The 57,671-nt window shown below is 56.1% G+C and carries 42 protein-coding genes (1 of these 42 running past the window's edge); 17 read left to right on the forward strand and 25 right to left on the reverse strand.

The genetic code is table 11. From position 1 onward, the window contains the following. The 5 genes from VGM48_RS13865 to preA form a co-directional block, all read left to right on the forward strand. Positions 1-1,280, forward strand: a 1,280-nt coding sequence (locus tag VGM48_RS13865; RefSeq protein WP_331580055.1) for an NCS1 family nucleobase:cation symporter-1, incomplete at its 5' end; no start/stop codon positions are given. Further along, positions 1,264-2,634, forward strand: coding sequence for a dihydropyrimidinase (hydA, locus tag VGM48_RS13870; RefSeq protein ID WP_331580057.1), 1,371 nt, complete (start codon positions 1,264-1,266; stop codon positions 2,632-2,634). The genes VGM48_RS13865 and hydA, both read left to right, overlap by 17 nt. A gap of 5 nt (positions 2,635-2,639) precedes the next feature. Next, positions 2,640-3,506 (forward strand): nitrilase-related carbon-nitrogen hydrolase, encoded by an 867-nt coding sequence (locus VGM48_RS13875; RefSeq protein ID WP_331580059.1) that lies wholly within the window; start codon positions 2,640-2,642, stop codon positions 3,504-3,506. 14 nt (positions 3,507-3,520) lie between these two features. Further along, on the forward strand, positions 3,521-4,891 hold the full coding sequence (locus VGM48_RS13880; RefSeq protein ID WP_331580061.1) for an NAD(P)-dependent oxidoreductase: 1,371 nt from the start codon (positions 3,521-3,523) through the stop codon (positions 4,889-4,891). Next, positions 4,884-6,152 carry an NAD-dependent dihydropyrimidine dehydrogenase subunit PreA gene (preA, locus tag VGM48_RS13885; protein WP_331580063.1) on the forward strand — a complete coding sequence of 423 codons (1,269 nt, stop codon included), beginning with the start codon at positions 4,884-4,886 and terminating at the stop codon, positions 6,150-6,152. Before VGM48_RS13880 ends, preA begins: the two co-directional genes overlap by 8 nt. On the opposite strand, the gene VGM48_RS13890 is transcribed toward preA, so the two are convergent. From VGM48_RS13890 to VGM48_RS13945, 12 genes are all read right to left on the reverse strand, one after another. Next, positions 6,149-7,342 (reverse strand): aldose epimerase family protein, encoded by a 1,194-nt coding sequence (locus tag VGM48_RS13890; protein ID WP_331580065.1) that lies wholly within the window; start codon positions 7,340-7,342, stop codon positions 6,149-6,151. The genes preA and VGM48_RS13890 overlap by 4 nt on opposite strands. A 57-nt stretch (positions 7,343-7,399) precedes the next feature. Then, positions 7,400-8,560, reverse strand: coding sequence for a galactokinase (galK, locus tag VGM48_RS13895; RefSeq protein WP_331580067.1), 1,161 nt, complete (start codon positions 8,558-8,560; stop codon positions 7,400-7,402). Between the two features lie 63 nt (positions 8,561-8,623). Continuing rightward, positions 8,624-12,007, reverse strand: coding sequence for a VCBS repeat-containing protein (locus tag VGM48_RS13900; protein WP_331580069.1), 3,384 nt, complete (start codon positions 12,005-12,007; stop codon positions 8,624-8,626). A gap of 2 nt (positions 12,008-12,009) precedes the next feature. Then, positions 12,010-12,891 (reverse strand): hypothetical protein, encoded by an 882-nt coding sequence (locus VGM48_RS13905; protein ID WP_331580070.1) that lies wholly within the window; start codon positions 12,889-12,891, stop codon positions 12,010-12,012. Continuing rightward, a complete protein-coding gene (locus VGM48_RS13910; RefSeq protein ID WP_331580071.1) occupies positions 12,884-14,041 on the reverse strand; it encodes a glycosyltransferase family A protein in 1,158 nt (385 codons plus the stop codon). Before VGM48_RS13910 ends, VGM48_RS13905 begins: the two co-directional genes overlap by 8 nt. Positions 14,042-14,048: 7 nt before the next feature. After that, positions 14,049-14,231, reverse strand: coding sequence for a hypothetical protein (locus VGM48_RS13915; RefSeq protein ID WP_331580072.1), 183 nt, complete (start codon positions 14,229-14,231; stop codon positions 14,049-14,051). Positions 14,232-14,316: 85 nt separating this feature from the next. After that, the gene (locus VGM48_RS13920; RefSeq protein ID WP_331580073.1) at positions 14,317-15,978 is read right to left on the reverse strand and encodes a vitamin K epoxide reductase family protein; all 1,662 of its coding nucleotides are present in this window, start codon (positions 15,976-15,978) and stop codon (positions 14,317-14,319) included. Positions 15,979-16,002: 24 nt separating this feature from the next. Then, a complete protein-coding gene (locus VGM48_RS13925; RefSeq protein ID WP_331580074.1) occupies positions 16,003-17,898 on the reverse strand; it encodes a RagB/SusD family nutrient uptake outer membrane protein in 1,896 nt (631 codons plus the stop codon). Positions 17,899-17,911: 13 nt separating this feature from the next. Continuing rightward, a complete protein-coding gene (locus tag VGM48_RS13930) occupies positions 17,912-21,421 on the reverse strand; it encodes a SusC/RagA family TonB-linked outer membrane protein (RefSeq protein WP_331580075.1) in 3,510 nt (1,169 codons plus the stop codon). 149 nt (positions 21,422-21,570) lie between these two features. Then, positions 21,571-22,611 (reverse strand): FecR family protein, encoded by a 1,041-nt coding sequence (locus tag VGM48_RS13935; protein ID WP_331580076.1) that lies wholly within the window; start codon positions 22,609-22,611, stop codon positions 21,571-21,573. Positions 22,612-22,673: 62 nt separating this feature from the next. Beyond that, a complete protein-coding gene (locus tag VGM48_RS13940) occupies positions 22,674-23,198 on the reverse strand; it encodes an RNA polymerase sigma-70 factor (RefSeq protein WP_331580078.1) in 525 nt (174 codons plus the stop codon). Between the two features lie 142 nt (positions 23,199-23,340). Further along, the gene (locus tag VGM48_RS13945; RefSeq protein WP_331580080.1) at positions 23,341-24,375 is read right to left on the reverse strand and encodes a dipeptide epimerase; all 1,035 of its coding nucleotides are present in this window, start codon (positions 24,373-24,375) and stop codon (positions 23,341-23,343) included. A 212-nt stretch (positions 24,376-24,587) separates the two neighbouring features. Between VGM48_RS13945 and VGM48_RS13950 the strand changes: the two genes are divergently transcribed. Both VGM48_RS13950 and VGM48_RS13955 read left to right on the forward strand, forming a co-directional pair. Next, complete coding sequence (locus tag VGM48_RS13950) at positions 24,588-25,265, forward strand: T9SS type A sorting domain-containing protein (RefSeq protein ID WP_331580082.1); 678 nt, start codon at positions 24,588-24,590, stop codon at positions 25,263-25,265. Positions 25,266-25,519: 254 nt separating this feature from the next. Further along, positions 25,520-27,442: a T9SS type A sorting domain-containing protein gene (locus VGM48_RS13955; RefSeq protein ID WP_331580084.1), complete on the forward strand. Its 1,923-nt coding sequence runs from the start codon at positions 25,520-25,522 to the stop codon at positions 27,440-27,442. 56 nt (positions 27,443-27,498) lie between these two features. Here VGM48_RS13955 and VGM48_RS13960 read toward each other — a convergent pair whose 3' ends face one another. After that, positions 27,499-30,171, reverse strand: coding sequence for a 4-alpha-glucanotransferase (locus VGM48_RS13960; protein WP_331580086.1), 2,673 nt, complete (start codon positions 30,169-30,171; stop codon positions 27,499-27,501). Between the two features lie 76 nt (positions 30,172-30,247). Here VGM48_RS13960 and VGM48_RS13965 point away from each other — a divergent pair, with 76 nt between their 5' ends. Both VGM48_RS13965 and VGM48_RS13970 read left to right on the forward strand, forming a co-directional pair. Further along, complete coding sequence (locus VGM48_RS13965) at positions 30,248-30,400, forward strand: hypothetical protein (protein ID WP_331580088.1); 153 nt, start codon at positions 30,248-30,250, stop codon at positions 30,398-30,400. A 13-nt stretch (positions 30,401-30,413) separates the two neighbouring features. Then, positions 30,414-32,195, forward strand: a complete 1,782-nt coding sequence (locus VGM48_RS13970) for a MutS-related protein (RefSeq protein WP_331580089.1) — start codon at positions 30,414-30,416, stop codon at positions 32,193-32,195. A gap of 492 nt (positions 32,196-32,687) precedes the next feature. Here the strand turns inward: VGM48_RS13970 and dnaK are convergent, their stop codons facing one another. Beyond that, positions 32,688-34,604 carry a molecular chaperone DnaK gene (dnaK, locus tag VGM48_RS13975; protein WP_331580091.1) on the reverse strand — a complete coding sequence of 639 codons (1,917 nt, stop codon included), beginning with the start codon at positions 34,602-34,604 and terminating at the stop codon, positions 32,688-32,690. A 162-nt stretch (positions 34,605-34,766) separates the two neighbouring features. Continuing rightward, positions 34,767-36,140, reverse strand: coding sequence for an HAD-IB family phosphatase (locus VGM48_RS13980; protein ID WP_331580093.1), 1,374 nt, complete (start codon positions 36,138-36,140; stop codon positions 34,767-34,769). A 105-nt stretch (positions 36,141-36,245) separates the two neighbouring features. Here VGM48_RS13980 and VGM48_RS13985 point away from each other — a divergent pair, with 105 nt between their 5' ends. Together VGM48_RS13985 and VGM48_RS13990 are read left to right on the forward strand one after the other, a co-directional pair. Further along, positions 36,246-36,710 (forward strand): AraC family transcriptional regulator, encoded by a 465-nt coding sequence (locus tag VGM48_RS13985; RefSeq protein ID WP_331580095.1) that lies wholly within the window; start codon positions 36,246-36,248, stop codon positions 36,708-36,710. A 41-nt stretch (positions 36,711-36,751) separates the two neighbouring features. Continuing rightward, positions 36,752-37,165: a VOC family protein gene (locus VGM48_RS13990; protein ID WP_331580097.1), complete on the forward strand. Its 414-nt coding sequence runs from the start codon at positions 36,752-36,754 to the stop codon at positions 37,163-37,165. A gap of 42 nt (positions 37,166-37,207) precedes the next feature. Here VGM48_RS13990 and VGM48_RS13995 read toward each other — a convergent pair whose 3' ends face one another. Then, complete coding sequence (locus VGM48_RS13995; protein ID WP_331580099.1) at positions 37,208-37,699, reverse strand: GtrA family protein; 492 nt, start codon at positions 37,697-37,699, stop codon at positions 37,208-37,210. Positions 37,700-37,800: 101 nt separating this feature from the next. On the opposite strand from VGM48_RS13995, the gene argS reads away from it, so the two are divergent. Further along, positions 37,801-39,573, forward strand: coding sequence for an arginine--tRNA ligase (gene argS, locus VGM48_RS14000; protein WP_331580101.1), 1,773 nt, complete (start codon positions 37,801-37,803; stop codon positions 39,571-39,573). A 21-nt stretch (positions 39,574-39,594) separates the two neighbouring features. Here argS and glgB read toward each other — a convergent pair whose 3' ends face one another. Next, positions 39,595-41,532 (reverse strand): 1,4-alpha-glucan branching protein GlgB, encoded by a 1,938-nt coding sequence (gene glgB, locus VGM48_RS14005; RefSeq protein ID WP_331580103.1) that lies wholly within the window; start codon positions 41,530-41,532, stop codon positions 39,595-39,597. A gap of 90 nt (positions 41,533-41,622) precedes the next feature. Here glgB and VGM48_RS14010 point away from each other — a divergent pair, with 90 nt between their 5' ends. Beyond that, complete coding sequence (locus tag VGM48_RS14010; protein WP_331580105.1) at positions 41,623-44,424, forward strand: outer membrane beta-barrel protein; 2,802 nt, start codon at positions 41,623-41,625, stop codon at positions 44,422-44,424. Between the two features lie 12 nt (positions 44,425-44,436). Continuing rightward, a complete protein-coding gene (locus VGM48_RS14015) occupies positions 44,437-45,207 on the forward strand; it encodes a GLPGLI family protein (protein WP_331580108.1) in 771 nt (256 codons plus the stop codon). 48 nt (positions 45,208-45,255) lie between these two features. Here VGM48_RS14015 and VGM48_RS14020 read toward each other — a convergent pair whose 3' ends face one another. The 4 genes from VGM48_RS14020 to VGM48_RS14035 all read right to left on the reverse strand — a co-directional run bounded on the left by VGM48_RS14020 (position 45,256) and on the right by VGM48_RS14035 (position 51,324). Then, the gene (locus VGM48_RS14020; RefSeq protein ID WP_331580109.1) at positions 45,256-47,142 is read right to left on the reverse strand and encodes an alpha-amylase family glycosyl hydrolase; all 1,887 of its coding nucleotides are present in this window, start codon (positions 47,140-47,142) and stop codon (positions 45,256-45,258) included. Positions 47,143-47,152: 10 nt separating this feature from the next. Next, complete coding sequence (locus tag VGM48_RS14025; RefSeq protein WP_331580111.1) at positions 47,153-48,532, reverse strand: MFS transporter; 1,380 nt, start codon at positions 48,530-48,532, stop codon at positions 47,153-47,155. An 18-nt stretch (positions 48,533-48,550) separates the two neighbouring features. After that, on the reverse strand, positions 48,551-49,825 hold the full coding sequence (locus VGM48_RS14030; protein WP_331580113.1) for a glucose-1-phosphate adenylyltransferase: 1,275 nt from the start codon (positions 49,823-49,825) through the stop codon (positions 48,551-48,553). A gap of 74 nt (positions 49,826-49,899) precedes the next feature. Next, positions 49,900-51,324 (reverse strand): glycogen/starch synthase, encoded by a 1,425-nt coding sequence (locus VGM48_RS14035; RefSeq protein ID WP_331580115.1) that lies wholly within the window; start codon positions 51,322-51,324, stop codon positions 49,900-49,902. A 127-nt stretch (positions 51,325-51,451) separates the two neighbouring features. On the opposite strand from VGM48_RS14035, the gene VGM48_RS14040 reads away from it, so the two are divergent. Then, positions 51,452-52,924: an MFS transporter gene (locus VGM48_RS14040; protein ID WP_331580117.1), complete on the forward strand. Its 1,473-nt coding sequence runs from the start codon at positions 51,452-51,454 to the stop codon at positions 52,922-52,924. A 124-nt stretch (positions 52,925-53,048) separates the two neighbouring features. Then, complete coding sequence (locus tag VGM48_RS14045; RefSeq protein WP_331580119.1) at positions 53,049-54,035, forward strand: ROK family protein; 987 nt, start codon at positions 53,049-53,051, stop codon at positions 54,033-54,035. 31 nt (positions 54,036-54,066) lie between these two features. On the opposite strand, the gene VGM48_RS14050 is transcribed toward VGM48_RS14045, so the two are convergent. Genes VGM48_RS14050 through VGM48_RS14060 form a run of 3 tightly spaced genes read right to left on the reverse strand, consistent with a single transcriptional unit; the run spans position 54,067 to position 56,815 of the window. Beyond that, entirely contained in the window at positions 54,067-55,023 is a 957-nt protein-coding gene (locus VGM48_RS14050) for a phosphodiester glycosidase family protein (protein ID WP_331580121.1), read from the reverse strand. 17 nt (positions 55,024-55,040) lie between these two features. Further along, positions 55,041-55,988, reverse strand: coding sequence for a lipoyl synthase (lipA, locus tag VGM48_RS14055; protein WP_331580123.1), 948 nt, complete (start codon positions 55,986-55,988; stop codon positions 55,041-55,043). Between the two features lie 14 nt (positions 55,989-56,002). Then, positions 56,003-56,815, reverse strand: coding sequence for a hypothetical protein (locus VGM48_RS14060; RefSeq protein ID WP_331580125.1), 813 nt, complete (start codon positions 56,813-56,815; stop codon positions 56,003-56,005). 51 nt (positions 56,816-56,866) lie between these two features. Here VGM48_RS14060 and VGM48_RS14065 point away from each other — a divergent pair, with 51 nt between their 5' ends. Beyond that, positions 56,867-57,289, forward strand: coding sequence for an OsmC family protein (locus tag VGM48_RS14065; protein WP_331580127.1), 423 nt, complete (start codon positions 56,867-56,869; stop codon positions 57,287-57,289). Between the two features lie 77 nt (positions 57,290-57,366). Here the strand turns inward: VGM48_RS14065 and VGM48_RS14070 are convergent, their stop codons facing one another. Continuing rightward, on the reverse strand, positions 57,367-57,671 hold the end of the coding sequence (locus VGM48_RS14070; RefSeq protein ID WP_331580129.1) for a DUF2851 family protein. 865 nt of this gene lie beyond the right edge of the window; 305 of the gene's 1,170 nt are visible here — the last part of the coding sequence; its start codon lies off the right edge, out of view; its stop codon occupies positions 57,367-57,369.

Here is a 57,671-nt window from a genome sequence, read left to right on the forward strand (position 1 = left end):
TGGTGCCGATGATCCTCAACGGCCGCGCCGGTGCAAAATATGGCATTCCCTTTCCCGTTTTCGCCCGGGCCTCTTTCGGGACCAAGGGCGCTAATATTCCCGCGATGCTGCGGGCCATCGTCGCCTGCGGCTGGTTTGGCATCCAGACCTGGATCGGCGGCTTCGCCCTCTATCAGATGCTGCATCTTTGGATCCCCGCCCTCGATCATCTGCCTGCGCTGCCGCGGGTGTTAGGACTGGCAACGGGGCCGGCGCTTTGTTTCCTTCTTTTCTGGGCGCTCAACATGTACGTCGTCTGGCTTGGTGTGGAAAGCATCCGGAAGCTGCTCGTGTTCAAAGCTGTTTTTCTTCCCCTGGCGGCGCTGGCCCTCCTCTTCTGGGCCATCTCGCATGTTCGCGGTGGACTCGGCCCCATCCTCACGCAACCATCGAAATTCCAAAACTCCGCCGCCTTCTGGGCCTTCTTTGTCCCCGGTCTCACGGGGATGGTCGGCTTCTGGGCGACCCTGAGTCTTAATATCCCCGACTTTACCCGTTATGCCGTCAGCCAGCGTGCGCAGATAAAAGGCCAGGCGCTCGGCCTGCCGACTTCCATGACGCTCTTCGCCTTTATCGGTGTCGTGGTCACCTCCGCGACGACCATCATCTATGGAACGACCATCTGGGACCCCGTGGTCCTCGCCGGCCGTTTCGACAGCAAACTTCTTGTCAGCATCGCGATGATCGCCGTCGCCATTTCCACGCTCGCTACCAATATTGCCGCCAACATCGTCAGCCCGGCCAACGATTTCGCCAACCTGTCCCCGGCGAAGATCAATTTCCGCAAGGGCGGGCTCATCACGGGTATCGTAGGCATCCTGATCTTCCCCTGGAAACTGGTGGCCGATCCGACCGGCTATATCTTCACCTGGCTGGTGGGTTATAGCAGCCTGCTGGGACCCGTCGGCGGCATCCTCATCGTCGATTATTATTTTATCCGGCGGCAGCAGCTCTCCGTCAACAATCTTTACGATCCCAACGGCATCTATCGTTATACCGCGGGCTTCAATCAAAAAGCCGTCCTCAGCCTCCTGCTCGGCATCCTGCCCAATGTACCGGGCTTCCTGGTCACCGTGGGAGCAAGCGCTGCCGACACCTGGCCTGGCTGGATCGTTCAGCTATATAACTATGCCTGGTTCGTCGGGTTCGCCCTCGCGGGCGGCAGCTATGCATTGCTGATGCGCACCCATCGAAAAACCGTCATCGTAAAAAAGGAGGAATTCTATGTCACTGCTGATTAAGAACGGAAGGATCATCACCGCGACCGACGACTACGTTGGTGACGTCTTCATCGAAGACGAGAGCATCGTCGCCGTTGGAAAGAACCTGCCGCAAAGGGCAACCACCATCATCGATGCAACAGGTCTGCTGGTCATGCCCGGCGGCATCGATCCGCATGTCCACCTGGATATGCCTTTTATGGGCACCTTCTCGAGCGACACCCACGAGACCGGCACCCGGGCCGCGCTCTTTGGCGGAACGACAACCGTCATCGACTTCGTCCTGCAAAAGCAGGGCCATTCCCTCCATGAAGCGCTGGCCGAATGGAACGGCCGCGCGCGCGGCACCGCCGTCGGCGACTACAGCTTTCATATGGCCGTTACCGACTACAATGACGAGACGAAAAAGGAGATCCGGCAAATGGTGGAAGAAGAAGGCATCACTTCCTTCAAGACCTTTATGGCCTATAAAGGCGCGCTGATGATCGACGATCGCCAGATGACCGCCCTCATGCAGGAAGTAAAAAAATGTGGCGGCCTTGTCACCGTTCACGCCACCAACGGCGATATGATCGACTATCTCATCGCGAAGCATCGCGCCGAAGGAAAACTCTCGCCCCTGTATCATTATCTCTCTCAACCCGAGGTCACCGAGGCCGAGGCGAGCGCCCGCTTCGCGGATATCGCCAATTACACCGGGTGTCCCGGCTATATCGTGCATCTGACCTGCGAAGGCGCGTTGAATGCCGTCCGTAACGCCACCCGGCGTAACCAGACCGTCTTCGTCGAAACCTGCATCCAGTACCTGCTGCTCGATGCCGAGCTCTATGAAAAAGACTTCGAGGGCGCCAAATGGGTGATGAGCCCGCCCCTCCGCAAGGGCAAGGACCGCGAGACGCTGTGGGCGGGTATCAACCAGGGGCTTGTCCGCGTCGTCGCCACCGATCACTGCCCCTTCCTCTGGAAGCAAAAACTCATGGGCGAAAAAGATTTCTCGAAGATCCCCAATGGTCATCCCGCCATCGAGAACCGGATGGAACTGCTCTTCAGCGAAGGCGTACAGAAGGGCCGCATCGGCCTCAACAAATATGTCGAGGTCGCGAGCACCAATGCGGCAAAGATCTTCGGCCTATGGCCGCGGAAGGGCACCCTTGCCCCCGGCAGCGACGCGGATCTCGTCCTCTTCGATCCCAACGAAAAGCATACCCTGTCCGCCAAGACCCACCATATGAACGTCGACTACTCCGCCTATGAAGGCTGGGACCTGACGGGAAAAGTGAAGACGGTGATCCTCCGCGGCCGCGTTGCGATCGACCATAACCAATGCCTTGTGGAAAAAGGCTACGGCCAATTCATCAAAAGAAATAAAGTCTAGTCACCATGCCAAGAATCATCAAATCCGGTCTGATCCAAATGAGCCTTCCAAAGACGGAGGGCGAAGGCACTATCGAGGAGATAAAGGAAGCCATGCTGCAGAAACATCTCCCGCTGATCGAAGAGGCGGGGAAGAAAGGCGTTCAGATCCTCTGTCTCCAGGAGATCTTCAACACGCCCTATTTCTGTCCCGGTCAGAACAGCGACTGGTATGCCTCCGCCGAATCCGTTCCCGGGCCGACGATCCAGCGGATGACGGAATATGCGAAGAAATACAGCATGGTCATGATCGTTCCGGTCTATGAGAAGGAACAGGCAGGTGTTCTCTATAACACGGCTGCCGTCATCGATGCCGACGGGACGCTGCTTGGCAAATACCGCAAGAACCATATCCCGCACACTTCCGGCTTCTGGGAAAAATTCTTCTTCAAACCCGGCAACCTCGGCTATCCCGTCTTCCAGACGCGTTATGCGAAGATCGGCGTCTATATCTGCTATGACCGGCATTTCCCCGATGGGGCCAGGGTCCTCGGACTCAACGGCGCGGAGATCGTCTACAACCCTTCGGCCACGGTGGCCGGCCTCTCTCAATACCTCTGGAAGCTGGAGCAACCCGCGCATGCCGCGGCCAACGGCTATTATATGGGTTGTATCAACCGCGTCGGGGAAGAAAAGCCCTGGAACCTGGGCCGCTTCTATGGGACCAGCTATTTTGTCGACCCCCGCGGGCAGATCTTCGCCCAGGCTTCCGAAGACAAGGACGAACTGCTTATCGCCGAGTTCGACCTGGCCAAGATCGACGAGGTCCGCAGTGTCTGGCAATTCTATCGCGATCGCCGCCCCGAAACCTATGGTAAACTGACCGAATTATAACCAAACACACCGTTATGGCGATCCGCGACAACCGACTTACCGATGAAGAATATGCGCGAAACTTCGCGGATATCCACCCGCCCTTCGAAACGCGGGATGCGGCGCTGGTCGACGCCAACCGCTGTCTTTATTGCTATGATGCACCTTGTACCAAAAGTTGTCCCACGGGCATCGACGTTCCAAAATTCATCAAGCAGATCGTCACGGATAACCTGAAAGGGTCGGCGCACACCATCTTCCAGTCCAATATCATGGGCGGCGGCTGCTCCCGCGTCTGTCCCGTGGAGAAACTTTGTGAAGGCGCCTGTGTCTACAACCTCATGGAGGAGGCGCCTATCCCGATCGCCCGGCTTCAGCGCTATCCCACCGAGAAGGCGATCCGGGGAAAATGGCCGCTTTTCCAGCGGGCCGCTCCCACGGGCAAGAAGGTTGCCGTCGTCGGCGCGGGTCCCTCGGGGCTCAGCGCTGCGCATGTCCTCGCCCGGGCCGGCGTCGAGGTCACGATCTTCGAGAAAGAGCCGAAGGGCGGTGGCCTGATGACCTATGGTATCGCCGCGTATAAAGTCACGCCCGAATTCTGTGCGGAGGAGCTGGAATATATTTTGTCTATCGGTGGGATCACGGTTCGTTATGAACAGGAGCTGGGCCGCAACCTGCATCTCGCCGACCTGCGCCGGGACTATGATGCCGTTTACCTCGCCTTTGGCGTGGGCCTGGCCCGTCAGCTGGATATTCCCGGGGAGGATCATGCCGGCGTTATCGACGCCATAAAATTCATCTACTGCATCCGCGCCGGGAGCTATCCGGCGGTTCCCGTCGGCGATAAAGTCGCCGTCATCGGCATGGGGATGACGGCTATCGATGCCGCCACGCAGGCCCGGCGACTGGGCGCAAAAGAAGTGACGCTTGTCTACCGCCGGACGCAGGCGGAGATGCCCTGCACCGAAACGGAGCTGAATATCGCCAAGGCAGACGGCTGCCGCATCGTCTGGCTTGCCGCGCCAAAGGCGATCCTGGCCGACTCGGGGCGGGTGACCCAGCTCATCTGCGGAGAAATGGAACCCGGGCCACCCGACGCCAGCGGCCGCCGCAGTCCGGTAGATACGGGCCGCACGATCATCTTCGATGTGGACATGGTCATCAAGGCGGCAGGTCAGATCCCGTTTGAGGAACTGGTTGCGGCCGAAGGGCTCGAACATAACAAGGGGCGCATTGCCGTCAACCAAGCCGCCCTCACGGGTTCTGCCGGCGTGTCCACGGCCACCAGCATCCCCGGCATCTTCGCGGGCGGGGATAATGTCAACGGCGGCAAGGAAGTGGTCGATGCCGTACAGGCCGGCAAGGACGCCGCCGCGGCTATTCTAAACTTTATCAATCATGGCTAACTTACAAACCGATTTCCTCGGCATCCACAGCCCCAATCCTTTCTGGCTGGCCAGTGCGCCACCCACGGATAAAAAGATAAACGTCCTCCGCGCGTTTGAAGCCGGCTGGGGCGGCGTCGTCTGGAAGACCCTCGGCAGCCAGGTGAAGAATGTCTCTTCGCGTTATTCCGCGGTCGACTATCATGGCAGCCGCGTCATGGGGTTTAACAATATCGAACTGATCAGCGATCGCCCGCTGGACCTCAACCTCCGGGAGATCAAGGAGTGTGTCCGGCTGTTCCCCGATCGCGCCATGATCGTCTCGTTGATGGCGGATAACGATCGCGAGAGCTGGCATGACCTGATAAAGAAAGTCGAGGACGCCGGTGCCCATGGTCTCGAACTCAACTTCGGCTGTCCGCATGGCATGACCGAGCGTGGGATGGGTGCGGCCGTCGGCCAGGACCCCGAGATCGCCCGGCTCGTCGTGGAGTGGGTGATGGAAGTGGCGACGATCCCCGTGATCACCAAACTCACGCCAAACGTCCACTCCGTCGTTCCTACCGGCCGTGCCTCGGTGGAAGCCGGCAGCCAGGCCCTCTCGCTGATCAATACGATCCAGTCGGTGACCGGTGTCGATCTCGATACCCTGATCCCCAACCCCAATGTAGGCGGAAAATCGACCTTTGGCGGCTATTGCGGCCCGGCGGTGAAACCTATCGCCCTGAAGATGCTGACGACCATCGCCCAGGACCCCATCACCTCGAAGGTGCCTGTCTCCGGCATTGGCGGCGTCAGCACGTGGCGCGACGCCGCGGAGTTCATGCTTCTGGGGTCGACGACCGTGCAGGTATGCACCGCCGTTATGAAACATGGCTTCCGGATCATCGACGACCTCTGCGAGGGGCTCAGCAACTGGATGGATGAGAAAGGCTTTGGCAAGACCACGGATTTTATTGGCCGGAGCGTCCCTACCCTCACCCACTGGGAAGACCTTGACCTTAATTATCATATCGTGGCGCGGATCGACCCGGACAAATGCATCCATTGCGGGCTTTGCTACATCGCGTGCGAAGATGCCTCCCATCAGTCGATAAGGCTGACCCCGGGCCAGCCTTATAATGACTATACGATAAAAGAGGCCGAATGCGTGGGCTGCAATCTCTGCAAACTTGTCTGCCCCGTCGACAGCTGCATCACGATGGTAGAGCAGCGCGTCGGGCCCGAGTACCTCAACTGGAAAGAGTTTCAGCGGCGCGGCCTGCCGCTAAACGATCACTAGTGCGAACCGAAGGAGTACACGGTGGTACTGTGCCAGACCTGGCCGGGCTTGAGCTCGGTGGAAGGAAAGGCCGGTTCATTCGGTGAATCGGGGTAGTGCTGGGTCTCGAGACAGAAAGCCCCGCGATAATCATCTTTCTTTCCGCCTTTGAGGGGATTGGCGCCCTTCATAAAATTGCCGCCATAGAACTGGATGGCCGGCTGTGTGGTATACACCGTCATGACGATGCCGCTGAGATCGCCGGTGACCTTCGCCGCCGTGTTCAGGCTGTCTTTGCCGGGGTTGAGAACGAAATTATGATCGTATCCCTTTCCGTATTTCAACTGCTGGTTGTCGGCGTCGATCCGCGAGCCGATGGCCGTGGCCTGACGGAAGTCGAAGGGGGTGCCCGCGACGGGGTCGATCTTTCCCGTGGGGATGAGGGTGGAGTCTACCGGTGTATAGCGATCGGCATTCAGCTGCAGGAGGTGGTTGTTGATCGTTCCGCTGCCCTGGCCGTTGAGGTTGAAGTAGGTGTGATTGGTGACGTTGATCACGGTCGCCTTATCGGTGGTGGCGGTATAATCGATGCGTAACCCGTTGCCGACCCCTATTCCTTCCCCGGTGAGCGAGTATCTCACGGTGACCTTCAAATTCCCGGGATAGCCTTCTTCGCCGTCCTTCGACAGATAGGATAGCTCTACGGTGGAATCGTTCAGCTGGTTCCCGGTCCAGACCACGGCGCCGAAGCCTTTTTTACCGCCATGCAGGTGGTTGGGGCCGTCATTCGTGGCGAGCGTATATTGTTTGCCGCCGAGCTTGAACTTTCCCTTTGCGATCCGGTTGCCATAGCGGCCGACGATCGCGCCGAAAAAGGTCTCGGGTTGATGGAGATAGAGTCCGATGCTGTCATAGCCGAGGGCCACATCGGTGAGGACGCCATTCTTATCCGGCGTCAGCAGGCTTACCACGCGGGCGCCATAGTTGGTGATCGCGGCCTGGTTCTTACCGGAATTCTTGAGGAGGTACAAGGTGGTGGGCTGACCGTCGGCCGAACCGTTGAACGACGCAACGGCGGGGAGTGCGGCGGGTGTTGCAGTTTTTGCGGAGGCGGTATCTGCGCCGGAAGCCGTAGAGGAGGAGTTGCCGTTGCCGCAACCGGTCAGCAGACCGGCGGCCAGGGCCATGGGAGCGAAGAAGAGCTTGTTCATATAGCAATAAATTGTTTACACGATGGAGGCCGTTTACGCGACGGGCCGGTGCCGTTCTTACACGACCGAGGTGCCATTCTCTATCTGGCCGATGTACCACTTCAGCTCGCGGTTCATGGCCTTCCGGTATAACGGCGCGATCCTTTCTACCAGTGCCTCGATGGTATCCGCCTGGACTAGGTTGATCGTACAGCCCCCGAAGCCGCCACCCATCTGGCGGGCTCCGAGAACACCCCCGGCATCCCGTAGCTGGTCAACCAGCCAGTCGGATTCTACGCAGCTGACCTCGTACTTCCGGCTCAGGCCTTCATGCGAGGCATACATCTTCCGGCCGAAGGCGGCCAGATCGCCGCGCTGGAGATCTTCCGTTCCCGCAACGACCCGCGCATTCTCTTCCACGACAAAACTGCACCGGCGGTAGATCAGCTCGTCGGCCGGCGCCACGAGCGTATTCAACATTTCCAGGCTGACATCCCGCAGGCTTCTGACAGAAGGATGCTGCCGCTGCACGAGCTTCACGCCCGCCTCGCATTGCTGCCGCCGGACATTGTATTCCGAGGAGGCGAGAGAATGCTCTACCTGCGTATCGAGCAGGAGGAGGCGTAACCCTTCCGTCCTGAAAGGAAAATAGGTGTATTCCAGCGACTGGCAGTCCAGCCGGATGACCTGGTCCTTGCGGCCAAACATACTGGCGAACATGTCCATGATCCCGCACTGCAACCCGACGAATTCATTCTCCGCTTTCTGGGAAAGCCGGACCATCGTCATCGGGTCGAGTCCCAGGCCGAAAAGCTGGTTCAACGAAAAGATGATGGCGTTCTCAAGCGCCGCAGAAGAGGACATGCCGGCCCCCAGGGGAATATCCCCGGCAAAGACACAGTTGAAACCTCCGACGGTCAATCCTAAGTTCCGCAGCTGCCCGACGATCCCAAGGATATAGTTGGGCCAGTGCAAGGCCGATTGCGTAAGCGGTGGCCGGAGGCTTCCCCGGTACGACTGGTCGAGATCCATCGCGAACAGCTGTACGTCGTCATCGCGCCGCCGTTCCACCGCCATATAGATGGCCTTGTCGACGGCGGCGGGAAGCACAAACCCATTGTTATAGTCCGTATGTTCTCCAATGAGATTGACCCGGCCCGGTGAGCGGACGAGCAAGGCGGCCTGAGAGGAAAATATCTCCTGAAATTTCTGAGTTACCCGGGAAGAAAGCGTTTGCACGTGTCAAAATAACATCTATTTTGACGAAAAAAAAAGCTTTATTTCCGATCGGTTGCGGCCCTTTCAGGGGTGGCCAGGCGCCGCGGCTGGCTTATACGCCCTTACTCCTTCCCCATTTATACCAAATAGCAGCAGCCCGTTGCAGTCCATCACCGACCGCACATCGCCGCGGAGATGAAAGCCGGAGAGCGGTTGTTCGATATAGCGGAAGTTCCCCTTCCCGTCGCCTTTTAACAGCACCCCGTAGTTGGCGTCGTATTTTCCAAAGCGCAGCCGGGAATGTGTAATATTCCCGCAGAGCAGCAGGTCCTTATTCCCGTCGCCGTCATAGTCCAGCGCGGTGATGGTGAATACCGGCGAATACTGGGCGGGCAGCGGAAGGGGTTTCTCCTGAAACCGGCCCTTCGCGCCACGCTGCAGATATACGGTCCGCAGACAATTGGCGCGCAGATGGCCCGCCGCGCTCAGCGCCGCCGCCGGAAAGATATCCGTCAGCCGGGCGTCGGCATAGCTCTTATAGTCGGGGAATTTCTGGCTCATATTGCTCACCTGCTGGATCAGTTCGTCCCGGGTCATGAAAGGATAGCTTGTGTCGCCGATATAGGTGCAGAGTACGGGATCGATCGTCCCGTTTCCATCGAAATCCCGGTAATACAGTTCGACCGGGTGTTGCTCGTCCGCGCGGCACTGCGCGTTGAGCCCCAGGTTACCCAGTATGATGTCGGGCTTGCCGTCCTTGTCCATATCCGCTACCAGTAGCCGGTTCCACCAGCCGCTGTATTCCCGGTCGAGGTAATCGGTCGTATGGTCTGTCAGCCGGCCCTGTTCCAGGCGGAAGATGCGAACCGGCATCCACTCCCCTACCACGATCAGTTCCCGCTTACCGTTGCCGTCGAGATCGGCCCAGGCCGCGTCGGTGATCATCCCGGCCTTTTGCAGGGCGGGCGCCAGGTCGGCTATGTGGTCAGTAAAATGTCCCTTGCCGTCGTTGATCAGCAGGAAGCTGGAAGGCGGTTGGGGATAGCGTCCGGGGATGACCCGGCCACCCACAAAAAGGTCCGGATAGCCGTCGCCGTTGACATCGGCCATGCGCACGCAGCTCTTGGCCACCCGCGTCACGGGCAGTGCATCCGTGCTCCGGGCAAAATGACCTTTGCCGTCACCGAGGTAGAGCCGGTCCTGCAGCCGGGCATCCCCGGCTTCGAAGTGGTGATAGCCGCCGCTGGCGACATAGAGATCCGGATGCCCGTCCCCGTTGGCGTCGAAGAAAAGCGCGTCGGCATCTTCGCTGCTGCTGTCGGCGGCCAACGCCGGGATGGGCATAGGGGTGAAGGCGCCGTCCTTTCGGCCGAGGAACAGCTTGCCTGGCTGGCCGGACTCGCCGCCCACGAAGAGATCTTCTATCCCATCGCCGTTGACATCGGCCCTGGCCATGCAGGGGCCCGCGTATGAAAGGGCGCTGACCAGCTGGGGCTGGCGTTTGTAATCATTCAGCACCGGCGGTGAGTAGCGCACCGTAATTGGAGAGGCCACCTCGTGGAATGCCGGCGTTTTGATCGCCGGCGCCGTGCCTGGCACAGCCGCGGGCGACCGTTTTATCGGTGAGGCATCTTTCTCATCGAGGGTGAGGGTCTGGTTTGCCGCTACCTTCGTGAGCATCTGTTCCCCGCCGTCGGGCCAGACGATCCGCAGCGAATCCGCCGTCGCCGTCGCACCCAGTCCAAAATGCAATATCGGACTGACACAGGACTGGTAACCCTGGGCCGGCTCCTGTTCGAGATATTGCAGTCGTCCCTTTTCATACAGCGTCAGCCTGGTCCCGATGCCCGCGGTGTTCATGCCCGCCCCCTTCAGCCGCACTTCGAGCCAATGGTTCTTCCCCAGCTGTACGGCGCGGTTCTCATACAGGAAAGCGGGCTTGTTCAGGTTGTTGACCACCAGGTCGAGGTCGCCGTCATGGTCGAGGTCGGCCCATGCCGCCCCATTGCTGTTGCTGGGCGTCTCCAGACCCCAACGCGGACCCATACTCGAAAAATGCACGCCGCTGTCGCTTTTGAAAAGATAGCTGGTGACATTCGAGGAGGGCATATGGTCCACGATGTCCAGCACATCCTCCCGCTTCAGGCGTCCTTTCGCGCTGGTATAGCTTTCCATGAACTTGATAAAATCCATATTCGTATAATCCCGGACATATCCGTTGGTGACGAACAGGTCCTTCCAGCCGTCGTTGTCATAGTCGGCCCAGAGCGGCGCCCAGCTCCAGTCGGTGCCCGACACGCCGGCGAGCTGCCCGATCTCCGAAAAGCTGCCGTCGCCGTTGTTCAACTGCAGCATGTTCCGCATATACTGGTAATAAAATCCGCTCCGTAAGTTGAGGTCGAACTTCTCATAGTTATCCGGGGCGAACAGTAATTTCTGCCGGTGGTTATCTTCCGGCAGCATGTCGAGGGTGAAAATATCCGGCCGGCCGTCGTTGTTTACATCTGCCACCGCGTTACCCATCGAGAACTGCGAGGTATGGCCGATCCGCTCCGTCAACCGGTTGTCAAAATGCCCGTCGCGCCGGTTGATATACAAGTAATCCGGTACGGCATAGTCATTCGAAATATAAATGTCCGGCCAACCATCCCCGTCGATGTCGGCGATGCCGGCGCCCAGTCCATAGCTGAGTTCGCTGCTGGTGAGGCCCGAGGCGACCGTCACATCCTGGAAATGTCCGCCGTCGTTGCGCAGCAGGCGGACGCCGCAAAGGGGGCTGGGATGCTGCAGGATCTTTGCCGTGCTCACCTCGTTGAGCATCGGCAGGTTCTGTGGATTGTGGTTGAGCTCCAGCAGATCGAGATCGCCGTCCCGGTCATAGTCGAAGAAATAGGCCTGGGTGGTATAGGCGGAGTCCGCGAGCCCGTACCGTGCCGCCTGCTCGCTGAAATGCGGGATGCCGGCCGCGTCGGGCCCTTCGTTGATGAACAGCTGTTTCACCCGTCGATCCCCGTGTACTTTTCCCGAATAGCAGAGATAGATATCCGGGCGGCCATCTCCGTTGACATCGGCGATGCAGACGCCCGTCTTCCATGGCCCCGGACGGCCGGCCACACCGGCGGCTTCGGTGACGTCTTCAAACTGCCAGTTGCCCTTGTTCAGGTAGAGCTTGTTGTCGGTCATGTTCCCGGTGAAATAGAGGTCTTCCCAGCCGTCGCCATTGACATCGGCGATGGCGACGCCGCCTCCGTTGTAGAAATATTCGTATAGCAGTACATTGGTGTTGAGGCCTTCGGTCAGTTGGTTTTCAAATTGTACATGCGTGCTCTCCGGCGGGTGGAGGACAAAAAGCGGGTCGGTCGCCTGCTCCGGCTTTTTCCCGGTGTCGGGATGGCAGCCGGCGATCAATGTTGAAATGCCGAATAGTATTCCTGATAATAGCCGCAGTTGCGTCGGTTCGAATATCATTTTCAGTTTATAGTTTCCAGCAGGAGCTGATAGATGAAATGATCGATCAGCAGCCGGGCTTCTTCATCGAGTCCCAGTTGCTTGCGAGTGGAGAGGAGGATGTCTTCGACGAGTGTGTCTTCGAAGCGGACGTCCCTGAAGACGTCAAACCATTCCGCCACCGGCAATAGTTCTTCGGACACCCTGCCGTCCATGATCGCCCGGCAATCATCCAAGATAGCATATAATAAGCTTCGGTTTCCGGCAAACTTTTGCACCATCGGGGGTGATGGGGTCGCTCTGCCGGGATAATTCCGGCAATAGTTGCGGCTGATCCGCTCGTCGGACAGCAGCAGCAACAGGTTCAGATAAAGGGCCGCGCTGAACAGGTCTTCTCGGTCAAACGGCGCCTCGCCGAAGACCCGGCAAAGCGGACCGGTCGAGCGGCACCAGGCCGCCTGGTATTGCCGGCGGATTCGCGGATCTCCCCGCGAGGACCGGAGGGACCCAGGCGCCGATCGGAAGAATTCCGGGGCGGAAGGGAGGAATTGGTGGAGACCCGGGTAGATCGTATTGGGCGGGAAGTTCATAAACAGTTGATCGCCGGCATCGGCCGGGATGGCGGGGGCGTTGGTCCGCGTGCCATCAAGATCGGCCGGGATGGCGGCGGGATGGGACTGTATATAGCCGGTAAGCTCGCGTTCGAATTCCCGCAGGAGATCGCCTGCTGCTGCTGAAGGCGGCGGGCAGGACAAGCCGAGATGGTCTCCTCTTTGCCGGCCGAAATGCACGATGGCCTCCAGGTTGTTCGTCCGCAGAAAAGGCGCGATGCCGGAATGAAGGAGGCGCCACCATTCCCGCTGCGGGTAAAAGACGGATAAGAAAAGCCAGTTTTGTTTAGGCATCGGGTGGCAGGTGGATGGCCGTGGAATAATCGAAATTCCGGTACACGTTGCCGCAGCCCCATGCCGACTGGCCGATGACCGCCTGTTTACGGCGTTTGTTGTGGACCATCCTGTTCCGGTTGCGAAGGATGGAGTGTAGCAGCAGGACTTCGGTGATCATTTGGTCATTCGTTATTTTTCGGAAGGGATCGATTGACGAACCGGGATCCGGTGAGAGGGTCAGTCCGGAGGGCGTTTGCTTCCATGTACCCTGCTTCCAGTCGGGTGTGGTCAGCGACTGCTCGTAGCGGTGGTTAACGTCGGAATATCCGGCGCTTTTGCGGGGTCGTCCGTGGATGGCCGCATGGGCCGCATTGGCCGCATTGGCCGCCCGCAAAGCGGCGGCGGCGGCGTTGTCCCGGATAATGCCGAAGTGGTAGCTGTCAGGGGCGAACAGGAACAGCAGGGCCGTCCTTGCGGGATCCAGCTGATGGATATATACTTCTTTGAGGGACGCCTTCGTCGAGTAGTGGTGGATGCGTTCGCCCAGCGAATGGGGAATGGCGCATAAATATCGTTTGTCGGTGATGACGATCCGTTGTCTGCCCAGCAAGGCCAGCCTGTTGGCAAAGTCATGGTCGTCGAAACCATAGCTTCGCATTGATTCGTCAAAGCCTTTCACCGCCAGGAGGTCCGCTTTCCGGCAGCAGACGCGGCCCAGCACATCGGTGGGATTTGTCGTTTTCCGGGCGCCGATGGCGGTCATGAAGACATCCTTCCGTTCCTGGAAGGTGGCGTCGACATAGGCCGCGTAATTCCTGCCGGTGAAATTGTCGGCGTCTGTCAGACAGATGATCTCCCCTTCCGCCAAGCGGGCGACCATGTTCTTGGAATGCGCCATGTTGAAGCTCTCCGGTTCGGTCGTCCGGTAATATTTTACGCGACCGCTTTGAATATATTCGCCCAGATGCGCTTTCGCCCAGGCTTCCATGTCATCGCGGGAATTGTAATCAAGGACCACATGCTCCAGGTTGGCATAGTCCCTGTTGTCTTCGATATTCCGAAGCAGGGTCTCCTTCAGATGATAGAGTCTGTTCATACAGACGGTACAGATCGAGATTTTATAACTGTCGTTCATCATCGCAAAACATAGAATGTTGGTAAGGCTCATCGCGGGACTAGTCGCTGCCACAGCTGTTGAGCGGATCGCTCACCGTACAGATGCAGCTGCCGATCAGCGGAACGCAATAACCGCCGCCATTGCCGCAATAGCGAAAGCTGCAGAACCCATCTTCCTGGTCCACCATTTCTTTTTGCTGCTCCCGGGTGAGGGGCAGCCCGATGTCCGTTATTTTTTTCATGGAAAGGCCTGTTTTTTCGGTTCAAAAAACAGTAAAAACTTTGGTGAAAAAAATGCCTACTCTGTCAAAGGTTTTCGGCTTCCCCTTATAGATATTCAAGGTCCTTTATTTCGTACTGATCTGGCAAGAGGTGTCCGTTGACATAGATCGTCGGGGTGTGCGTGATCCCGGCTCTTTCGCACCATTCCGTCATCTCCTGCACTTTGAGTTCCTGCCGGCTGAGTTCCCCGTTGACGGGATACCGTTCGGCCCAGGCCCTGTATCGTTCTTCGGGCTGCAGCAGGTTATCGCTGCCCTCCTTATACCATTCGTGTATCGCGTCTTCCCGTGCCCGTCCTCCGGCGCCGAGCCGGTCGTTGCCGGCGACGGCCAGCAGGTGGGCGGCCGTGGTGGTCCGGAGGTCGTTCTCGTGGACATGAACGGCAAAGATGATCTGGGCCTTCCATTCCGGATTGCTTTTGATCAGCGATTCGATCTTCGGATGCGCCTTTGCGCAGGGCCCGCAATAGGGATTACAGATCTTCAGCAGCGTGTTTGGGGCTTCCGGGTTGCCGATGAGGATACCCATGCCTTCCGTTCCCGGCTGTAGAGGCGGTTGCTCCTTCAGCGTGGCATTGAACACCTCCGCGTTTCTTTTGAGCCGGTTCAGCTGATGCAGGTATTCCTTTGCCTGCCGGCCTTCATAGAGCCAGGGTTTTGCCAGCAGCCAGAGATAGGCCATCGCTGCGAAGGATGCCGCGACGGTCAGGGAGGACCCGATGGATTGCCCCGTCAACGCGTGCCATTGCAAGGCCGGTCCGGTATGCGTGAAAAGTGCGGAAAGAAATTCGGCTGCCAGCAGCAGCTGGACAAGCAGGCAAAGCACACACCATTGTCTGGCGACCACACCCTGGTAGTAGAGCGAGAAGCCCGTGTAGGGCAGCGCGAGCAGGTTGAGAAAATAAAGCCAGGGCAGGGCGGCGGCTCCCGCGATGGTCAACGCCACAAAGCTGCCGGCAAAATAGACAAATCCCACCTCGCTCCAACTGATGCCACCCGGCAGCTTCGAAGCCCTGCTTTGCAGGATCGCCTTACAGCTGGTCTTTTTTCCCAACGTACAGATCTGTTGCAGTAAGGTCTGGTTCCCGTCATATTCATACCACAGGAGCAGGCTGGTGACGATGACCCCCAGGGACTTGGCGAGCAGCAATGCCGCCGGATACACCGATTGGAAGGTATCCGCCTGCCCGCCCGCCAGAAAACGGATCACCCCGAACAGCAGGAACAGGAGCAGCGCCCCCGGCAGACCCATATCCCGTCTCCATTCCAGCCGTTTCTTCCGGCGGAATTCGGGCTCTCCGCTGTTCTGCCCGGCTGACGCCAGCAATGCCACTCCCTCCCAGGCATATAAAAAATCACCCCGGGGGAGACTTCTTTTTTGATACCGGTCATCCAGGTATTCCACTGCGCCGTCATCGATGTGGGTGACGGTGATGAACCGGCTGCTGCCCCGCGCGAGAAAGGCGATAAACGGCCGTGGCAATGCGTCCAGCTGACCCGTGTCGATCCGTATCGCTCTCGTCTCCACCTGCCAGGACCGGAGACTGTCCGTGATACTGAGCAGGCTCAGATGAGCGGGATGCGACAGGATCTTATCCCGTACCGAAGTGTACGTTACCCTGACTTTTAGAAGGTGCAGTAGCTGTGACGTAGCGGCGATGACACCCCTGGTTCCGGGTGACTGCGACCGGTTGCTAAGCTTGACCATGACGGTTACCGTTTGGAGCTGTTCCTAATATCCCGGGTTCTGAACGAGCTTATTATTCTTGTTCACCTCGTCGCGGCTGATCGGCCGGAAATACATCTTGTCGATCCAGGTCCGGTTCTCCAGTGAATTATCGGTATATGGTGTATACGTATACGTATAGTCGGTCTCGTCATGTTTGTACGGCGACGGTGCGAGCGCCCCCGGTTTCAGGGTGCCTACTACATTGATGAATTGCAGCTTTCTTCCCAGCGTGGTCGGGGCGATCATCCAGCGACGTGCATCGTGATAGCGGTGCTCTTCATAGGCGAGTTCGACCCTTCGTTCATTCCGGTATCGCTGCCGCAGGGCGTCCCCGGTCTCCGTGACGGCCGGCATCCCTGCGCGGAAGCGGATCTTGTTCATCCAGGTCTGGGCCTCCGTGTTATTCCCCAGTTCGATGCAGGCTTCAACATAATTGAGAACGGCTTCCGTATAGCGTAGGACCGGCCAGGGAACATATTGCCGGGTATTGTTATCCACGACATTGGGATCGGGGTCGATGAATTTCCGCATGTAATAGGAGGTCCAGGTACCGTTCCAGTTCTCTACCGGGCTTTGCCGGGTATCGAGGCCTGCCTGAAGTACGCCACCGTGTGTCATCTCATACGATCCGGTTTGGATCTGGTTGGCGGGGTCGGGGTTTGAGGTGATCTTATCGCGGGGCTTCCAGGGTGCGCCGTCATAGAGGATGGTGGCATAGAAACGGGGGTCGCGGTTCTTAAAGGGGGCAGCCGCTTCGGTCGGGTTGGTCCAGTCGAATTTGGAACCCGTCGCGTCCATCATTTCGTAGTCGTCGACCAGCTGCTGGATGGGTGCATTGCCTGCCCAGTTGTGGTATCCGTTGGGTCCGTTGTCCAGCCCTACCGAGGTGCCATCCGTTCCCGGGCCGCCGCTGACGAGCTGGGAGGTGAAATCCCGTTCGAAGATCAGCTCCACGGAAGCGGCCTTGTCGATCCCCGGTGCATTGCTGCCACCGCCCATGGAGATGGATGTATAGTAGTTCTGGGCATCGGCTGCCGAAGCCGGCGCGGTCAGGTTCAACATATAGCCGCTGCCTGCCTGTAAGACGGCAAAGGCGGCATCTTTCGCAGCCTGCCAGCGGGCCGTGCGGTCGCCGCTCGTATAACCCAATAGTTCGGGATTGGAAAAGCCGGCGATGGTTGCCGATTTGGCCTTGGCTGTCGGGATATCGTGCAGATCGCTGGCCGCGTATAGAAGGATGCGGGCTTTCAACGCCAGCGCAGCCAACGGGGTAGCGCGTCCACGGTCGAGGGTTTTCCCGGTCAGCAGCGCGTTGGCGCTGTCACAATCTTTAACGATGAAATTGACGCAGTCTGAAAAGTTGCTGCGGGCGATGCTATAGTCCTCGTTCAGGCCATAGGTATGGTCGACCAGCGGAACGCCGCCGTAAAAGCGGACCAGCTGGTGATAATAATAGGCCCGCATAAAGTGGGCTTCGCCCTGCAACCGCTGGACCAGCGCGTTGTCGGTGATAGTGGTATTCCGCAGGTTCTCGAGTGCGACATTTGCCGATCTGATCCGGTAATACAGACTGTCCCAGTAGTTGGTGGGGTCGATCCATCCCAGGTTGGAAGGACTGAGCGTGCCTTCGTTGATCGTGTTGATCCCGCGGCCCGGATGGACGAAGACCGATTCATCCGAGAGGGAGGCCAGTTCCTGTTCAAAGAACCCGCCGTTGGCCAGCCCGTTATAGATATTGGTTACAAAGGCTGCTGCCAGTCCCCCATCCTTCCAGGTATCCTCCGAGGAGATCTGGTTTAGCGGCTGAGTGTTCAGGAATTTCTTACTACAGGCGGCAAACAAGACCAGTGCCGCGAGAAAGGGCAAGGCCAAGGCAAACAATTTTATTTTTGGTGTCATAGAATTTCTTTTTTTAGAAGGTGACTCTTACCCCTGTATTGATGATCCGGGACTGAGGATAATACTGACCGTTCCCCGAGGTGGATTCCGGGTCATAGATCTTCATCTTGTCCCAGGTGATCAGGTTAAGCCCGTTGGCATAGATCCGCAGGTTGCTGATACTCGCACGATGCAACAGCTTCGAGGAGAAATTATAACCCAGCTCCACGTTCTTCAACCGCAGATAATTGCTGCTTCTCAGGAAATAGGTGTTGTTCCATGCTCCGCCACCGGTATAGTAGGTATTGCTCCGGTTGGCCAGCCGCGGATCCACACTGCTGGGATGGTCGATCGTCCACTGGTGGTCGTAGGAATATTGCAGGTAGTTGCCGATGTCGCCCGACTCGGTCCCGATGAACAGGAAGCCACCTGTTGCGCCCTGGAAAAGAACGGACAGGTCAAACCCTTTCCAGCCGGCCCGGAGGTTTACCCCGCCGGTGAAAGTCGGGTCCGGCGTGCTGTTCATCCGCAACTGGTCATCGCCATCGATCTTCCCGTCATGGTTGACGTCTTTGAACTTCATATCCCCTGGCTTTAGGGCGGGAGTGACGCCGGTGTAGTCGATCGTATTGGCTGCGATCTCTTTGGCATCTCTGAAGACCCCGGCATACTGATAGGTGAGGAAGGCTGCGACGCCATTGGCGGCAAAGGGATGACCGGTTGCCTTTTGCCAGGCGGGGGCGCCAGGTGCTTCATCATAGGCCAGGATCTTATTCTTGGCGTAACCGGCGTTGACGCTTATGGAATACGTGAAGTCTCCGCTGCGCCCATTGTAGCCTACCGTGAACTCATACCCCTTGTTCTCGGTCTTGGCGATATTCTCGGGAGGGAGAATATTCGCTATACCGCTGGAGGCCGGGGTCGAGCCCTGCGGACGCCAGAGGATATGCGTGCGGCGGTTGTAGAAATAATCAAATTCGAAGTTCACCTTGCCGTCCCAGAGCTGACCTTCCATGCCGACATTCGAATTGTTTGCCACCTCCCAGGTGAAATTCGGGTTCGGCACGACGGTTTCCTGCAATGTGGTGGCCGCTGCGTTATTGATCGTATACGCGTTGAAGCCATAGGTAGCCAGGTACTGATACTCCTGCAGGACGTTATTATAGTATACCTGGTCGTTCCCCATCTGGCCCCACGAGGCGCGGAGCTTGAGGTAATTGACCGTTTTAGCGAGCGGCCGCCAGAAGTTCTCCTCCGAAATTCTCCAGCCCGCCAGCACACCGGGGAAGAATCCGAAACGGTGTGCCGCGGGAAAGAGGTAGGAACCATCATAACGCCACAGGAATTCCGCAAGGTATTTCTCTTTATAGTTATAGGCAGCACGGCCGAAATAGCTCAGTCTCGCCCGCTCATAGGCCGACCCGCCCACATTCTGCTGTGGCGCGCCACCGGCAAAAAGCTGGTCGATGGACGAAGAAATGAAGTTGGTCCGGTAGGCGTTGAAATCGTCTTCGTTATCCTTTTCCTTGGTGACGGCGGCCATCAGGTTGAGGGTGTGATCGCCAAAGGTCTTGTCGTAGTTGACAAATCCCGACAACAGAATATTCAGGTAGTTGAAATTTGTCTCGTTCAACTGCGGACTCGTAAAGGTGGACCGCAGGCTCCTTGTCAGCAAGGGTGTTCCGTCGGCCTGCAATGTGGAGTGATCCCAGAAATACAGGTACCAGGGCGTCTGCCATACTCTATGCAGCTGATTCTCTTTATCGGCGGTGGCGGTACCTGTTATCTTCAAACCGGGCACCCAGGGGACCGTGACCTCGACCCTACCGTTCACCTGGAAATAATCTCTTTTATCCTTGTCATATCCGGTCTGGTTGGTGGTGATCACGATGGGATTCTGGCCATTCTCGATATCCGGACCCGGCAGGCCGTTGGGCCATACTTCGGGGTCTGTCGGGCGGCCGCGCATCAGCATCCGGAAAATGGAACCGGCAGATTGCGTTGGGAAGAAGCGAAACTCTTCACGGGCCGTCAGGTTGATCCCGGTAGTGATCCATTTGTTGATGCGGGCGTCTACGTTGAGCCGCATATCATATTGCTTGTAACCCGTGGCAGAATTCTTATAGTAGCCGTCCTGGTCCTCATAGCCCACCGAACCCAGATAGCGGATGGACTCGCTGCCCCCGTTGATCTGCAGGGTATGCCGCACCTGAGGCGCCCAGGTCTTCAGTGTGGTCTTGAACCAATCGGTATTTGGATGGCCCCAGGGATCGGAGTGGTCCTTGTATTTCTGGATATCCCCGGGTTGGAAAGGAGCGGTTATCGTGCTACCTGCCTGTGTAGTGTATTTACCGGCCGATGCAAAAGCCGACTGGGCCGCGGCCCATTCTGCCGGGTCGATATTATCATAAATGGTGGTCTCGTTGTTGATGGCGGCATATTCCGTGGCCGTGGCCATCTTGGGAATGCGGTCCGGCTGCGCCCAGCCATGATTGAAGGTATAGGAGACCTGGGGTTTCCCGGATTTCCCGTGTTTTGTCGTCACCAGGATGACGCCGTTGGCGGCCCGTGCTCCGTAGATGGCGGCGGAAGCATCTTTCAGTACGGACATGCTTTCGATATCCGCCGGGTTCAGCCGTTCCAGGCCGCCGGAGATATCCGGGATCCCGTCGACGACGATCAGCGCCGAGGTATTTCCAAGCGTATTGGTCCCCCGGATCCGGATGGTAGAGCCGTCATAGCCCGGTTCACCGGTAGCCTGAACGGCATAGACGCCGGGCAGGCGGCCGACGAGGGAGTTGGAAAGGTTTACCGTGGGGGATTTTTCGAGTTCGCTACCCTTGACCTGGGCGACGGCTCCCGTTACGGTCACCTTCTTCTGGCTCGCGTAACCGACCACGACGACATCTTTCAGGGGGTTGTCACCGGCCAATAGCGTTACGTCGATGGAGGTCTTGCCTTTTATGGAGAACTCCTGCGGTGAGTAACCTACAAAACTGAATATCAGCGACGCGTTCGGACTGGTGACATCCAGCGCAAAGGAACCGTCCTCTTTCGTCGTGGTCCCGTTGTTGGTGCCTTTTTCCTGCACGGTCACATCCTTGAGGGGTTCCCCCTTCTCACTGATAACCTTACCGGTGATCCTGACCGCGACAGGCGGTTTTTCGGTTATCTCCCCGCCACTCCGCATGATAACGATAAGATTCTCATTCAGGCGGTGATAGGAAAGCCCGGTCCGCTCCAGCACCTTGTCGAGCACTTCCTCGACCGAAGCCTGCTGGGCTACGATGGTCACCCGCTGATCTTTGGGAAGGATCTCATCCTTATAGACAAAACGAAAGAATCCCTGATCCTCGATGGCCTTGAATACCTTTTTCAACTGCGTCTTCTCGAGGCGAAGGTTGATATTCCCCTGTCCATACCCCCTGGCAAAGGATTGCATGGATAAAGCGAAGATGCATAAAATGGCAAGTTTGGTCATCAGCAGGTATTTGGTAAATGGGCGTATCCTGCCCGGGGAAGGAACGCTTCCGGTTTTTTTCATATCTTAGATTTGAAATAATGATAATGCCCTGTCCGCTCAGCGGCAGGAATTGTCTTTCAGGCGGGGGATGCTGCAATCATTCTCCGCTTCTTTTTTTATTTCCTTTTAGGTGACTTTTTTCATATAGCAATTTCGGTTTGGTTTGTCAATCAAGGTCGTATCGTAACCACCCGTCGCCGGATGGAATAATGAAAAGTCCCGGTCAGCCGCAATGCCTCCATCACCTGCGGCAGGGCTTCTTCTTCAAATACCCCGCTGTATTCGGTTTGCTTCAACGCGTCTTCGGTGATGTTCACTTTGACGTTGAACCAGCGCTCCATCTTGAGGGCGACGGACTCCAGGCTTTCTTTGTCGAAGGCCAGTTTATTCTTCACCCAGAGCACCTCTGTTGCGATACTGTCCTTATCCTTGTAATGCGCTTTGAGAAGACTCACGCGGGGAGCCTCTGTGGTTGAACTTACCGGCTTGCCGGGAGTGGACAGGCGGGGCCGGCTATCGTTTTTTACCACTAATTTATCGTTGGGTTTCATCAGGATCTTTTTTGCGGGATCGCTGTTGAGGGTGACCTCCACCGACCCGTGGATCAGGACGGCTTCCGTATTCTTTTCGTTGGCATAGGACCGCACATTCAATGTGGTGCCCAGCACCAGCACGTTGATGGCGTTGGTATGGATGATAAAGGGGTGTCGGTGGTCTTTCACCACGTCGAAATAGGCTTCGCCGCAAAGCTGCACTTCTCTTGCGGCGCCGGTGAAACTCTCGCTATAGACAAGGCGGCTGTCGGCATTCAGCCAAACCTGTGTTCCGTCGGGCAGCTGTATCTTGGATTTGGAACCGGGTTTTGTGCTCACGCTATTGGTGGCGACAGGAGCCGGCGCCGGCTTTTTGGACGTCGATTGCCATTGATAGGCAAAGAAAGAAAAACCTGCCAGCGAAGCGGCGATGCCGAGGGCAAAAAGAAAAAATCGCCGGCGGCGCGGGCCGCGCGAAGGAAGGTGCTCGCTTTGGTTCAATCGTTGAAGATGCCGCTGCATGGCGCCTTTTTTCAGCCGGGGGCTGCCGGGCGCGGCGTGTGTCCACCACTCCCCCATCGCCTCCAGCCGGGCGTTCCATTCGGGATGGTCTCCGAGCAAACGGTCCAGCGTCGCCAATTCTTCGGCGTTGGCTTCTCCCGAAAGCTTAAGACTCATCAATAACCAAAACTGATCTTCCCTCATGGCAAGTGTGGATATACCCACATAGACACGGGTTCTCAGTCGTATGTACCAAAGGCCGACAAAATATCTTTTAGAAGGGGAGCCTCGCCGATCTTCTGGACGGCGATGGCCATTTGATTTCGGACGGTATAGGGAGAGATATCCAGAATGGCAGCTACTTCCTTGTAACGAAGACCCTCTTCGCGCACCAGTTGAAAGATGATCCGGCATTGCGGCGGCAACTGCTGGACGATGCGGCGCATCTGGTTGGCCAGATCGGCGGAGATACAGAGATCGGCGGGACTGCTTCCCTCGACAAAGGCGCCGTTGTCGAGGTTATCGAGTCCGATGACCCTGCCGTCTGCATTCCGGGAGAGATAATTAAGGGAGAAATTCCGGGCGATGGTATAGAGATAGACCCGCAGGTTGGCGATCTCCGCCAGCCGGGCCCGCATCTGCCATACTTTTATAAAGACATCGGAGACGATCTCTTCGGCCACCTCGGGTGACCGCACCATGGAGTAGGAAAAACGGTAGATCCTTTCGGAGAGGAGTTCATACAACCGCCTATACGCCTTCATATCCTCGTATAAGGCGATTCGCAGTTGTATTTCCGATATAGCAGCAAGTTGGTCCAAAAGATCGAGCTTCCTCAGTGGTGTTAAAGGAAAGTTAACAACCTTTTATGAAATATCGCTACATCGGTCGCAGATATTTTTTCCACTATGTGTTCATACCTACTTTTAGACCTGTAAAATTGACACCTAATCCGGGACCGCGGGGAATGGTGACGTTGCCGTTGTCGAATGAAAGGCCTGTCGCTACGTCTTGCGTCAGCAGAAGCGGCCCATCCATATCCACATAATCTATTGCCGGCAGCAGGTGGGCGATGGCCGCGCTGCCCACCGTACTCTCGTTCATACTCCCCACCATCACCTTCATCCCCAGGCTCCGGGCGGTTTCGATCATCCGGCGCGCCGGTGTCAGTCCGCTGCACTTGGTCAGCTTTATATTGATGCCATGGAAGTATCCGTGACAGCGTTGGACATCATCTTCTGATACGCAGGACTCATCGGCGATGAGCGGCAGCGCCGATTGTTGGTACAACAGCTTCATCCCTTCCCAGTTATCCTTCGCCAGCGGCTGCTCTACAAACTCCACGCCCATCGCGGCCAGCTGCGGGATCTTTTCCAACGCTTCTTCCACCGTCCAGCCGGCGTTGGCATCGACGCGAAACCGTGCGTCGGTATGCTGACGCAGGGCTGCCATGATCGCCAGGTCATCCGGGACCCCCAGCTTTACCTTATATATAGGCCAGGGCCGTTCTTTCATCTTGGCTACCATCTTGTCGACCGTGTCGATCCCGATGGTGAAATCGGTCTGCGGGCCTTTTGTGGGATCGAGGCCCCATAATTCAAACAAGGGCTTGCCTACCTGCTGCCCGAAGAGATCCCAGGCGGCGATGTCCAGCGCACAGACCAAAAAGGGGTTCTGGGGCAGGAGATGATGCAGATAATGCCAGTACCGCTGCGGATCGGTCAGTGCAAACCGCTCGATCATGGATTTATGGGCCTCGAGATCGGCGATCATCTTCTCCACCGGCAGGTGATAATAAGTAATGGCCGGCGCCTCGCCGTATCCTTTCAGCCCCTTATGCTCCAGCTCCACCACCAGGGTCGGCTGATGGGTCTTGGTACCTTTGGAGATCGTAAAGGGGTGTCTGAAAGGAAGTTGATAAGAGTAATACGTGCAGATCATGGGGGGCAAATGTACGTCATAAACGCAAACGGGGAGGCCTTCGGAAATTACGTGCAAATGCGGGCTTATACGCGCTTTTTTGCAGAAATGAGAAAATTTTTCCAATCCTGGGAACGATTTGGACTTTGGCATGCTCGCAAGTCATTCTCGATCAAAATCTTGTGTTTTGGCACCGTTTTGCATGAGTAGGGATACAAACGAATCGTACCCACATGAAAAGTATCACCGCCACCACCCAACTCTTCCGCCTGGCTTTTGCCGCTGCTCTGTTGTTTGCCGGTCTTACCCCCGTCGCTGCTCAGACTGCCAGCGCCAAGAATGGTGTCACCCCTGCCCTGATGCTTAGCTTCGATGGTCAGGTCAATGACAACGCCGCCCTGCTGAACTGGGTTATGGAAAACGAGACCAACTGTAAATGGTTTGTGATCGAGCGTTCCGGTGATATGGGTGGTTATGATTCCATCAGCGTTGTTGACGGTCTCAACAACAACAATATGACCACTTACAACTTCGCCGATGGTCATATGCTCAGCGGCAACAATTACTATCGTCTTCGTCAGGTTGATCGCGATGGTATCACCCGGTATTCCAAGGTTGTTAATCTTTATAGTAGTGCGGTAGAGAACGCCACGCCCAAGATGGCCGTTTATCCCAACCCTGCCATTTCCACCCTCAACTACAGCGTAAACAGTGCAGCTCCCCAACAGGTCGTCGTACAGGTTTATAACTTAGCCGGTGTCGTTTGTTATACGACCCAGCAGCAGCTGTTTGCAGGTGTCAACCAGCAGACCATCGCCCTTAACGGTCTGAAGAATGGCAACTACTTTCTGAAGGTAACCAACCGTGAAGGTTCTACCCAGTTTGTACAGCCCTTCGTAAAAATGATGTAAGAGAGAATCAAGCCTGAAAAAATAAACCCCTTTCCCCGCGGCCGGTTTCACAATGGTGAGCCGGCCGTTCTAGTTTCCGGCCTTTCCGGTTGCCGGCCTTTCCTGTTGCGTCGGTGAAGGTATGGGCGTTCCCAAAAATGATAACCGTTCCCGGTGCGGGAAGTTTTTTTCGACCTCGGATTTTTAATCTTTTGACTATTAGTGCGTTGAAAATTAGCAAGGGCTTTGCCTATCTATTGGCATATCCGATTACTATGAAACATCTCTACTCTAAAGCCCTGATTCTTTCTTTCCTGCTGATCGTTATTTTGCAGGCTCCGGCGCAGAACTATTACCCCGGTGGGCTCGGCAAGACAAATCTCTTCCTTTGGTTGAATGCCGCTAACAGCGGCTCCGTTTCCCGGAATGGCGCCGGTAAGGTGTCCCAATGGTCGGACCTCAGCGGGAAGGGCAACGATGCAACGGCAGGCAGCTCGAGCCGTCCTGTTTATGGCGCTACGGCCAGCCCGAACAACAAGCCGGCCATCGGCTTCAACGGCGACAACTCACAATACCTCAGTCTCGGCACTTTGTCCAATACGCTCTCGTTTACCAACGGCGTCAGCGCTTTTGCCATGGCTTCCTTCGACGCGCCTGGATCCAGCTATGGCTGGCAGCGGATCTTCGACTTCGGCAATGGCGACGGCGACGACAATTTTATGATGGGCCGTTATGGCGCCACCGCCAATCTTTACTATGAAGGTTGGAAAAACAACAGCGGTGACCAGTCCTATACCACCACCGGAGCGATCACCAACGGTGCTGCCAATCTGTTCGAATCGATCCAACAGGGCGGCACGGCCGGCAACCTGACGAACGTCAACCACTATATCGCCGGTGCTTCCCAGACGGCTTCGGGCCAGGCGGGTTCCAGCAAGACGTATCTGCCCGCGGCGACAAGCCGGTCGAGCAACTATATCGGCCGCAGCAACTGGACCTCGGATGATTATTTTTCCGGTACGATGTCCGAGATCCTCCTTTACAATACGGCGATGAACAGCACGCAGCGGGTGATCCTGGAAAACTATCTTTCGACGTCCTGGAACAAATCGGTCAGCACCGATATCTATACTCCGGCTTCTGCTACGACCTATACGACGAACCTGGTGGCCATCGGCTATACCAGCAGCACGGATAATGCGCTGGCGACGGTCGCCGGCTCGACGGATGGATTGGGTTTTAGCAGCGGTACCACTACGACCGACTTCCTGCACAGTGCAGGGTACCTGGCCGCCGCACACAACGCACAGAACAACACCGTGATCAGCAACACCACCCTGCCCGGCCTCATGAGCGGCAGTGCGATCTCCCGCTGGAACCGCAGCTGGAGGATGCAACGGACCAGTGGCACCGCCGCCGGGAACGTCACCGTCGTCTTCAATTTCGCGGATTATAACAGCGCGTTATCCGCTCCGTCCGGCACGGCGGTCTATGCGCTGGTGTACAATGCGACGGACGGCAGCTTCGCCACCGGCACGAACCAGCTGATCACCACCACTGCAACGACGGTATCCGGCAGCACGGTCTCTTTCCGGACCGCGGCTTCCAGCCTCGCCACCGGTTACTATACTATTGCCTATAGCACTTCGCCCATCGTCCTGCCTGTAACGCTCACTTCATTTACGGCTACTCAACAGGAGCAAACGGCCGTTCTGGAATTCACCGCCATACAGCCCGCCGGCTTCAGCCATTTCGAGATCCAGCGGGCGGCCGACGGTGCTGATTTTGCCTCTATTGGAACTGTTGCCGGGAATGCCAACAGCGATGACTATACGTTTACCGACGGACATCCGCTTGCCGGGAAGAACTACTACCGGCTCGCCATGGTCGACGCAGACGGCACCACCACCTATTCCGCTATCCGGGTCCTTACCTTTGAAACGGCAGGCGGCGCTGCCCTCACGATGTCGGTATATCCCAACCCCGTGGCCGACCGGCTGCACCTTGTTTTCACGCACATCAGCGGAACCATCGGGATCCGGTTGCTGAATAGCCAGGGGATGGTCACGCAGGCCACTACTGCCAATGCGTCCACTACCGTCGACATCTCTGTCAGCGGACTTAGCCGGGGTGTTTATTTCGTGGAGATAAGGGGCGCCGACGGCATCCATATTACGAAGGAGATCTACAAACAATAAGATAGCGCCCGCTGGCTTCCACGGGGGGCACCGTCCGCTGGCTTCGGCCGCGGGGGTCACCGTCCGCTGGCTTCCACCTCCCTGCGCAGGTCGGCGTTGAACGCCTTCTCCGCCAGCAGTTCCTCCAGGGTCAGGTGCATGCGGTAACGCCAGTAATGATGTGGGTTGGCGGGCACGTTGATGCGTTCGTCATGCGGGTTTTCGCGACGGAACTGCTCGCTCATCCCCATCAGGTCCTGCAACTGGAAGATCGCCCATTGTGCGGGGGAATGGAGATGCTGCAGCACGATGGCCTTGTTGATCCAGGGCTCGCAGAAGACCGGCGCCTCGCCCCACTGGCGCAGTTCCTGGTTGAAGAAACGCTGGATCCCTTCGCGGTCCTCCTCCCACCAGCCGCGGATCGTACTCATATCATGGGTCGAAGGGGTCACCACCGAGAGATACGGAGCCTCTGCGGGCCGGGCAAAGGGCCGGCTGGTATTCTTCGGCATCCGCTGGACCTCCAGGCTGAGGATGCCCAATTGCCGCATAACGTCGGGAACGCTTCGCGGCACCATCCCCAGGTCTTCGCCAAAGACGAGCATATTGGTGGCCCGCTTCAGCGCGGGCAATTTGCGCATCGCTTCCCGCTGCCAGAAATCGTCCTGCCGGCTATAGAAATAATTGACGTAAAGGTCTTTTAGCTGTTGCTGAATATGCCATTCCAGGTAGCGGAAGGAGGAGGTCTGCTCCATCGAGATACGGAAATGGAACTGGTCTCCACCCGACCCCTCGACTTCCAGCAGGATCACATTGGTGACAAGATCGTAGAGCCCGTTGCGCAGGGTCTCGTCGCTCACCCCTGCCTCAATTTTCCGTTGGGTGGAAAAGACGCTTTTCAGCGTGTAAAACCCATTCCCCGTCGCATCGAGGTACTGCTCTTTCACCCTGTCGGCATCCTGTCCGAAGATCTCCCACAGCACGGCGTCGTTGATGAACGGCCGGGTATAGCGGTCGTGGTCGAACCCAATATTGCGCTGATCAAACTCCACCCGGTGTACCGGGATCGCGGGCTCAAAATGCCCCAGGATCCCTTCCACTACGTCCATGGGGATACTCCAGATCCGGAAGAACCCGAGGATATGGTCGATCCGAAACCCGTCGAAGTAGTTGCGCATATGGCTAAACCGCTGCCGCCACCAGGCATAGCCGTCCTGCATCATCTCATCCCAATTATAGGTCGGGAAACCCCAGTTCTGTCCTTTTACCGCGAAGTTGTCCGGGGGCGCTCCGGCCTGCATTTCCATGTGATAGAGCCGAGGGCTGACCCAGGCGTCGCAGCTATAGCGATAGATGCCGATCGGGATATCTCCCTTTACCACAATACCTTGTTCGTGAGCGTAATCCACGGCGTCTCTCAATTGAATATGGAGATGATATTGGATAAAATATTGAAGAGCAATGGAATCGTGATGCGGCTTGCCGGGTGCGGTATATTTGCGGATCGCTTCCGCGTCATATTCGTTGTGGAGGGTCCACTGTGTAAAGTCCGGAGTTCCATGCTTATCGCGCAGATAACAAAAGGCGGCGTAAGGCACCAGCCAGTCCCGGTTGCGTTCAAAGAATTCGAGGAAATCCGGATCTTTCTCAAATTCTTCTTTCTGTAACTCGTATAGCTCTTTGGCTGTTAATAGCTTAATATTAATTACTTGCTCGTAATCGAGTTGAGGAAGGGCATTTAGTTCTTTCTTCTTTTTATGCAGCGGCTTGATCAGGCCGGCATTCTTCTTCCCGGCGCATTTTTCCAGGTTGAGATAGATCGGATGGAGGGCGAAGGCGGAGATGGCGGCATAGGGATAGGAGTCCATCCAGTTGTGGTTGGCGGAGGTATCCTGTACGGGCAGCAGCTGGATCAGCTTTAATCCGCATTTGACGGCCCAGTCGACCAACCCTTGCAGATCGGTAAACTCGCCTATGCCCATCGACTCTTTGCTGCGCAGGCTGAAGACGGGGATCGAGACCCCGGCGCCATGCCAATCCGTATTGGGGAGGTGGATAAACCCGTCGTGGAGGATGCTCACCTTATCGGGCCGGGAATCGCCGGGGACATAGCGGTTGGGGCCTGCTTCCCAGCGGGTCAGTTTTTTCTCCTTTTTGTGATAGACGCCGTATTTATATTCCAGCGGGAAGGATTCGGGGGACAGGGGCAGGGCGATGGTCCACCAGTCGCCGGTGGGTGTCAGCAGCAGCGGCTCTTCCTCTTTCCAGTCGTTGAGCCCGGTCGCATTGCCGAGCAGGCAGACCCCCTCGTTCTCTTGCAGGAGGGGCGCCTTGACCCGGAAGATATAGGTTATCGCGCCTTTCGGCGCCGACTTGCGAACGGCTTTATGATGGGGCAGCAGGACGTCCAGAAAGGGCGAGGTGAAGAATACGTTCTCAAACTCGCCGGCGAAGTTCCAGGTATCGATCATCTGGATCTCGGCGGCCGTGATGGAGTGCGCGTCGATGGTTCGATCGTCGCCCCACTCTTCCGTCAGGGTGCCGTCGGTATTGCGGAGGAGATAATGATAGTGGATCGGTTCCGCGGGGGGTGCGGAGAGGGTGATGCTTCCGTGCCAGAAATCGCCGTTCACATAGTTGAGTGCAATGGCCCCGGCAGGAAGACTGTTTCCCAGTTGGGCGATATTGCCTACCAGCAGGATCGTTTGGCCGGGATGGGTATAAAATCGAAGATAGAAATCCAATTTCATGGCCTCGAAGGTATTGATTTTTTTGGCTTTGGTTCAATGACCGTTTTGACTTACTTTCGCATAAATTCTTGATCTCATGGCACAAAAGAAGAGTACCGCTCCCTACTGGCTTTTGTTTTTCGTTTCCACTGCCGCTTTTGCCTGGGCTATTGCCTCCCACTTCGAATATTTGACGCTGATCATTCCTTTCGTCGCCACTTCGTTTGTTAAGGCGATGGACATTATGTAGCCTGTCGAACACTTTGTCTACCGATAGCTTCTACAAGCAAAAGATCGCCGCCTGCGACGAAGAGATCCGGGCCATCCAAAACCGGCTGAACGGCATGGCTGTCGTCCGGCTTGCTTTGTTTACCGGGTTAGGTTTTACCATCTACGCCATTGTCCGGGAGTCTTCTCCCCTGCTGGTGATCCTCGCTATCGCGCTGCTCGCCGCCTTCATCCTCTGTGTCAATATTCACTATCGTTGGAAGGAGCAGCGGCTGCTTCTTCAGAAGCTGCGTTTCGTCAATGTGAACGAGCTGGACCGGTTGAGCGGTAAGGCCAATTCCTTTGCCGACGGAGCTGCCTTCCTGGACACAACAGGCTATCTCGACGACCTGGATGTCTTTGGGCCCCATTCCCTTTTTCACGTGCTCAACCGCACGTCGACTGTCAAAGGGCGGGAATTTTTGGCGCAGGCCCTTCGTCAACCCCTGCTCGACCCGGCGGCCATCCTGCAGGAGCAGGCGGCCATCCAAACCCTCGCCCCCCAGACCGATTCCCGGCAGCTGATCACCGCTCATGGGCTGCTCAATGAAGGCAAGGCCATCGATCTTGACAGCGGCGGCTTCCGGCGATGGCTCGAGACTCCGGCGATCTTCAACCGAAAACCGCTCCGGCTTGCGGCGATCGCGCTGCTGATGGGCCTTAACCTGACGGCTATTGCTATCTGGATGGTCAGCAACAACTATACCTTGCTGCTGTTGGGGGTGCTTATTTCCCGGCTCGTCCTTGTCCTTTACGGCAAGTACACCGGCCAGCAGCACGAACTCATCGATAACAAGAAACCGCTTCTCGATCAATATGCCGGCATCCTGGCCGTCTTCAATACCGTCGACGCCGGGGACTCGCTTGCCCTCCAAAAACTGCGTGACCGGACGGTTACCGCGCACAACGCCATCCGCCGGCTGTCCAGCCTCGCCAACTATTTCGATCACCGCAGCAATGGGCTGGTCAATCTCTTCCTGAACACCTTTCTTCTCTACGACCTGCATTGTGTCATCGCGCTGGAACGCTGGAAAGAAGCCTACCGCACCAATTTCATCGACTGGCTGGAGGCCGTCGGCGCCGTCGAACGGCTGAATTCCCAGGCCACCTTTGCCTTCAACTATCCGGACTACCACTATCCATCACCGGAAGGGACTGCTGAGACGCTATTTATCGAGGCGACCCGGCTCGCGCATCCGTTGATCCCCGCTGAACGGCGTATCGCCAATGACTGCACGCTCGGCCGGGGCGAACGGCTGATCCTCGTCACGGGGTCCAATATGTCGGGGAAGACCACCTTCCTGCGGACCATCGGCGTCAACCTCCTGTTGGCGCAATGCGGCATGCCGGTCTGCGCGGCCAGTTTCTCGTTTACACCGATGCACCTGCTCACCTCGCTGCGGATCGACGACTCCCTGCTGGACCAGACCTCGTACTTCATGGCCGAACTAAAGAAACTGCAGCGGATCGTCCACCGCCTGCAAACCGGCGCCCCCGCCCTCGTTCTTATCGACGAGATCCTCCGCGGCACCAACTCCGAAGACAAGACCTTCGGCTCCGAGCATTTTATCCGGCGGCTTATTCAATTTCGTTGTCTCTCGCTGTTCGCGACGCATGATCTTACGCTGGGTTCGCTGGAGCAAGCGGGACTTATCACAAACTATTGCTTCGAGAGCGTGATCGAGAATGATGAGTTGCATTTCAACTACCAGCTCCAGCGCGGCATCGCCCGTAATCGCAATGCTTCCTTCCTGATGAGGAAGATGGACATTATCTAGGCACAAAAAAGGCCCACCGATCGGTGGGCCTTTGCTACATAACCATATCCTTTAGTAACCGAGTCCGGTGATAATGCCGGGCTTCCGTCGAGCGTTGGACGCATAGCGTCCCCTACGGCGTATTGCCCAAAGATGCAGGTGCAACGAAGTTTTGTTCGTTCTGCGCATTGCGACATCTGTCGCCACGGTTTCTTTTACTTCGGTCATCCAATTTTTTAGGATAGCAGGTTCCATTTGCACAATAGAGTGCACTAATTCACTTTTCATAAATGTTCCATTTTTAGAGTTAATTCCGAACAATCAGTGGAGACAAGAACACTTGAGAATCGTTGAAAGAAGTGTCGGTCGACAAAGTACTTGTGAAGTGGCAAACTTGCTAGACGCGCGTTTGATTGTTCGATTCGGATGCAAAAGTACGACTTTTTTTGATAAAAGCAAGAAAAGGGCCCCGAAAATCGGGGCCCTTTTGAAAAATATCTAATAGTCAATGACTTACTTCACTTCTTCAAATTCGGCGTCCGTGACATTTTCCCCACCGGCATTCGCCTGTTGGCCGCCGTTAGGTCCGCCGCCGCTTGACTGGCCACCGGGCTGGCCGCCTGCTTGCTGGGTAGCCTTGTACATTTCTTCCGAAGCGGCCGTCCAGGCGTTGTTCATTTCCGCAACAGCGGCGTCGATGGCGGCAATGTCCTGTGACTTCTGCGCTTCCTTCAGTTTGCCGAGTGCTGCCTCGATGGGCGCCTTCTTGTCCGCGGGCAGTTTATCGCTAAACTCCTTCAGCTGTTTTTCCGTCTGGAAGATGAGGCTGTCGGCCTGGTTGACCTTGTCCACTTTTTCGCGGGCTGCCTTGTCGGAGGATTCGTTTGCCTTTGCTTCGGCTTTCATCTTCTCCACTTCTTCCTTGCTGAGGCCGCTGCCGGCTTCGATGCGGATCTTCTGTTCCTTGCCCGTGCCCTTATCCTTGGCCGTTACATGCAGGATGCCGTTGGCATCGATATCGAAGATGACTTCGATCTGCGGTACGCCGCGCGGGGCCGGAGGAATTCCGTCGAGGTTAAAGGTACCAAGGCTCTTGTTCTGATTGGCCATGGGACGCTCGCCCTGCATGACATGGATCTGTACGCCGGGTTGATTGTCGCTGGCTGTAGAGAACGTCTCCGACTTCTTGCTTGGGATCGTCGTATTGCTGTCGATGAGCCGGGTCATTACACCGCCCATGGTCTCGATGCCGAGGGACAGCGGCGTCACGTCCAACAGGAGCACATCCTTCACCTCACCGGTGAGAACGGCGCCCTGGATAGCGGCACCAACGGCCACGACCTCATCAGGATTCACACCCTTATTGGGCTTCTTTCCAAAGAACTTCTCGACGATCTCCTGCACTTTGGGGATACGCGTGGAACCACCTACGAGGATCACTTCGTCGATCTGCGCACCCGATACACCGGCGTCCTTCAACGCCTGTTCGCAGGGCTTCAGACATCTTTCGAAGAGCGTATCGGCCAGCTGCTCGAATTTCGCGCGGGTCAGCTTCTTCACCAGGTGCTTGGGCACTCCGTCGATGGCCGTGATATAGGGCAGGTTCACCTCTGTCTCGCTGGAAGAGGATAACTCGATCTTTGCTTTTTCGGCGGCTTCCTTCAGACGCTGGAGCGCCATCGGGTCCTTGCGGAGATCGACGTTCTCGTCTTTCCTGAATTCGTCGGCCAGCCAGTCCATGATCACTTTATCAAAATCGTCGCCACCCAGGTGGGTGTCGCCATTGGTGGATTTTACTTCGAATACGCCGTCACCCAGTTCCAGGATGGAGATATCGAAGGTACCACCGCCAAGGTCGAATACGGCGATCTTCTCATCCTTGCCGGCTTTGTCCAGCCCATAGGCCAGTGCAGCCGCCGTGGGCTCGTTGACGATCCGGCGAACGGTCAGCCCGGCAATTTCCCCGGCTTCCTTCGTCGCCTGACGCTGAGCGTCGTTAAAATAGGCAGGAACCGTGATCACGGCTTCCGTCACTTCCTGGCCGAGATAATCTTCGGCCGTCTTTTTCATCTTCTGTAGGATCATCGCGGAGATCTCCTGCGGCGTATACAACCGGCCGTCGATATCGATCCGGACGGTGTTGTTGTCACCCTTGACAACCTTATAGCTCCAATGGGTGATCTCGTTGGTCACTTCGTCATAACGCCGGCCCATGAACCGTTTTACGGACATGATGGTGTTGATCGGGTTGGTAATGGACTGGCGTTTGGCGGGATCGCCGACCTTTCTTTCCCCGTTTTTCAGGAAACCCACAATCGACGGGGTCGTACGACGGCCCTCATCATTGGCGATCACCACGGGCTCATTTCCTTCCATAACGGCCACACAACTATTGGTGGTGCCGAGGTCAATTCCTATGATTTTTCCCATATTGTTGATATGATTTTAAAGGTTTGTAAGTTTTAATCCTCATAGCATTGTCAATCATTATGCCACGGGGGGTGGAAATGACACAGTGACAGCCGGAGGCTGTCAGGCCGAAGGCCAAATATAAGCGCCGCAGACAGAATGTGTTGGGCGCCAAAGGCGGGTTCATCTAACCACCTCCAAGACCGGCTTCAAGGAATCCCCGCGGAATACATAATCGGCCACCTCGTCCAGCGACGGGGTCTGGGAATTGAAGGAAATGCCCGTGCCCGCCATTTTGACCATACAAATGTCGTTTTCGCTGTCACCGACTGCCACGGAATCCGCCAGGCTGATGCCGAACCGGTGAAGGATATATTGGAACATATTGGACTTGCAATGGTCATGGTCGCATTGGCTAAACCTGTCTTTCAGCAACTGAGAGGGGATCTTCACCTCCCCCGTGGCCACGCTTTTCTGGAATTCCAGTTCATTGCCCAGGGTAAAATCAAGCCCCAGCAGGTTTTTGACGTGGTTGGCGATGGCATGGTAGCTGTCGCTGATGATCCCGCAGACATACCCCTTGACCTGGAGCTCCCGGATCACGTGGACGGCGTCCCCGATGAGCGGGATGGATTCCACGACGTGGATCAGTTCGGCAAAGGTCCGGCCTTCGAGCAGCCGGGCGATCTTCTGCGTCTTTATATAATTGCTTTTGGGCTGGGAGAGGATATCGTTCAACTCGCGGGTAAAACCGAACCGTTCGGCCGCCGCCCGGATAAAACTTCCCTGCAGCAGGATATGATCCATGTCGAAGACGATCATCTTCTTCGGCTGGCGGACCATTTCTTTCAGTGCGAACTCCACCTGTTCGCGCATGAGGTGCGGGGGTTGCTCTTCTTCACGGTGGCTGCTGTCGAAGATGTTCACCCGTTTGAAGATGGCATTGGCTATCTGCTTGGCCATCCGTCCCAGCACATGCAGGGGCTGGCGGTCGTTCTCCACCTCGCCGATACAGACCTCGGCGATCCGCGCCCGCACCTGGTGCAGGTCGATGAGCAATCCGATATCGACCCCATAGTCGTTATCGAATTCCACTTTCTGAAAGATGGACTTCCTGCCGGCGATCATCCCGCTCAGGGGTTGCTTATACTTTAAAAGCTGGGGGAAGAATACTTCCAGTAAAGGCTTGCCAAGGATCTCGGCGATGCGTCCGCTCTGCCGTTCGGAATAGGATTTTACAAAATCCGCTTCGTTTGCGATCAGCGGGGCGGTCAGTTTGCCCACGAAATCCTCTTCAAAGCTGGGCGTGTCCGCCTCGAGAAAAACAAGGATCTCGTTCCTGGCCATCAGCATGCCCTCCCGCATCGAATCACCCTTACCCACATGCGTGCTGGTGATGACCCTGGCCCCTTCCTTCTTCGCTTCCGCGATCGTATTGTCTCCCGACATATCATCCACTACGATGATCTCATCCACCAGCTCATTCCGCTTGGCCTGTCTGATAACCTGGCCGATCGTCTTTTCTTCATTAAGAGCAGGAATGATTACTGTAACCATAGGCATTGTTTAAAACATTGAAGACATTGAAGACATTGAAGCAAGGGGCAAAATTACTAAATTTGTTTCCTGTAGCCCCGAAAATCATGCCATTAAAATTGATTAATGCCCATTGCCTCAGACGTATATAAAAAGATCGTTACGGCTAAGCTGTATATCGATGGCAATTTCACGGAACCGATCGACCTCGATCGCCTGTCCCGGGAGGCCTGTCTGTCCCGGTATCATTTTCACCGGCTGTTCACCCGGATCTATCAGCTGACCCCCCATCAGTACCTCACCCGCAAAAGGATCGAACAGGCCAGACAGTGTCTTGCCGCCAACGAGCTGACCGTAACAGAGATCTGCAACGAGGTAGGCTTTGAAAGCATCGGCTCCTTCAGTACTCTCTTCAAAAAAGAGATCGGTCATGCCCCGGCGCATTATCGCGTTCGGGCCCATGAACTCCGGCGGCAAACCCTTACCCAGCCCCGCTCTTTTATACCCCACTGCTTCATCGAAAACTGCGCCGCGGATTCAGCAACTATAAATAGCAAGAATCAAGAAGCCTCTGCCGATCCCCTGCCCTAGCTTTATCAAAACGAACCGCCGGTTCACCAAAATAACAAATTATGATCACTAAAGTTTCCCACTTCACGCTCTTTGTGCTCGACCAGGACAAAGCCTATGATTTTTATGTCAACAAATTGGGGTTTAAAGTCAACACCGATGCGAAAATGGAGAATGGTTTCCGCTGGCTGACCATCACCCCTCCCGACCAGCCCGCGCTGGAGATCGCCCTGCTGAACCCGCTTTCCGGGATGATGAAATACGATGAAGAAACGACAAACGCCTTCCGGGTGCTGCTTGAAAAGGGTGCGCTCGGCGCGGGGGTTCTTCATACTCCCGACTGCCGCGCCACGTATGAGGAACTAAAAACAAAGGGCGTTGAGTTCAAGGGCGAGCCCAAGGAACAATTTTATGGAACGGAGGTCATCCTCAGTGATGGACTGGGCAACTGGTTCAGTATGACCCAGCCGAAATAGCGATCCCCCGATGGCCCGCGGCGGCACACGGTGACGCCAGGGCTATTTCTCTTCTTCGATCTTAAACGTGAAATTCTTCTGGGTCACATAGCTGAAGCAGACGACGATGACCGTTGTCAATATTTTGGCGATGGTAGGAAAGATATGAAATTGCTCGACGAAGAGCTTGATGAAGATATAGTTCAACAACAGACAGATCACGACCAGCACGAAATAACGGAAAAGCTGTACTCTTCCATGGAGTGTGCTCCCGGGGAAGGCGATATTCCGGTTCAGAATAAAACCCGTGGGGAAGCTGATACAAAAAGCCATGACGATCGAAGCGATATAGGCGGAGATGGTAAGCGTTGCGATATGGACGGGCCGCTGGTGGAGAATGAAGTTATAACTGAACCAGTACATGAAAATATCGAGCAGCGTGCTGGTTCCCCCACAGGCCGCATAACGAAAGGTCTGTAATGGCATCAGCCGGCTGAACGGCGGATAAAAGAAATCAATAAGATCGACAATCCATTTTTTCAGTAGCTGTGCCATCACAAAATGTCCCGATAGGTACCTGGTTTAAGGCGCAAAGATACTTACAAAACGTCAAAAACGGGCAACATGTCTTACTTTTGCAGCCAATTAACGAGAAAATGGAACTTATCAGCCAGATCAGGACGGCGACCAGCGAAGCACTGCAACGGGAATATCAATTTGGACTACCCGCCGCCGAGATCCTCGTCAACGAAACCAAACCGGAGTTCGAAGGCGATTATACGGTGGTGTTGTTCTCTTTTGTGAAGCAACTGAAAAAAAAGCCCGAAGATCTGGGAAACGAACTCGGTCATGCGCTCGTCACCGCGAATCCGCAACTCTTTTCCGCTTATAATGTCATCAAGGGCTTTCTCAATCTCACCATCGCCGATGGGTACTGGCTCGACTTTCTGGGGGCCGCCTATGACAATCCCGATTTTGGCCGCAAAGCGCGCAATGGCCGGAAGGTGATGGTCGAGTATTCCTCGCCCAATACGAATAAGCCGCTGCACCTTGGCCATCTGAGAAACAACTTCCTCGGCTGGAGCATTGCGGAGATCTATAAAGCCAATGGCTTCGATATCGTGAAGACCTGTATCGCCAATGACCGCGGTATCCATATCAGTAAGAGCATGATCGCCTGGCAGCTTTTCGCGGCGGGCGCCACACCCGAAGGCACCGGCATCAAGGGCGACCATCTTGTCGGGGACTATTATGTGCTCTTCGGTCACGAGCACAAGAAGCAGATGGCAGAGCTCATCGCCGGCGGCATGGACCAGAAGACGGCGGAAAAGGAAGCGCCCATCATGAAGGCCGCGCAGCAGATGCTTGTCGACTGGGAGGCCGGGAAACCGGAGGTGATCGGGCTTTGGAAGAAGATGAACGCCTGGGTCTATGCCGGTTTTGATGAGACCTATCGCCGCATCGGCAGCGACTTCGATAAGATCTATTACGAAAGTAACACCTATCTCCTCGGCAAGGAGCTCGTCGACCAGGGCCTCAGCAAAGGCGTTTTTATCAAACAGGATGACGGCAGCGTACTGATCGATCTCACCGCGGACGGACTCGACCAGAAGATCGTTCAGCGGCGTGACGGCACGGCGGTATATATGACCCAGGACATCGGTCTGGCGGTGAAAAAACAGGAAGAATTCCACTGCGAGCAAAGCATCTATGTCGTCGGTGACGAGCAGAACTACCACTTCAAGGTGCTGAAACTGATCTGTCAGAAGCTGGGCCTCCCCGCCGCCGACGGCATCTTCCACCTCAGCTATGGGATGGTCGAACTGCCGACGGGCCGGATGAAGACCCGGGAGGGCACCGTCGTCGACGCCGATGATATCCTTGATGAGATGATCACCGAGGCCGAACGCAAGACAAAGGAGTTGGGAAAGACGGGCGATTTCAAGCTTGATGAGCTGGAAGATCTCTTCAACATCATCGGCATCGGCGGGTTGAAATTCTTTCTGCTTCGCGTGGATCCAAAAAAGAAGATGGTCTTCAATCCGGAAGAATCCATCGATCTGCATGGGTATACCGCCACCTTTATACAATATGCGTATGCGCGGATCAGGAGTATCCTGCGGAAGGAAGCGGTTGCGGGTGAGCCCGGCCGTGGTCCTCTCCTGCCCCTGGAAAAAACGCTTACCATCACCCTTGAGAAGTTTCCCGCGGTCCTGGAACAGGCCTGCACCGAAATGAGTCCGTCTGTCATCGCGGCACATGCCTATCAGTTGGCGCAAACCTATAACTCTTTTTATGCGGAGCACAGTATCGCCAACGCCGAAACACCGGAGAAGAAAGCCCTGCGGCTCCGGCTTTGCCAGTTGACGGCCAACGTCCTCCGCAATGCGATGAATGTGCTTGGCATCCGCGTTCCTGAGCGGATGTAAGTGGCGGCCCCTGCGGCCGGCTTACTTCAGCACGATGCCCCCCAGGGGCGGCAGGTGGACGGTCAATTCATAGATGCCATCGGTTTCGTCTACGAGGCGTACGGGAACGGCGGGATTGTTGGTGTCACCGGTTCCCCAATATTTACGGTCGTCGCTGTTGAAGATCTCTTGCCAGGCATCCTTGCCGCCTGCATAGACCTTCCAGTCGCGGCGCACCACCGGGGTCATATTCAAAATAACCAGCAGGTCTCCTTTTGCATCTTTGCCTTTCCGCCGGTAGACGATGACGCTCTCGTCCCGGTGCCGCAGATCGACCCATTCGAAGCCATACATATTGAATTGGTTCTCGTACATCGCGGGCTCGCCGCGTAACAGGCCGTTGAGGTCACGCACGCAATCCTGCAGCAGGCGGTGCCCATCGTATTGCAGGAGATGCCAGGGCAGTTCGGTCTTGTAGTTCCATTCCGTCGTCGCGCCGAACTCATTGCCCATAAACAGCAGCTTCCCGCCGGGGTGGGTCAGCATATAGGTATATAAAAGCCGCAGGTTGGCGAATTTCTGCCAGTCGTCGCCGGGCATCTTGTAGAGCATCGGCGACTTGCCATGCACTACTTCGTCATGACTCAGGGGCAGCACGAAGTTCTCGTCATAATAATACATGATGCTGAACGTGAACTTATCCTGGTGATGCCGGCGATGCAGCGGATCCAATTTGAAATAATCCAGGGTGTCGTGCATCCACCCCATCATCCATTTCATCCCAAACCCAAGCCCGCCGGCGAAGGTCGGCCGGCTCACGCCCGGCCAGTCCGTGGCTTCCTCGGCGATGGTCTGTACATCGGGGAAATCGCGGTAGACGGTGGCGTTCAGATCCTTTATAAAAGAGATGGCTTCCAGGTTGCCGTCGCCGCCATATTCATTGGGCTCCCAGGCGCCGGCCTTGCGCGAATAATTCAGCTTGAGCATGGAGCTCACCGCGTCGACCCGGATCCCATCCACATGAAATTTATCCAGCCAGAACCGGGCATTGCTGATGAGGAAGGATTTTACCTCTCCCCTGCTGTAATTAAAGATATAGCTGTTCCAGTCGGGGTGGAAGCCCTTGCGCATATCCGCGTATTCGTAGGTATTGGCGCCGTCGAAAAGATAAAGCCCATGATAGTCGTAGGGGAAATGCGAAGGCACCCAGTCCAGGATGACGCCGATGCCCTCGAGGTGAAAAGCATCCACGAGCGCCATGAAACCCTGGGGATCGCCAAACCGCGAGGTCGGGGCATAATAGCCTGTACCCTGGTAGCCCCAGCTTCCGTCAAAGGGGTGTTCCATGACCGGCATCAGTTCCACATGGGTAAAACCCATTTTTTTGACATAGGGTACGAGCAGTTGCCTAAGCTGATCATAGGTATTGTAGCGTTCTTCGTCGGCCGGATCGGGCCGCATCCAGGAGGCAAGATGCACCTCATAGATGCTCCAGGGGGCATCCAGGGCATTGTGTCCTTTGCGGGTTTGCATCCATTCTTCATCCCGCCAGGAAAAATCCAGCTCCCAGGTTATGGAAGCTGTCCGTGGCCGCATCTCCCAAAAATTACAATAGGGATCGCCTTTGTCGAGCGTACCGCCATTAAAACCCTTGATATGATATTTATAAGATTCGCCAATGGGAATGTCCGGGATGAAGCCTTCCCAGATACCCGACCGTTCCAGCCGGACGAACAACGGATTGACATCCGGCGTCCAGTTGTTGAAATTGCCGATAACAGAAACGGCCGTTGCATTGGGCGCCCAGACGGCGAAGTAGTAACCTGTCCTGTCCAGCACCGTCACGCGGTGACTGCCGAACAATTCATATAAACGATAATGCGTACCCTGTTGAAAATTGCGAACATCTTCATCAGAGAAAAGCGAGTAGTTCCAAACCGGCCTCGTCGAATCAACAAAATGCGTTTCCTCGTATCTCATCTTTGCGTCTTTAACGTAAATTTAAGGTATCGCCTTTGTATATCCCTCATTTAGAATCTAATTTCAGGCCACTAACCTGTAGATATCCTTATGCCCAGACTAACTGTTGTTCTGTCCCTCTTTCTGCTGTTCGCGGTAACCGGCATGGCGCAATCCTCCCATCTCACCGGCTCCATCGCCGACACCCTCGAAAAAAGGTCGCTCGGCAACGGTTCCGTCCTGCTGCTTCGGCCCGTCGACAGTATCCTCATCGGGCATACCCGCACCACCGCCAATGGCCATTTTCAGCTGACCGTTCCTCCCGGCCACTATATCATCCTGGTAACGTATCCTTCTTATGCCGACTATGTCGATACTCTCTTTATAAAGGATAGCGGCAATGTCACGCTGCCCCCGATCGGGATGGTGCTGAAGAGCAAATTGCTGGAGACCGTCGTCGTCAGCGGCAACAAAGGGGCGGTCAGGATCAAGGGCGATACCACCGAATTCAACGCCGACAGCTTCAGGACCCAGGCCGGCGCTTCCGTCGAAGACCTGCTGAAGAAACTGCCCGGCATCCAGGTAGATAAGAACGGAAAGATCACCGCGCAGGGTGAAGCCATAAAAAAAGTGCTGGTAGACGGGGAAGAATTCTTTGGCGATGATCCGACACTCGTGACCCAAAACCTGCGCGCCGATATGGTCGATAAGGTACAGGTCTATGACAAGAAGAGCGACCAGGCTACTTTCACGGGGATCGACGACGGCCAGCGCGAGAAAACGATCAACCTGAAACTGAAGAACGATAAGAAGATGGGCTATTTCGGCCGGCTGACCGCGGGCGCCGGCACCGACGGCTACTATGACGAGCAGCTGATGGCCAACTACTTCAAGAAAAAAGAAAAGATCGCAGCCTACGGCATCCTCTCCAACACCGGGAAAACCGGCCTCAACTGGAACGAACGGGACAGCTATGGTCAAAGTATCCTCGGAAGCGCGGACGTCGATCAGAGCACCGGTTTCATTTCGATCGAGTCCACCGGCATCGACGACGACCTCGACAACTGGTCCGGCCGGTTCGAAGGCCAGGGTTCGCCCAGCGTCAAGACCGGCGGGCTGCATTTCAACAACAAATGGGCCGATGACAACGTCTCCGTCAACGGCAACTACAAGTTCATGCAGCTGAACGTCGCAGGCACCAGCAATACCAACACCGAGACCATTCTCCCCGATACCCTCTTCTATAATAACCAGACCCAGAAATTCAAGAACCAGATCACCCGCCATACCCTTGACGGGACCTATGAGGTGAAATTCGACTCCTCCTCCTCACTGAAGGTGCAGGCCACGGGCGGTACGGATCATAAGACCACCTTCAACAACTACAGTTCCGAATATCTCGCCAGCGACAGCAGCCTGGTCAACCGGAACGACCGCACCACGACCACCGCCGGCGATAAACAGGTTCTCAACAGCTATATGATCTGGCGCAAAAAACTGGCGAAGGTGGGAAGGACGCTTTCCGTCACTGTACGGGAGAACTATACCGACGATAAGTCCACGGGCTTCCTCAATTCCGATACGAGGTTCTTCCATGACGGCCAGCAATACAACGATTCGCTCGTCGACCAGCAAAAGGACTATCACACCGTGACCACCCTGATCGATTCACGGGCGGTCTATACCGAGCCGCTGTCCAAGACCTCTTTTGTCGCGGGCAACTATGGCGTCGTGATAAACAACAGCCGTTCGAACCGTGATTCCTATAACAAAGGCAGCGGCACCAACAAATACAGCCTCCTCGATTCGCTGTACAGCAATGATTACCGGTACAATGTATTCACGCAACGGGGCGGTCTTGCCTATACCCTGATCAAAAAGAAGTTCCGCTTTTCCGCGGGTTCGGATATCGGCTTTTCCCAGTTCAATCAGCGGGACCTCGTCGCCGACACCAGCGGTCAACGGCATTTTATCAACTGGTATCCCACGGCCTCCGCCACTTATTCGTTCACCAATATGCGCCGCATCAGCCTCAGCTATAATGGCGGCACCAACCAGCCTTCGGTCACGCAGATCCAGCCCATCCTCACCAATGAGAACCCGCTCAATATCACCATCGGCAACCCGGCCTTGAAACCGAAATTCCAAAACCGGATCAGCGTGTTCTTCAATGATTACAAGGTCCTGACGGATCGCGGCATCTGGGCGAATCTGAGTTATACCTTTACACCGAATGATATCAGCAACAGTGTAACGGTCGATCCCGGCACCGGCAAGCAGGTGAATCAATTCGTCAATGTCAACGGCAACTACCGCGCATCGGCCTATCTCAGCTACTCCTTCAAATGGCCAAAACCCGATCTGCATTTCGAGTTCTGGTCCAGCGCCAACCGCAACAGCAATGTCAGCTTTGTCAACGGCCTGTCGAACAGGGCCCTCAGCGGAAGTTACTCGGCAGGAACGGGGATCAATAAATCGAAAGACAAGAAATACGATATCGGAGTTCGCTTCTACGGAACCTATACGGAGAGCCGGAGCTCCATCAACAACGGAATATCCACCAACTACTGGACCTATGAGATCCAGCCCGAAGGCAATTTGTTCCTGCCGTTGAAATTCCAGATCCATGCCGATGCCGATATAAGTCTCCGCCAGAAGACCCCGGTATTTTCGACCAATAACAATGTCGCCCTGGTCAACGCGTGGATCGGCAAGAAATTCCTGAAGAACGACGCTTTGCTCATCAAGGTCTCCGTCAACGACCTGCTGAATCAGAACATTGGCTTTAACCGTACCGTGAACAGCAATTTCATCAGCCAGAATACCTATAACACGATCAAACGGTATGGGATGTTATCGGTGGTTTGGAACTTTACAAAGGCCGGTACGCCGATGCCGCAACAAAGATTTTAAAAGAAATTGAATATGGTACGCAAACCAGCATCTTTCGTCCTTGTTCTCCTGCTGCTCGCCGTGGCTGCCGGCCCGGTCCGGGCGCAGAGCAACCCGATCTTCCTGGCGCATGGCCGCATCGAATTTATGCGCAGCGTCAACGTCTATGCCCAGCTTACCAGCGTACAGGACGGCGACGACCAATGGACCGATCTGATCAAGAAGATGTCGAATCACTTCCGCACGTCCTACTTCGATCTGTATTTCACGGGCAACAGGAGCCTTTACAAACCGGGCCGCGAAAGCGATGATAAGCAAACGGCCTTCTTCTGGCAGCCGCCTGCGCAGGATAATGTCGTCTGGTCCGATCTGGTGAACGGCAAGGGCGTCAGCCGCAAGAATGTCTTCGAACAGGCCTTTCTCGTGCAGGACAGCCTTCGCCGGATAAAATGGAAGATCACCGACGAGACCCGGAATATCGTAGGCTTCAACTGCCGCCGCGCCAACGCGATAATCATGGACTCCATCTATGTGGTGGCGTTTTATACGGATGAGATCCTGGCGGAGGGCGGTCCGGAGTCTTTCACCGGGCTGCCGGGGATGATCCTGGGGGTCTCGCTCCCCCATGAGCATGTCTCCTGGTTTGCGACCAAGGTGGAAGCCGTCGCCGTCACCGAGGCGCAGGTCGAGGCCCCGCTAAAAGGTAAAAAGGTGAATACGGCAGGGTTGCTGCAAAGCATCCAGGGAAGTCTGAAAGACTGGGGAAAAACGGGCCGGCAATATATGGAAGCCATCGTGCTTTGAGTGGAACGGCATGCGCTGCGCGTTGCGGGTCATGCTGCGCGTTGCGGGTCAGTTCTGCAGTTCCAGCACCCACATCGACCGGCCGGGCAGTTGCGCGGGTTGATCGAGTGGATGCCGATCACCGGTCAGTACGTTGACGCCCTGCGTGAATCCCTTTGTCCGCTCGGCAAAACGCCCGAAGTCCATCGTCACCGGTGCATTGCCGGTGTTCATCGCGCAAAGGACGGTCTGTTTCGCGTCATAGCGGAAATAGACATACAGCGAGCCTTGCGGGATATATTGCATCATCTTCCCGGTGCGGAGCGCCGTGGAATGAAGCCGGTACTGGCCGAGCTTCTTTACAAGATACTGAACGGCTTTTTCATTTTCCGTCAGACCCTCGCCGGTGAACGCGCTTCGCTTGTCGCCCGGCCAGCCGCCGGGAAAGTCGAGCCGCACGAGACCGTCGGGGTTGCTGATCCCCGCCATGAGGACCTCGGTGCCATAATACAACTGCGGAATACCCCGTTCGGTCAGCAACCACTCCAGTCCGATCTTCTGCGCCGCGACATCCTCATCCATCTGGGAAAACCACCGGCTCATATCGTGATTGTCGAGGAAGATCACGTTGGCGGCGGGGTTTTGATAAAGGAAATCATCGGCCAGGGTCTGGTAGAGCTGGTTGACGCCGCCGCCCGAAGCCGAGGTATCTTTGGCGGCCTGGGCGATCCCGTTGAACAAACACTGGAAGTCGAGTACGCCGGGGAGATTGCTTTTAAAGGGTGTGTTGATGGTGTTCCGTGCGAAATAGGCCTGCTTTGCCACCCCGGAGATCCAGCACTCGCCAAACATCGTCAGTTTGGGATACTCTTCAAGTAAGGCGTTGTTACAGCGGTTCATAAATGTGAGGCTATTATACATGTAGGTGTCGATGCGCCAGCCGTCTACCCCAAAGGATTCGACGCACCAGATGGCATGCTGGATCAGAAACTGGGACAGAGAGGCGTTGTCCTGGTTTAGATCCGGCATCTGCCGGGTGAACCAGCCGTCGGCTGAGAGCTTGCGGTCGGCTTCGCCGGCATGCGGGTCCATGACGGGCTCGCCGCGGTAATTCGTCTGGGTGTATTGCGGCCACTGATGCAGCCAGTCTTTGTCGGGCGGGTCGAGCACCAGCCAGTGATAACTTCCGACATGGTTGTATACCGCGTCCTGGATCAGCTTCATCCCGCGCTTGTGCAGGGCTGCCGATAATTTGGCATACATCGCCGCGCCGCCGAGGCGGGGCTCGATGGTATAATGATCGGTAAACGCATATCCATGTTCGGTCCGGTCGGGCATGTCGTTCTCGATGACGGGGGTCATCCACAGCGCCGTCACCCCGAGTTGCTTGAGATAGTCGAGATGGTCGATTATCCCCTGGAAATCGCCGCCGTGCCGCAGGTACATGTCGCTGCGGTTGAGCGACTGATCCCGCATGCCGGGGATGCGATCGTTGCCAGGGTCGCCGTTGCTCCACCGGTCGGGCATGAGGAAATAGATGAGGTCGGCGGAGTTGATGCCTTGCGCGTAGGCGGTGCCGTTACCTTTTTGGCGTTGCTTCAGCGGGAAGGCGACGGTCTTCGGGGTCCCTTTTAAACCGCCACTTCCTTTTCCGGTGAGGGCGATCTTTACCGTTCCGGGTTTTGTCTCCGGCGCGATGTGCAGGTGGAGGAAAAGATAGTTGGGACTGGTTGCCCGGTGCCAGTCGGCCAGGGTCACGCCGGGGTAGTTCAGTTTTACGCCGGTGGCTTTCCCGATGCCGTCGCCGCGGATGATCACCTGGATGGTGGATTGTTTCATGCCGATCCACCAGTTGGAAGGATAGATTTGCGCCGGACCCGTGGTCCGTCCTGCGACTTGCGCCGACGCCGCCATCAGCAGCAGGCAGCCGGTTATAAATGAAATGAATTTTTTCATAAAGAAGAATTTATGAAGTCGTGCGTTCTGCCGCGTAGAACCCTGCCTTCTCCTGTTGCATGCGGATCGCGCCGCCGTCATAGACGAAGAGGACCGAGATGGCCGCGGCGATCAGGCAGAAACCGGCCATCACGATGGAATAGATGGACTGGCCGCCATACAGATGTTTGAGAATCCAGCCGCCAAAAACGCCATTGACGATCTGCGGCAGGGTGATAAAGAAGTTGAAGATGCCCATATAGATGCCCATCTTTCCCGCGGGGATGCAGCCACTGAGGATGACATACGGCATGGACAGGATACTCGCCCAGGCGATGCCGACGCCGATCATGGCGTAGTACAGTCCCCATTCGCTGTGAACGAAGAAGATCGAGATCAGCCCGATCCCGCCGGCAAAAAGGGAGATGGCATGGGTCGTTTTCCGCCCCAGCCTTCGGGCCATCCACGTGAGACAAAGCGCATACACCGCCCCTATTGCATTGTAGATGCCAAAGGCATTGCCGACGATATTGCCCGCATTGTTGCCTGCTTTGGTATGCACATAGTCGCCCGTAAGGCCAAAGGCATGGCTTGCGATGGCGGGGCTGGTGAAGACCCACATGCTGAACATGGCGAACCAGCTGAAGAACTGCACCAGTCCCAGCTGTTTCATCGTCCTGGGCATTTTCAGGAAATCTTTTGCTATCTCGCCCAGACCTGCCTTCTGCTGCTTTTCATCGACATGTCCATGATACCGTTCATATTCCTCCGGCGGGTATTCCTTCGAGCGGAGGACGGTGACCAGGATGGCGATGATAAAGATCGTGGAGCCGATGTAGAAGGAGTATTTGATATTGTCCGCGACCCCATTGGGACCGGAGGTCTGGCTGACCCCCAGCCAGGCGAGGATACTGGGCATATAGGACCCGGCTACCGCGCCGATGCCGATGAGACAGGCCTGGATCGCAAAGCCCTTGGCCCGTTGGCTTTCCGGCAGGTTATCGGCCACCAGCGCCCGAAAGGGTTCCATCGCCACATTGAACGAAGCATCCATGATCATGACATAGGCGGCGCCGATCCAAAGCGCGGGAAAAACCCCTGCCATCGCTCCGGAGTTGGGCAGCAGGATCAGTGCCAGGGCGGATAGCAAGGCGCCTGTCAGGAAGTAGGGCTTACGCCGGCCCAGCCGGTTCCAGGTGCGATCGCTGTAGTGCCCGATCAGCGGCTGAACGATCATCCCCATGATGGGAGCCACCAGCCAGAAGGCCGGCAGCTGGTCCACATTCGCACCAAAAGACTGCAGGATGCGGCTGGTATTGGCGTTTTGTAAGGCAAAGCCACACTGGATCCCCATGAAACCAAAGCTCATGGTAATGATCTGCCCGGTCGTCAGCAGGGGTTTAGCGGCCATATAGCAAGCAGTTAGTTGTCAAATCACGAAGCCGTTGGGCAGGACCGCACCCTTCTTGATCACGACCACTCCCTCTTTAACGGTATACAGGGAATGATCCGCATTCTCGAGGTGGTGTCCCCCATTGATCCGGACGTCATCGCCGATGCGACAGTTCTTGTCGACGATGGCATTGCGGATATAGCAGCGGTGGCCGATGCCCACCGTCGGCAGCCCATGCTGACGCGCCAGCTCGATCTCTTCGATCGTTTCATAATAGTCGACCCCCATCAGGTAGCTGCTGACGATGGTCGTGCCTGTGCCGATGCGGGTCCGGATGCCGATCACGCTGTTCTCGATGCGTGAGGCGTTGATGATACATCCTTCGGCGATGATGGTCTTTTCCAGGGTGGTGCCGCTGATCTTGGCCGGCGGCAGCATCCGTGCACGGGTGTAAATGGCTTTTTCGTTGTCAAAAAGGTTGAAGTCGGGGATGTCTTTTGTGAGTCCCAGGTTGGCTTCGAAGAAGGAGGGGATATTTCCGATATCGGTCCAGTACCCTTCATACTGGTAGCTGACCACCTTGTATTTTTCCAGGGACTGGGGAATTATTTCCTTACCGAAGTCGGTGGATTCCACAAATTCGTTCTGCAGGAGATCCTGCAGCAGCTGCCGGTTGAAGATATAGATACCCATCGAGGCCAGGTAGTGCCGGCCCTGGGCGTGCATGGCGGGACCGGTATCGCTGACCCATGGCGGGAGCATGTCTTTCTTGGGCTTTTCGGTGAAGGAGGTGATAAACCCGTGGTCATCCATCTTCATGATCCCGAAATCCGAGGCCTCGCGGTCGTTTACCGGGATGGTGGCGATGGAGATGTCAGCTCCTTTTTCCTTATGGTGGTTCAGCATCTCCATGAAATCCATCTGGTACAGCTGGTCGCCGGAAAGGATCAGCACATATTCGCTGTCGAACGGGCCGATATGCCGCAGACACTGGCGAACGGCGTCTGCCGTCCCCTGGTACCAGGTGGGGTTATCCGGGGTCTGCTCGGCAGCCAGGATATCTACGAAGGCGGAGCTGAAGGCGCTGAAATGATAGGTGTTCTTGATATGCCGGTTCAGGGAGGCCGAATTGAACTGCGTGAGTACGAACATCCGGGAGATGCCGCAGTTCAGACAGTTGGAAATGGGAATATCCACCAACCGGTATTTCCCCGCGATAGGTACGGCTGGCTTGCTACGGCTGGCGGTAAGGGGATACAACCTTGTTCCGGCCCCGCCTCCCAATATGACGGATAGAATTTCTTTAGACATATACAAGCGTTTAATTAAATGAACAATCTGGTTTATAAATCTAATCTAATAGTATGCCTTTCTTGTAGCCCGCCTTATTTCCTGCTCTTCGCCCGGTCGTAAAGGTCCTGATAGGCCCGTACGCTGGTTTCCCAACTGAAGTCAAGCTGCATCATACGCTGCCGGATATCCCCCAGCATCTCCTGATGCTGAAAAAGCTCCACCGAGCGCCAGATGCCGTGGGTCATGTCCCCCACCGTAGCGTGATTGAACCGGATGCCATAGCCGTTCTTGTCCCCATAGTCGATAACCGTATCATGCAGGCCACCCGTATTTCGGACGACCGGCACCGTACCATAACGGAGGGCGTATAGCTGGTTGAGCCCGCAGGGCTCCACCCGCGAGGGCATCAGAATAAAATCCGCGCCCGCATACAGCAGATGGCTAAGCCCTTCGTCATAGCCGATATAAGTATTATAGTCGCCTCTCGACAGTCCCCTTATCGCCTGCAGCTTCCCTTCTATCTCCGGGAGGCCGCTGCCCAGCACAAAGAAATTCATCTTCCGGCCGATATAATAAAAGGAGTCTTCGATCACCTGGGGCAGCAGGTCCGCTCCCTTGTCCCCGACCAGCCGGCCGATAAAAGTGATCAGCGGCTTTTTGATGTCCAGGTTGTACTGTTCGCAAAGCCGGGCCTTGTTCTTTAGCTTCCCTTCCTCCGCTGTCGCTCCATCATAATGATCTTCGAAGTACCGGTCCGTCGCCGGGTCCCACACGACGGTGTCGATCCCGTTGAGGATGCCGCTGCACTTCCCCTTCTCATATTCCAGCAGCGCCTCCAGACCCGCGGCGTGGCTGCGCATTTCTTCGAGATAGGTCGGACTTACGGTCGTCACCTTCCAGGCGCAACGGATGCCGCAGGCCAGCGGGTTCAATGCGCCGTTCCATTCCAGCAAGCCCCGCTTCCACACATCCCAGGCGGGGAGATACACCGTCTTGTCCATTCCCGTCTGACCCTGGTACTGCGCATTGTGGATCGTCAGGATCGTGGTGATCGAATTCAGATGCTGGTAGGCATAGCAATGTTTTAGCATGAATGGGATCAGGGCCGTATGGTGATCGTGGACATGGACGACATCCGGCTGATGGCGCCAGGCCGCCAGCCAGTCGACCACTGCGATCTGGAACGCCGTGAACCGCTCCACATCATCGCCATAACCATAGATCTTTTCTCTGTCCAGCAACCCATAAATATCCACGAGGTAGAGATCGAAGCCGAGCTTGTTGGACTTTTCCTTGATGACCGTATAATTGAACCAGTAGTTGTGCAGGTGTGTGTATCCCTTGTGTACCACTTCAAATTCGTTGGCCGCAAGGAATTTGGTCCGGTACATCGGCATCACCACCTTTGCCACATGACCTAACTCCCGTTGAACCTTTGGCAATGCCCCTACTACGTCGCCCAATCCGCCTGCTTTGGCTACGGGATAACACTCTGCTGATACATGAAGTATTTCCATTCCTGTTCAATTTAGTAAGGATTTCGGTTAAACCGCGTGCCGTTGATGAAAAAATTTTTCGCTACGGAAAAAGGTGGTATTTTGGTCCACTATTCTGATTAACAGCATTAACCACCTTTGTCTGCTTATGCAACAAAAAACCAAATGGTCACAGTTCGGAACGCTTGTCACGGTCTTCTTTTTCTGGGGATTCGTAGCGGCCAGTAACGATATCCTCATTCCGGTCTTCAAGACAAAATTACACCTCGAGCAATGGCAGGCGCAGATGATCTCTGTGGCCTTTTATATTGCCTATACCGTCGGGTCGATCATTTATTATCTTATCTCAAAAGCCAGCGGCGGGGATATCCTTAACCGTATCGGCTACAAGAACGGGATAGCCCTGGGGCTCATCATCTCCGCGCTGGGTGCCTTACTATTCTACCCCGCAGCGATGTCGGCTTCCTTCGGCTTCCTTATCAGCGGCCTGTTCGTCATCGGCCTGGGTTATTCCCTTCAACAGACCGCGGCCAACCCGCTCGCCATTAACATGGGTGATCCCGCAAGCGGCGCACAACGCCTGAGCCTGGCCGGCGGGATCAATAATTTCGGCACCACCATCGGGCCCCTCATCGTCAGCCTTGCCATCTTCGGTTCGGCTACCGCGGGCTCCTCCGGTGCGGTAAAAGAAGCCAGCATCAGCAGCGTAAAAGGTCCCTACCTGATCCTCGGCGCCGTGTTTGTGCTGATCGCTCTCATCTTCAAATTCTCTTCCCTGCCCAATAAGATCGATATGGACCAGGCGTCTTCGACGTCCGATGCCACGGACGATGCCGGCGCTAAAAAGCTGGTCGATCGCGGCAGCCCGCTCAAATATCCGCAGCTGGTGCTGGGGATGTTGGGTATTTTTATCTATGTAGGGGTTGAAGTGTCGACGGCCAGCAACCTGCCGCTCTTCATGGAACAGAAACTGCAAATCCCTACCGATCAGATCGCGCCTTTTGTGGCCCTCTATTGGGCCAGCCTGATGATCGGTCGCTGGACGGCCTCCGTCGGCGCCTTCGGGGTCAAGAAAACCGCCGCACAGATACTCAGCTTCGTCATGCCCTATCTGGCCTTCGGGGTCTTCCTGCTCGTCACCAACATTGCCGGTCACGATACACACCCGTTCTATATCTACGCGGTCCTCATAATCGGCATGATCGTCGGCAACCTGCTCAGCAAGGGCAACCCTGCCCGCCAGCTGCTCATCTTCTCGTTGATGGCGATAACGGCCCTGCTGATCGGCATCTTTGCCAGTGGCATGGTCAGCGTTTTCGCATTTATCAGCGTCGGCCTCTTCTGCTCCACGCTCTGGCCCTGCATCTTCACCCTCGCCATTGCGGGTCTCGGCAAGCATACCAACGAAGGTTCGAACTTCCTGATCATGATGATCATGGGTGGCGGTCTGGTAAGCCTCTTACAGGGCTATCTGGCCGATACGGCTATCGGCATTCAGCACTCCTATTTCGTCGGTGTAGCCTGCTTTGTCTATCTGGCGTACTACGCGGTTCGCGCCAAACGCGATCTGATCGCCCAGGGGATCGACTTCGATGCACTGCGTGCTGCGGGAGGGCATTGACCGACCGGAGAGGGAGGTCGGCCAGAAGGCCAGATATTAGCGCTTCGCAAACAGATGGACCTTTGGTCCATCTGAAAGACTTTTATCTGCTATATTTGCAACCCTATACATAAACAATCGATCCATGGCAAAAGCCGCCTCTTCCACTCCTTATGATCCGCTCGCGATTGGCATCGACATCGGTGGCACGGGTACAAAATTCGGCATCGTAGACCGCAACGGCAACGTCCTTTTCTCCAGCGAGATCTCCACGCGGGGACATGCCGACGTGGAGAGTTTTATCGATGAATTGTACAATCACGTCTTCCCGCTTATCGAAAAGGCGGGCGGCACGGGCCGGATCAGGGGGATCGGTGTAGGCGCGCCAAACGGCAACTACTATAGCGGCACGGTGGAATATGCGCCCAACCTGCCCTGGCGGGGGATCATCCCCCTGGCCAAGCTCGTCCAGAACAAATTCCAGCTTCCGGCGACCCTCACCAACGACGCCAATGCCGCAGCTATCGGCGAAATGATGTATGGCGCCGCCAATGGCATGAAGGATTTTATCATGATCACCCTCGGAACCGGTGTCGGCAGCGGCATCGTCGCCAACGGAAAACTCATCTACGGACACGACGGCTTCGCCGGCGAACTGGGTCACACCACCGTCATCCCCGGCGGCCGCTATCATGAAGGTACCGGGAAGAAAGGCTCGCTCGAATCCTATGCCTCCGCCACCGGCGTAAAGCTCACCGCCATCGAAATGCTCGAGAAAAGCGATGAGTTCAGCCTGCTCCGCAACACCCCGAAGGAACGTCTCGACTCCCGCGTCGTCTATGACGCCGCTATTCAGGGCGACAAACTGGCAAAGGAGATCTTCGATTTCACCGGGTCGATCCTCGGTATGGCGCTGGCCAATTTCGTGATGTTCTCGAGCCCCGAAGCTATCATTCTCTTTGGCGGCCTGACAAAGGCCGGCGACCTCATCCTCAAGCCCACCCGCGAACATATGGAGGAGAACCTGATCCAGGTCTTCCAGAACAAGGTGAAAATTCTCGTCAGCCACCTGAGGGAATCCGACGCCGCGATCCTTGGCGCCAGCGCACTGGTGTGGGATATGAAAGGATAACGGGGTCGCGCCATTGGCCCGTTTGACCGCGCTATTTTGCCCGCTTTATCAGGAACACCGCCGGAACCGGCCGCTGACCTTCCCGGTCGGAGGGATGGATCGTTTCCTTGCCGTTGACCAGCAGACATGAACTTCCCCCGCCATCGAGGTTTAGCGCCTCATAGCAGCCAAGGTCAAGAAGAATTTGCGCCTCCCGTTGTAAGGTTGCGCCTGCCGCCACGCCGGGGGTTCGGCCCTGGATGACCAGGATGATCAGCCGGCCATCGCGTGTATAACCCATGGCAGTCCGCGGGTCATGCTCGCCACTCGGATTGCTTCCGGGGAAGAGTTGCTCTTCCCTGCCGGTGATCCGGATCTTCCCGTCATCGATCAGCACGGGCCCCCCACCTACGGCAGTCCGCATCTTCCACCACTTCCATTCAATATCCCGCAGATCATAGATCGAAGGAACGGTGTCCCGACCCTTGGCGATCACCGGCCCGTCCTCAAAAGCATAGGGCCAGCGTCGCGTGGTGTCCGTAAAAGTCCAGGCGACATCCGCCCGCCGCTTCCGGTCGATGCCGATGGCGGCGCGGGTCGGATAATAATAGAAAAGGGAGTCATTGCCGGTCCCCCGCAGCGAGGTGACATTATAGGCCATGAGTTTTCCCTCTTTCACGACGAGGCTTAAATTGGAATTATCCTCAAAGGAGAAGAAACCGCAATTGACGACGAGCAGCGGGGACTGCTCGATCTGATAGTATTGGGCCGGGGTAAAGCGTTTACCCTGCCCCGTTGTAGTGGAGAAAAGAACACGCTTATCCTTCAGCCGCGCGGAAACATAATATTCGACGGAGGGGAATCCGTCGAGGCTGTCGGTGCTGCGATAGACATGCATCGAGGGCGGAAGCGGCCCAAATGCGGTGTCCATCCTCTGCCAATGGACCTGCGCCAGGCAAAACCGGGCAGGCAAAAGACACAAGAGGCAAAGCGCAACCGGTTTGGGCATGGGGGGACAGGTTCGTTTTATGATGGCTGATGATTGGATGCCTCCTTTCCGCGGAGCCATTCGCCGCGGCCATAGCCGGGGATGACATGCCGTTCGGAATGGTAGGAGCTTCTTACCAGCGGACCGCTTTCCACATAATCGAAACCCAGGTTATAGCCGATCTCGCGCAGTTCGGCAAATTCGTCGGGATGCACAAAACGCAACACCGGCAGATGCTTTTTGGTGGGTTGCAGATACTGGCCCATCGTGATGACGTCGACACCGCTGTTACGCAGATCGGTGAGGGTCTGTACCACTTCGTCCTTTGTCTCGCCGAGCCCCAGCATAATGCCGCTCTTGGTCCGCATCCCGCCTTCTTTCAGCGTCTTCAGCGTTTCCATGCTCCGCCAGTACTTGGCCTGGATGCGCACCTGGCGCGTCAGTCTTTCTACGGTTTCGATATTGTGCGAGACCACTTCGGGCGCGGCTTCGATCACCCGGGCGATGTTTTCCTTCTCCGCTTTGAAATCGGGGATCAGCGTCTCGAGGGTGGTATTTGGATTCAGGGCTTTTACGGCCCGGATCGTGTTCTGCCAGATGATGCTGCCGCCGTCCTTTAACTCATCCCGGTCGACAGAGGTGATCACCGCGTGTTTCACCTTCATCAGGTGGATGGCTTCGGCTACCCGTTGCGGTTCATCCCAGTCCACGGGATCGGGCCGGCCCGTAGCCACGGCGCAAAAACCACAGCTGCGGGTACAGACATTCCCGAGGATCATAAAGGTGGCTGTGCCTTCCCCCCAGCACTCGCCCATGTTAGGGCAGTTGCCGCTTTCGCAAATGGTGTGAAGTTTATGGGTGTCTACAAGACCCCGAACGTGCTTGTAGTTTTCGCCGATGGGTAATTTTACGCGTAACCAATTGGGCTTCTGTATCTTAGTTCCGTCTGCCGGGAGGCAGGCCGTCGTGTTTTGAGTAGATTCCATCTAACAAAAGTACGTCATTTTCGACTCCCAAAGAGGATGGCGACATAGGCGTTGAAGAAGAACTGGTGCTGCTTTACCAGGTAGACGATCGGTATCTTGCTGAAGTAGTATTCCTCGGTCAGGCCGACCTCGACGGCCGAAACGGTCTGGTTCAGCCGGCCATAGTCGAACCGCATAGCCTGCCGGGCGTTGGCCGCCGGTTTGATGGAGAGGTTGCCCCAGCCGACCGTAAAACCCGAGGCGCCGGTGATGACATCGCCCTCGGTGGTATCGACGGCCATCTCGGCATAGGTCTTTCGGGTGGTGGCTCCCGTAATCTGGTTCTGAACATCGAGGAAATAGGGTTTTAGCATCCCGATGGTAACCCCGCCGGAATAGAGAAACGACACCCTGACCCCGTTGCGGTTGCCTTTTCCCCCGATCAGATGCTCCTGGCCGACCGCCATTTTGAACTCATAGAGGTTATTCAGCTTGTATGGCACCACGGAAGAGAAATTGATCCCATCCGAGGTAGCGGAGATATGATGCTCCTTGGGGTCTTTCTTTTCGTTGAGCTCGAATTGGAACAGCAGCGTGCGGGTAGGCGATTTGAACTTCCCTTTCTCGAAGTTGATGCCATAGCCGTCGGAGGAGAGCCGGATCCCGAAGATATTATGCTTATTGAAGATAAGATCTCCTTCCTCTTCCATTCGTAGCAGGTTGTTCATCCGGTCGCGCTTGGAGTTCTGCCTGTTGCGTTTCGACACCATGTTGACGCTGTCCGTGTTTTGGGCAAAAAGCTGCAACACAAGGGTCGAGACAAGAATGGTCAGGAAAAATTGCTTCACTGCTAACGATTTAGTTTAACTGGCGTAAATTTAGGCAAAATTTATTGTCCAATGACGTCAACAGTTATTTACGAAGGAGATTTACGAACGGTTGCCCAACACCTGCAATCCGGGACAGAAATAGAGACCGATGCACCCACCGATAATCAGGGGAAGGGCGAACGCTTCTCCCCTACCGACCTGGTAGCCACCGCCCTTGGCGCTTGCATGGCCACGACGATGGGTATCAAGGCCCGCGATCTGCAGGTCGACCTCCGCGGGATGAAGCTGTCCATCCAGAAGATCATGAAGCCCGATCCCCGGCGCATTGCCGGCGTCAATGTCATTTTTGATTTTCCCGCCACGCTGGTGGTCGATGAAAAGCAAAAGACCATTCTCGAGCGGACGGCGCATACCTGTCCGGTTATGTACAGCATCCATCCCGATCTGGAAGTGAAGATCGAATTCAACTGGAAAAGCGTGGTGCCGGCCTAGGCGCGGATCGCGTCATGCCGCAATTGCTGGCGGCAATCTCCCGCCGCAACCTCAGGCAGCAACCTCAGGCAGCAACCTCAGGCAGCGATATTCAACAGCGCCCGGCCGATCGCGCAGTCCAGGCATCGCCGGGCGTTGCAATATTCCTTTTTCAGCTCGAGCATTCCCTGTGATGCCGCCGCATCTCCGGCCACCACCCCGCTTGCGGCCCAGCTCCTGATCACGTGGTTTTGTTCGCCCGGCAGTTCCTCCAGCCAGGCCAGGGCTTTCTCTTTTTGTCCGTAGGCGAACAGCAGCGGAACAAAGGCGTTTATCACGATCCCCCGCCGCATCCCGATCCCCAGGCCCTTTGGCCCGGCCAGCGCCCCGACTGCCACCTCCG

The sequence above is a fragment of the Puia sp. genome (genome assembly GCF_036500295.1).
GTDB lineage: Bacteria > Bacteroidota > Bacteroidia > Chitinophagales > Chitinophagaceae > Puia.

Bases quoted from the DNA above. Each gene is read 5' to 3' on its own strand.
- hydA (WP_331580057.1), top strand. From the start codon at position 1,264: ATGTCACTGCTGATTAAGAACGGAAGGATCATCACCGCGACCGACGAC.
- VGM48_RS13875 (WP_331580059.1), top strand. From the start codon at position 2,640: ATGCCAAGAATCATCAAATCCGGTCTGATCCAAATGAGCCTTCCAAAG.
- VGM48_RS13880 (WP_331580061.1), top strand. From the start codon at position 3,521: ATGGCGATCCGCGACAACCGACTTACCGATGAAGAATATGCGCGAAAC.
- preA (WP_331580063.1), top strand. From the start codon at position 4,884: ATGGCTAACTTACAAACCGATTTCCTCGGCATCCACAGCCCCAATCCT.
- VGM48_RS13890 (WP_331580065.1), bottom strand. From the start codon at position 7,342: ATGAACAAGCTCTTCTTCGCTCCCATGGCCCTGGCCGCCGGTCTGCTG.
- VGM48_RS13900 (WP_331580069.1), bottom strand. From the start codon at position 12,007: ATGATATTCGAACCGACGCAACTGCGGCTATTATCAGGAATACTATTC.
- VGM48_RS13905 (WP_331580070.1), bottom strand. From the start codon at position 12,891: ATGCCTAAACAAAACTGGCTTTTCTTATCCGTCTTTTACCCGCAGCGG.
- VGM48_RS13910 (WP_331580071.1), bottom strand. From the start codon at position 14,041: ATGAGCCTTACCAACATTCTATGTTTTGCGATGATGAACGACAGTTAT.
- VGM48_RS13915 (WP_331580072.1), bottom strand. From the start codon at position 14,231: ATGAAAAAAATAACGGACATCGGGCTGCCCCTCACCCGGGAGCAGCAA.
- VGM48_RS13920 (WP_331580073.1), bottom strand. From the start codon at position 15,978: ATGGTCAAGCTTAGCAACCGGTCGCAGTCACCCGGAACCAGGGGTGTC.
- VGM48_RS13925 (WP_331580074.1), bottom strand. From the start codon at position 17,898: ATGACACCAAAAATAAAATTGTTTGCCTTGGCCTTGCCCTTTCTCGCG.
- VGM48_RS13930 (WP_331580075.1), bottom strand. From the start codon at position 21,421: ATGAAAAAAACCGGAAGCGTTCCTTCCCCGGGCAGGATACGCCCATTT.
- VGM48_RS13935 (WP_331580076.1), bottom strand. From the start codon at position 22,611: ATGAGTCTTAAGCTTTCGGGAGAAGCCAACGCCGAAGAATTGGCGACG.
- VGM48_RS13940 (WP_331580078.1), bottom strand. From the start codon at position 23,198: ATGAAGGCGTATAGGCGGTTGTATGAACTCCTCTCCGAAAGGATCTAC.
- VGM48_RS13945 (WP_331580080.1), bottom strand. From the start codon at position 24,375: ATGATCTGCACGTATTACTCTTATCAACTTCCTTTCAGACACCCCTTT.
- VGM48_RS13950 (WP_331580082.1), top strand. From the start codon at position 24,588: ATGAAAAGTATCACCGCCACCACCCAACTCTTCCGCCTGGCTTTTGCC.
- VGM48_RS13955 (WP_331580084.1), top strand. From the start codon at position 25,520: ATGAAACATCTCTACTCTAAAGCCCTGATTCTTTCTTTCCTGCTGATC.
- VGM48_RS13960 (WP_331580086.1), bottom strand. From the start codon at position 30,171: ATGAAATTGGATTTCTATCTTCGATTTTATACCCATCCCGGCCAAACG.
- VGM48_RS13965 (WP_331580088.1), top strand. From the start codon at position 30,248: ATGGCACAAAAGAAGAGTACCGCTCCCTACTGGCTTTTGTTTTTCGTT.
- dnaK (WP_331580091.1), bottom strand. From the start codon at position 34,604: ATGGGAAAAATCATAGGAATTGACCTCGGCACCACCAATAGTTGTGTG.
- VGM48_RS13980 (WP_331580093.1), bottom strand. From the start codon at position 36,140: ATGGTTACAGTAATCATTCCTGCTCTTAATGAAGAAAAGACGATCGGC.
- VGM48_RS13985 (WP_331580095.1), top strand. From the start codon at position 36,246: ATGCCCATTGCCTCAGACGTATATAAAAAGATCGTTACGGCTAAGCTG.
- VGM48_RS13990 (WP_331580097.1), top strand. From the start codon at position 36,752: ATGATCACTAAAGTTTCCCACTTCACGCTCTTTGTGCTCGACCAGGAC.
- VGM48_RS13995 (WP_331580099.1), bottom strand. From the start codon at position 37,699: ATGGCACAGCTACTGAAAAAATGGATTGTCGATCTTATTGATTTCTTT.
- argS (WP_331580101.1), top strand. From the start codon at position 37,801: ATGGAACTTATCAGCCAGATCAGGACGGCGACCAGCGAAGCACTGCAA.
- glgB (WP_331580103.1), bottom strand. From the start codon at position 41,532: ATGAGATACGAGGAAACGCATTTTGTTGATTCGACGAGGCCGGTTTGG.
- VGM48_RS14010 (WP_331580105.1), top strand. From the start codon at position 41,623: ATGCCCAGACTAACTGTTGTTCTGTCCCTCTTTCTGCTGTTCGCGGTA.
- VGM48_RS14015 (WP_331580108.1), top strand. From the start codon at position 44,437: ATGGTACGCAAACCAGCATCTTTCGTCCTTGTTCTCCTGCTGCTCGCC.
- VGM48_RS14020 (WP_331580109.1), bottom strand. From the start codon at position 47,142: ATGAAAAAATTCATTTCATTTATAACCGGCTGCCTGCTGCTGATGGCG.
- VGM48_RS14025 (WP_331580111.1), bottom strand. From the start codon at position 48,532: ATGGCCGCTAAACCCCTGCTGACGACCGGGCAGATCATTACCATGAGC.
- VGM48_RS14030 (WP_331580113.1), bottom strand. From the start codon at position 49,825: ATGTCTAAAGAAATTCTATCCGTCATATTGGGAGGCGGGGCCGGAACA.
- VGM48_RS14035 (WP_331580115.1), bottom strand. From the start codon at position 51,324: ATGGAAATACTTCATGTATCAGCAGAGTGTTATCCCGTAGCCAAAGCA.
- VGM48_RS14040 (WP_331580117.1), top strand. From the start codon at position 51,452: ATGCAACAAAAAACCAAATGGTCACAGTTCGGAACGCTTGTCACGGTC.
- VGM48_RS14045 (WP_331580119.1), top strand. From the start codon at position 53,049: ATGGCAAAAGCCGCCTCTTCCACTCCTTATGATCCGCTCGCGATTGGC.
- VGM48_RS14050 (WP_331580121.1), bottom strand. From the start codon at position 55,023: ATGCCCAAACCGGTTGCGCTTTGCCTCTTGTGTCTTTTGCCTGCCCGG.
- lipA (WP_331580123.1), bottom strand. From the start codon at position 55,988: ATGGAATCTACTCAAAACACGACGGCCTGCCTCCCGGCAGACGGAACT.
- VGM48_RS14065 (WP_331580127.1), top strand. From the start codon at position 56,867: ATGACGTCAACAGTTATTTACGAAGGAGATTTACGAACGGTTGCCCAA.